This window comes from Mycobacteroides sp. PCS013, from assembly GCF_049532645.1.
Taxonomy (GTDB): domain Bacteria; phylum Actinomycetota; class Actinomycetes; order Mycobacteriales; family Mycobacteriaceae; genus Mycobacterium; species Mycobacterium gwanakae.
On the sequence record NZ_CP150131.1, the window covers coordinates 3,770,067 to 3,825,335 of the forward strand.

The 55,269-nt window shown below is 64.0% G+C and carries 61 protein-coding genes and 2 pseudogenes (2 of these 63 running past the window's edge); 38 read left to right on the plus strand and 25 right to left on the minus strand.

Annotation, left to right across the window (positions count from 1 at the left end):
• Positions 1-518, minus strand: partial view of an SDR family NAD(P)-dependent oxidoreductase gene (locus tag RHO23_RS18795; RefSeq protein ID WP_052399558.1) — the 5' portion only. Its footprint begins 367 nt before the window's first position; the window shows 518 of its 885 coding nt (coding positions 1-518); it begins with the start codon at positions 516-518; the stop codon falls past the left edge of the window.
• Between the two features lie 59 nt (positions 519-577).
• Here RHO23_RS18795 and RHO23_RS18800 point away from each other — a divergent pair, with 59 nt between their 5' ends.
• Positions 578-1,633, plus strand: a complete 1,056-nt coding sequence (locus tag RHO23_RS18800) for a ferredoxin--NADP reductase (RefSeq protein WP_046256075.1) — start codon at positions 578-580, stop codon at positions 1,631-1,633.
• A 17-nt stretch (positions 1,634-1,650) separates the two neighbouring features.
• Here RHO23_RS18800 and RHO23_RS18805 read toward each other — a convergent pair whose 3' ends face one another.
• From RHO23_RS18805 to RHO23_RS18820, 4 genes are all read right to left on the minus strand, one after another.
• Complete coding sequence (locus RHO23_RS18805; protein ID WP_423488182.1) at positions 1,651-3,534, minus strand: acetoacetate--CoA ligase; 1,884 nt, start codon at positions 3,532-3,534, stop codon at positions 1,651-1,653.
• Positions 3,524-5,164, minus strand: coding sequence for an AMP-binding protein (locus RHO23_RS18810; protein WP_423488183.1), 1,641 nt, complete (start codon positions 5,162-5,164; stop codon positions 3,524-3,526). The genes RHO23_RS18805 and RHO23_RS18810 overlap by 11 nt, the downstream gene beginning before the upstream one ends.
• 91 nt (positions 5,165-5,255) lie before the next feature.
• Entirely contained in the window at positions 5,256-6,083 is an 828-nt protein-coding gene (locus RHO23_RS18815; protein ID WP_423488184.1) for an HpcH/HpaI aldolase/citrate lyase family protein, read from the minus strand.
• Positions 6,080-6,571: a MaoC family dehydratase gene (locus RHO23_RS18820; protein ID WP_423488185.1), complete on the minus strand. Its 492-nt coding sequence runs from the start codon at positions 6,569-6,571 to the stop codon at positions 6,080-6,082. Before RHO23_RS18820 ends, RHO23_RS18815 begins: the two co-directional genes overlap by 4 nt.
• A 141-nt stretch (positions 6,572-6,712) precedes the next feature.
• Here RHO23_RS18820 and RHO23_RS18825 point away from each other — a divergent pair, with 141 nt between their 5' ends.
• Entirely contained in the window at positions 6,713-7,492 is a 780-nt protein-coding gene (locus RHO23_RS18825) for an IclR family transcriptional regulator (protein ID WP_070915774.1), read from the plus strand.
• On the opposite strand, the gene RHO23_RS18830 is transcribed toward RHO23_RS18825, so the two are convergent.
• Positions 7,489-8,364, minus strand: a complete 876-nt coding sequence (locus RHO23_RS18830) for a LysR family transcriptional regulator ArgP (protein ID WP_070951941.1) — start codon at positions 8,362-8,364, stop codon at positions 7,489-7,491. The genes RHO23_RS18825 and RHO23_RS18830 overlap by 4 nt on opposite strands.
• A 71-nt stretch (positions 8,365-8,435) precedes the next feature.
• On the opposite strand from RHO23_RS18830, the gene RHO23_RS18835 reads away from it, so the two are divergent.
• From RHO23_RS18835 to RHO23_RS18880, 10 genes are all read left to right on the plus strand, one after another.
• Complete coding sequence (locus tag RHO23_RS18835) at positions 8,436-9,029, plus strand: LysE/ArgO family amino acid transporter (protein ID WP_423488186.1); 594 nt, start codon at positions 8,436-8,438, stop codon at positions 9,027-9,029.
• Between the two features lie 67 nt (positions 9,030-9,096).
• Positions 9,097-9,564: a DUF4334 domain-containing protein gene (locus RHO23_RS18840; RefSeq protein WP_423488187.1), complete on the plus strand. Its 468-nt coding sequence runs from the start codon at positions 9,097-9,099 to the stop codon at positions 9,562-9,564.
• The gene (locus RHO23_RS18845; RefSeq protein ID WP_423488188.1) at positions 9,561-10,628 is read left to right on the plus strand and encodes an NAD(P)-dependent alcohol dehydrogenase; all 1,068 of its coding nucleotides are present in this window, start codon (positions 9,561-9,563) and stop codon (positions 10,626-10,628) included. The genes RHO23_RS18840 and RHO23_RS18845 overlap by 4 nt, the downstream gene beginning before the upstream one ends.
• A gap of 41 nt (positions 10,629-10,669) precedes the next feature.
• On the plus strand, positions 10,670-11,212 hold the full coding sequence (locus RHO23_RS18850; protein ID WP_191985279.1) for a TetR family transcriptional regulator: 543 nt from the start codon (positions 10,670-10,672) through the stop codon (positions 11,210-11,212).
• A gap of 59 nt (positions 11,213-11,271) precedes the next feature.
• On the plus strand, positions 11,272-12,252 hold the full coding sequence (locus RHO23_RS18855; protein ID WP_081347102.1) for an ABC transporter substrate-binding protein: 981 nt from the start codon (positions 11,272-11,274) through the stop codon (positions 12,250-12,252).
• Positions 12,252-12,644 carry a hypothetical protein gene (locus RHO23_RS18860; protein ID WP_070941525.1) on the plus strand — a complete coding sequence of 131 codons (393 nt, stop codon included), beginning with the start codon at positions 12,252-12,254 and terminating at the stop codon, positions 12,642-12,644. The genes RHO23_RS18855 and RHO23_RS18860 overlap by 1 nt, the downstream gene beginning before the upstream one ends.
• Positions 12,645-12,654: 10 nt before the next feature.
• Entirely contained in the window at positions 12,655-13,368 is a 714-nt protein-coding gene (locus RHO23_RS18865; RefSeq protein WP_030097252.1) for a queuosine precursor transporter, read from the plus strand.
• A gap of 39 nt (positions 13,369-13,407) precedes the next feature.
• Entirely contained in the window at positions 13,408-14,055 is a 648-nt protein-coding gene (locus RHO23_RS18870; RefSeq protein ID WP_064409826.1) for a 5-oxoprolinase subunit B family protein, read from the plus strand.
• Positions 14,052-14,927, plus strand: a complete 876-nt coding sequence (locus RHO23_RS18875) for a biotin-dependent carboxyltransferase family protein (protein WP_057965457.1) — start codon at positions 14,052-14,054, stop codon at positions 14,925-14,927. The genes RHO23_RS18870 and RHO23_RS18875 overlap by 4 nt, the downstream gene beginning before the upstream one ends.
• Before the next feature lie 18 nt (positions 14,928-14,945).
• Positions 14,946-15,497 carry a GNAT family N-acetyltransferase gene (locus RHO23_RS18880; RefSeq protein WP_070921138.1) on the plus strand — a complete coding sequence of 184 codons (552 nt, stop codon included), beginning with the start codon at positions 14,946-14,948 and terminating at the stop codon, positions 15,495-15,497.
• 107 nt (positions 15,498-15,604) lie between these two features.
• On the opposite strand, the pseudogene RHO23_RS18885 reads toward RHO23_RS18880, so the two are convergent.
• From RHO23_RS18885 to RHO23_RS18895, 3 genes and pseudogenes are all read right to left on the minus strand, one after another.
• A pseudogene (locus tag RHO23_RS18885) lies at positions 15,605-16,027 on the minus strand (VC0807 family protein); the annotation flags it as partial.
• Between the two features lie 134 nt (positions 16,028-16,161).
• Positions 16,162-16,830: a VC0807 family protein gene (locus tag RHO23_RS18890; protein WP_064409827.1), complete on the minus strand. Its 669-nt coding sequence runs from the start codon at positions 16,828-16,830 to the stop codon at positions 16,162-16,164.
• A 20-nt stretch (positions 16,831-16,850) separates the two neighbouring features.
• On the minus strand, positions 16,851-17,510 hold the full coding sequence (locus RHO23_RS18895) for a VC0807 family protein (protein ID WP_057965458.1): 660 nt from the start codon (positions 17,508-17,510) through the stop codon (positions 16,851-16,853).
• A gap of 170 nt (positions 17,511-17,680) precedes the next feature.
• Here RHO23_RS18895 and RHO23_RS18900 point away from each other — a divergent pair, with 170 nt between their 5' ends.
• Positions 17,681-18,109 (plus strand): Hsp20/alpha crystallin family protein, encoded by a 429-nt coding sequence (locus RHO23_RS18900; protein ID WP_030097258.1) that lies wholly within the window; start codon positions 17,681-17,683, stop codon positions 18,107-18,109.
• A 27-nt stretch (positions 18,110-18,136) separates the two neighbouring features.
• Here RHO23_RS18900 and RHO23_RS18905 read toward each other — a convergent pair whose 3' ends face one another.
• Complete coding sequence (locus RHO23_RS18905; protein ID WP_423488189.1) at positions 18,137-19,105, minus strand: acyl-ACP desaturase; 969 nt, start codon at positions 19,103-19,105, stop codon at positions 18,137-18,139.
• 255 nt (positions 19,106-19,360) lie between these two features.
• On the minus strand, positions 19,361-20,032 hold the full coding sequence (locus RHO23_RS18910; protein ID WP_070915860.1) for a TetR/AcrR family transcriptional regulator: 672 nt from the start codon (positions 20,030-20,032) through the stop codon (positions 19,361-19,363).
• Positions 20,033-20,129: 97 nt separating this feature from the next.
• Here RHO23_RS18910 and RHO23_RS18915 point away from each other — a divergent pair, with 97 nt between their 5' ends.
• The 4 genes from RHO23_RS18915 to RHO23_RS18930 all read left to right on the plus strand — a co-directional run bounded on the left by RHO23_RS18915 (position 20,130) and on the right by RHO23_RS18930 (position 25,588).
• Entirely contained in the window at positions 20,130-20,612 is a 483-nt protein-coding gene (locus RHO23_RS18915) for a DUF4383 domain-containing protein (RefSeq protein ID WP_064409829.1), read from the plus strand.
• Positions 20,613-20,665: 53 nt separating this feature from the next.
• Complete coding sequence (locus tag RHO23_RS18920; protein ID WP_101312097.1) at positions 20,666-21,412, plus strand: cutinase family protein; 747 nt, start codon at positions 20,666-20,668, stop codon at positions 21,410-21,412.
• A gap of 174 nt (positions 21,413-21,586) precedes the next feature.
• Positions 21,587-24,772 carry a cytochrome P450 gene (locus RHO23_RS18925; RefSeq protein WP_423488190.1) on the plus strand — a complete coding sequence of 1,062 codons (3,186 nt, stop codon included), beginning with the start codon at positions 21,587-21,589 and terminating at the stop codon, positions 24,770-24,772.
• 87 nt (positions 24,773-24,859) lie between these two features.
• A complete protein-coding gene (locus RHO23_RS18930; protein ID WP_070941533.1) occupies positions 24,860-25,588 on the plus strand; it encodes an isochorismatase family protein in 729 nt (242 codons plus the stop codon).
• 60 nt (positions 25,589-25,648) lie between these two features.
• On the opposite strand, the gene RHO23_RS18935 is transcribed toward RHO23_RS18930, so the two are convergent.
• Positions 25,649-26,176: an alkyl hydroperoxide reductase gene (locus RHO23_RS18935; protein ID WP_030097265.1), complete on the minus strand. Its 528-nt coding sequence runs from the start codon at positions 26,174-26,176 to the stop codon at positions 25,649-25,651.
• A gap of 15 nt (positions 26,177-26,191) precedes the next feature.
• Complete coding sequence (locus RHO23_RS18940; protein WP_030097266.1) at positions 26,192-26,779, minus strand: peroxiredoxin; 588 nt, start codon at positions 26,777-26,779, stop codon at positions 26,192-26,194.
• A 96-nt stretch (positions 26,780-26,875) separates the two neighbouring features.
• Between RHO23_RS18940 and RHO23_RS18945 the strand changes: the two genes are divergently transcribed.
• The gene (locus RHO23_RS18945; protein WP_078322940.1) at positions 26,876-27,814 is read left to right on the plus strand and encodes a hydrogen peroxide-inducible genes activator; all 939 of its coding nucleotides are present in this window, start codon (positions 26,876-26,878) and stop codon (positions 27,812-27,814) included.
• On the opposite strand, the gene RHO23_RS18950 is transcribed toward RHO23_RS18945, so the two are convergent.
• The 4 genes from RHO23_RS18950 to RHO23_RS18965 are packed head-to-tail and all read right to left on the minus strand — an operon-like array spanning position 27,811 to position 30,769.
• A complete protein-coding gene (locus tag RHO23_RS18950; RefSeq protein WP_423488191.1) occupies positions 27,811-28,575 on the minus strand; it encodes an isocitrate lyase/PEP mutase family protein in 765 nt (254 codons plus the stop codon). The genes RHO23_RS18945 and RHO23_RS18950 overlap by 4 nt on opposite strands.
• 29 nt (positions 28,576-28,604) lie before the next feature.
• On the minus strand, positions 28,605-29,297 hold the full coding sequence (locus RHO23_RS18955) for a GntR family transcriptional regulator (RefSeq protein ID WP_070921144.1): 693 nt from the start codon (positions 29,295-29,297) through the stop codon (positions 28,605-28,607).
• Positions 29,278-30,015 carry a maleate cis-trans isomerase family protein gene (locus RHO23_RS18960; RefSeq protein ID WP_030097270.1) on the minus strand — a complete coding sequence of 246 codons (738 nt, stop codon included), beginning with the start codon at positions 30,013-30,015 and terminating at the stop codon, positions 29,278-29,280. The genes RHO23_RS18955 and RHO23_RS18960 overlap by 20 nt, the downstream gene beginning before the upstream one ends.
• Entirely contained in the window at positions 30,008-30,769 is a 762-nt protein-coding gene (locus RHO23_RS18965; RefSeq protein ID WP_030097271.1) for a maleate cis-trans isomerase family protein, read from the minus strand. Before RHO23_RS18965 ends, RHO23_RS18960 begins: the two co-directional genes overlap by 8 nt.
• 190 nt (positions 30,770-30,959) lie before the next feature.
• Here RHO23_RS18965 and RHO23_RS18970 point away from each other — a divergent pair, with 190 nt between their 5' ends.
• Positions 30,960-31,826, plus strand: coding sequence for a D-2-hydroxyacid dehydrogenase (locus RHO23_RS18970; RefSeq protein ID WP_199345789.1), 867 nt, complete (start codon positions 30,960-30,962; stop codon positions 31,824-31,826).
• Complete coding sequence (locus RHO23_RS18975) at positions 31,819-33,210, plus strand: amidase (RefSeq protein WP_101312087.1); 1,392 nt, start codon at positions 31,819-31,821, stop codon at positions 33,208-33,210. Before RHO23_RS18970 ends, RHO23_RS18975 begins: the two co-directional genes overlap by 8 nt.
• Before the next feature lie 7 nt (positions 33,211-33,217).
• Here RHO23_RS18975 and RHO23_RS18980 read toward each other — a convergent pair whose 3' ends face one another.
• Together RHO23_RS18980 and RHO23_RS18985 are read right to left on the minus strand one after the other, a co-directional pair.
• Positions 33,218-33,712 (minus strand): DUF3830 family protein, encoded by a 495-nt coding sequence (locus tag RHO23_RS18980; protein WP_030097274.1) that lies wholly within the window; start codon positions 33,710-33,712, stop codon positions 33,218-33,220.
• Entirely contained in the window at positions 33,712-35,016 is a 1,305-nt protein-coding gene (locus RHO23_RS18985; RefSeq protein WP_412458116.1) for an aspartate aminotransferase family protein, read from the minus strand. Before RHO23_RS18985 ends, RHO23_RS18980 begins: the two co-directional genes overlap by 1 nt.
• 51 nt (positions 35,017-35,067) lie before the next feature.
• Between RHO23_RS18985 and RHO23_RS18990 the strand changes: the two genes are divergently transcribed.
• From RHO23_RS18990 to RHO23_RS19030, 9 genes are all read left to right on the plus strand, one after another.
• Positions 35,068-36,483, plus strand: a complete 1,416-nt coding sequence (locus RHO23_RS18990; protein ID WP_423489260.1) for an NAD-dependent succinate-semialdehyde dehydrogenase — start codon at positions 35,068-35,070, stop codon at positions 36,481-36,483.
• Between the two features lie 8 nt (positions 36,484-36,491).
• Positions 36,492-37,532: an isocitrate/isopropylmalate dehydrogenase family protein gene (locus RHO23_RS18995; protein ID WP_346424252.1), complete on the plus strand. Its 1,041-nt coding sequence runs from the start codon at positions 36,492-36,494 to the stop codon at positions 37,530-37,532.
• Positions 37,533-37,642: 110 nt separating this feature from the next.
• Complete coding sequence (locus tag RHO23_RS19000) at positions 37,643-37,915, plus strand: hypothetical protein (RefSeq protein WP_030097278.1); 273 nt, start codon at positions 37,643-37,645, stop codon at positions 37,913-37,915.
• The gene (locus RHO23_RS19005; protein ID WP_057968443.1) at positions 37,912-38,721 is read left to right on the plus strand and encodes a hypothetical protein; all 810 of its coding nucleotides are present in this window, start codon (positions 37,912-37,914) and stop codon (positions 38,719-38,721) included. Before RHO23_RS19000 ends, RHO23_RS19005 begins: the two co-directional genes overlap by 4 nt.
• Before the next feature lie 45 nt (positions 38,722-38,766).
• Positions 38,767-40,680, plus strand: coding sequence for a fumarate reductase/succinate dehydrogenase flavoprotein subunit (locus RHO23_RS19010; protein WP_064409839.1), 1,914 nt, complete (start codon positions 38,767-38,769; stop codon positions 40,678-40,680).
• A 1-nt stretch (position 40,681) separates the two neighbouring features.
• A complete protein-coding gene (locus RHO23_RS19015; RefSeq protein ID WP_030097281.1) occupies positions 40,682-41,428 on the plus strand; it encodes a succinate dehydrogenase/fumarate reductase iron-sulfur subunit in 747 nt (248 codons plus the stop codon).
• A gap of 24 nt (positions 41,429-41,452) precedes the next feature.
• Complete coding sequence (locus tag RHO23_RS19020; RefSeq protein ID WP_070915790.1) at positions 41,453-42,061, plus strand: SRPBCC family protein; 609 nt, start codon at positions 41,453-41,455, stop codon at positions 42,059-42,061.
• Between the two features lie 74 nt (positions 42,062-42,135).
• Positions 42,136-42,291 (plus strand): hypothetical protein, encoded by a 156-nt coding sequence (locus RHO23_RS19025; RefSeq protein ID WP_044105389.1) that lies wholly within the window; start codon positions 42,136-42,138, stop codon positions 42,289-42,291.
• 82 nt (positions 42,292-42,373) lie between these two features.
• Positions 42,374-42,670, plus strand: coding sequence for an ArsR/SmtB family transcription factor (locus tag RHO23_RS19030; RefSeq protein ID WP_030097283.1), 297 nt, complete (start codon positions 42,374-42,376; stop codon positions 42,668-42,670).
• A 4-nt stretch (positions 42,671-42,674) separates the two neighbouring features.
• On the opposite strand, the gene RHO23_RS19035 is transcribed toward RHO23_RS19030, so the two are convergent.
• Positions 42,675-43,142 carry a winged helix-turn-helix transcriptional regulator gene (locus RHO23_RS19035; protein ID WP_057968455.1) on the minus strand — a complete coding sequence of 156 codons (468 nt, stop codon included), beginning with the start codon at positions 43,140-43,142 and terminating at the stop codon, positions 42,675-42,677.
• Between the two features lie 89 nt (positions 43,143-43,231).
• Between RHO23_RS19035 and RHO23_RS19040 the strand changes: the two genes are divergently transcribed.
• Both RHO23_RS19040 and RHO23_RS19045 read left to right on the plus strand, forming a co-directional pair.
• The gene (locus RHO23_RS19040; protein ID WP_423488192.1) at positions 43,232-43,927 is read left to right on the plus strand and encodes an SDR family oxidoreductase; all 696 of its coding nucleotides are present in this window, start codon (positions 43,232-43,234) and stop codon (positions 43,925-43,927) included.
• A gap of 27 nt (positions 43,928-43,954) precedes the next feature.
• Complete coding sequence (locus RHO23_RS19045) at positions 43,955-44,389, plus strand: tautomerase family protein (protein ID WP_423488193.1); 435 nt, start codon at positions 43,955-43,957, stop codon at positions 44,387-44,389.
• Here the strand turns inward: RHO23_RS19045 and RHO23_RS19050 are convergent.
• Entirely contained in the window at positions 44,386-44,874 is a 489-nt protein-coding gene (locus tag RHO23_RS19050) for a flavin reductase family protein (protein ID WP_030097287.1), read from the minus strand. The genes RHO23_RS19045 and RHO23_RS19050 overlap by 4 nt on opposite strands.
• Positions 44,875-44,902: 28 nt before the next feature.
• Between RHO23_RS19050 and RHO23_RS19055 the strand changes: the two genes are divergently transcribed.
• Positions 44,903-45,700, plus strand: a complete 798-nt coding sequence (locus RHO23_RS19055; protein WP_030097288.1) for a crotonase/enoyl-CoA hydratase family protein — start codon at positions 44,903-44,905, stop codon at positions 45,698-45,700.
• A gap of 5 nt (positions 45,701-45,705) precedes the next feature.
• Entirely contained in the window at positions 45,706-46,407 is a 702-nt protein-coding gene (locus RHO23_RS19060) for a hypothetical protein (RefSeq protein WP_423488194.1), read from the plus strand.
• 46 nt (positions 46,408-46,453) lie between these two features.
• Here RHO23_RS19060 and RHO23_RS19065 read toward each other — a convergent pair whose 3' ends face one another.
• Positions 46,454-46,774 carry a hypothetical protein gene (locus RHO23_RS19065; RefSeq protein ID WP_057965465.1) on the minus strand — a complete coding sequence of 107 codons (321 nt, stop codon included), beginning with the start codon at positions 46,772-46,774 and terminating at the stop codon, positions 46,454-46,456.
• Between the two features lie 88 nt (positions 46,775-46,862).
• A complete protein-coding gene (locus RHO23_RS19070) occupies positions 46,863-47,825 on the minus strand; it encodes an isopenicillin N synthase family dioxygenase (protein WP_423488195.1) in 963 nt (320 codons plus the stop codon).
• A gap of 110 nt (positions 47,826-47,935) precedes the next feature.
• On the opposite strand from RHO23_RS19070, the gene RHO23_RS19075 reads away from it, so the two are divergent.
• The gene (locus tag RHO23_RS19075) at positions 47,936-49,699 is read left to right on the plus strand and encodes a protein kinase domain-containing protein (protein WP_423488196.1); all 1,764 of its coding nucleotides are present in this window, start codon (positions 47,936-47,938) and stop codon (positions 49,697-49,699) included.
• On the opposite strand, the gene RHO23_RS19080 is transcribed toward RHO23_RS19075, so the two are convergent.
• Complete coding sequence (locus tag RHO23_RS19080; protein WP_217340149.1) at positions 49,696-50,265, minus strand: DinB family protein; 570 nt, start codon at positions 50,263-50,265, stop codon at positions 49,696-49,698. The genes RHO23_RS19075 and RHO23_RS19080 overlap by 4 nt on opposite strands.
• A gap of 270 nt (positions 50,266-50,535) precedes the next feature.
• Here RHO23_RS19080 and RHO23_RS19085 point away from each other — a divergent pair, with 270 nt between their 5' ends.
• The 3 genes from RHO23_RS19085 to RHO23_RS19095 all read left to right on the plus strand — a co-directional run bounded on the left by RHO23_RS19085 (position 50,536) and on the right by RHO23_RS19095 (position 54,136).
• A complete protein-coding gene (locus RHO23_RS19085) occupies positions 50,536-52,371 on the plus strand; it encodes an acyl-CoA dehydrogenase (protein WP_064410479.1) in 1,836 nt (611 codons plus the stop codon).
• A gap of 94 nt (positions 52,372-52,465) precedes the next feature.
• Positions 52,466-53,419, plus strand: a complete 954-nt coding sequence (locus RHO23_RS19090) for an alpha/beta hydrolase (protein WP_423488197.1) — start codon at positions 52,466-52,468, stop codon at positions 53,417-53,419.
• 33 nt (positions 53,420-53,452) lie between these two features.
• Positions 53,453-54,136: a DUF1361 domain-containing protein gene (locus RHO23_RS19095; protein ID WP_423488198.1), complete on the plus strand. Its 684-nt coding sequence runs from the start codon at positions 53,453-53,455 to the stop codon at positions 54,134-54,136.
• A gap of 25 nt (positions 54,137-54,161) precedes the next feature.
• Here the strand turns inward: RHO23_RS19095 and RHO23_RS19100 are convergent.
• A pseudogene (locus tag RHO23_RS19100) lies at positions 54,162-54,624 on the minus strand (AAA family ATPase).
• Positions 54,625-54,692: 68 nt separating this feature from the next.
• On the opposite strand from RHO23_RS19100, the gene RHO23_RS19105 reads away from it, so the two are divergent.
• On the plus strand, positions 54,693-55,269 hold the beginning of the coding sequence (locus RHO23_RS19105; protein ID WP_423488199.1) for a molybdopterin-dependent oxidoreductase. Its footprint extends 917 nt past the window's final position; 577 of the gene's 1,494 nt are visible here — the first part of the coding sequence; the start codon lies at positions 54,693-54,695; its stop codon lies off the right edge, out of view.

Genomic DNA, 55,269 nt, shown 5'->3' on the forward strand with positions numbered 1-55,269 from the left:
GAGGGACCTGCCGCGAACCCCGCGGCGGAGGCGACGTTGATGATTCCGCCGCGGCCGGCCGCACGGAGCAATGGCGTGAACAGTTCGCAGCCGTAGATGACGCCCCACAGGTTGATACCCAGCGCCCACTTCCAGTCGTCCATGCCGATCTCGCCGACCGGCTTACCGCCGATTCCGACGCCCGCATTGTTGATCACCAGCGTGGGCGGCCCCGCGAACACCTCCTGCGCCTCGAAGACCAGCTTCTCCACCTCATCTCGCGATGAGACATCGCAGGTCACCGCATGTGCGCAGCCCGCAGACAGCCGGTCTATCTCAGCCACGGTCTCCGCGACCCGTTCGGCGTTGATGTCCGCGCAGATCACGTGACCGCCACGGCGGGCCAGTTCAAGAGCGAAAGCACGCCCGATACCACTGCCCGCGCCGGTGACCACTGCTTTTGAGTTCACAGAGATCGGCGGGCGTCTGAAGACGTCAAGGAGCCCCATGAGGAAATAGAACAACAGCAACTGTGCCATTTGTCAATGGCACAGTGCATGATGACAATGAGGCGTACACCACTCCGGAAGGAACTCGCATGACGACGCACGCGTCCACCGCCCCCAGCGCATACGCACTGGAGGTGCTCGAAGTCATCGCCGAAACTCCCGATGCGGTCTCCATCGTGTTCGCCGCGCCGCACGACGCCCGGGCAGACTTCGCCTACAAATCCGGACAGTTCCTCACGCTGCGCGTACCGGCCGGCACGGACTCCGTATCTCGGTGCTACTCGCTCTCGAGCGCACCCGGCCTCGACGAACATCTGAAGGTCACCGTCAAACGCACATCCGGCGGCCATGCCTCGAACTGGCTGTGCGATAACGCTCGCGCCGGAATGACGCTCGAATCACTTCGCCCTGCAGGGGCATTCACCATGCGTGACACCGTGGCAGTTCCGGTGTTCGTGGCCGCGGGCAGCGGCATCACGCCGATCATGTCCATGATCCGGACGGTGCTCTCCCACTCCGTACAGAATGCCGTCCTTGTCTACGCCAACCGAGACCGCGAATCGGTGATCTTCGAGGCCGAGCTGGCGGCACTGCAGTCGAAATACGGGAGCCGCCTGGCGATCGTGCACTGGATCGAGGCGGAGGCCGGTCTGCCGACCCCGGACGGCCTGCGCGCGCTGCTGCCCACCCCAGTCCCCGGCACTGCCGCATATCTCTGTGGCCCAGCCCCTTTCATGGATGTAGCGGCGGCCGCACTAGGCGATACCGGACTGGCCCGAGAGAACATCCATCGTGAGGTCTTCGTGTCGCTGAGCACCGATGCCTTCGCCGCGGCACCAGTTGTCGCGACCGCACCGACCGATCCCGATGCGGTGAGCGCCACCGTCGAGATCGAGGGCGACACCCACCAGATCAGCTGGCCGAAAACACAGATCCTTCTGGATGTGCTCCTCGGCCTCGGCATCGATGCGCCCTACGTCTGCCGCGAGGGGAACTGCGGTGGTTGCTCCTACACCCTTCGCGAGGGTGAAGTGACAATGCAGGTCAACGACATCCTCGACGACCACGAGATCCGCCACGGCGTGCGGCTGGCGTGCCAGTCACTGCCGCAGTCGGACACATTGACCATCGCCTTCGACCGCTAGCAGAAGCTTTGGTGCCGCTACCAGCGGTGACCGCTCCCCTGCTCCCGGTACCAGTCGACCAGATGGGGATTGTCGATCGAACGCGGATCCAATGACACGTCAACGCGTCCGGCGAGCACACCACAGATGGGGACCTCGAGCTTCTTGCCGGTTCGGGTGTGCGGGATTCCCGGCGCCTCGATCACCTCGTCGGGGACATGCCGCGGCGACAACCGGGCCCGGATCTCCCGCGCGATCCGGGCACCCAGGTCGGCATCGAAGGTGTGCCCCGGCGCCATCGTGACGAACAGCGGCATCCAATACGCGCCACCGGGCCCGTCGACACCGAGGACGAATGCCTCCGCGATCTCGTCCATGGACTCCACGACCTCGTAGATGTCCGCCGAGCCCATCCGGATTCCGTTGCGGTTCAGGGTGGCGTCACTGCGTCCATGGATGACCAGCGATCCGTGCTCGGTGACGGTGACCCAGTCACCATGGCGCCAGACCCCGGGGTGTGGGCCATCGGCCCATTCATGCTCGAAATAGGCAGCCCGATAACGTGATCCATCGGGGTCATCCCAGAATCGGATCGGCATGCAGGGCATGGGTTGCAGGATCACCATTTCGCCTACCTCACCGACGAGGGACCGGCAATCGGGTGACCAACTGTGCAGGTCCACCCCCAGGTAGCGGGCGGGCAACTCGCCGGGATGCGCGGGCACTCCCGGTGTACCGCCGGCGAAGGCGGTGCACACGTCGGTACCTCCCGACAGGGACGACACCGTGACCCCGACATGCGAACCCACCCAATCGAACAGGTCCGGCGAGAGCGGAGATCCGCTGCTTCCCAAAGTCTTCAGTGCACTCAGGTCATGGATGGCCGAGGGCTCCAGTTTCGCCTTCTTGGTTGCCTGCAGGTGTCCGGGGCTGGTGCCGAAGTAGCTCACCGCCTCGGAACCCAGCAGCTCCCACAGCCGATCCGCGTTGGGATACAGCGGATGCCCGCTGTAACAGACCACGGTGGCGCCGACCAGCAGCCCACTCAACCGGAAGTTCCACATCATCCACGACAACGCCGTCTGCCAGAAGAACACGTCGCCCGGGCCTAGATCGCAGTGCAGCCCCGCCCCTTTGAGATGCTCCAGCAGCATGCCTCCGTGGCCGTGCACAATCCCCTTGGGCTTGCCGGTGGTGCCCGAGCTGAACAGGACCCAGATCGGATGATCGAATGGAACCATCTCGACTACGGGATCTTCACTACCCGTGGGCAATTCGACTATCAGCACCGGAGTACCGGGCAGCAGGCGATGCAGTTCGGCGGTGTCGGCTGCCTTATCCACCCACCGACCGTTGTACTGGTATCCGGGGCCGGAGATGAGAACCTTGGGATTGAGCTGACCCAGCCGCGCCGCCGCCCCCTCGGGGGCGTAGTCCTGGCCGCATCCCGCCCACACCGCCCCTACCGCCGCGGTGGCCAGGAAGGCGACCATGGCATCGGGCACATCCGGCAGATACGCGGCCACACAATCACCGCGGCCGACCCCCAGCCGACGCAGCTCCGTGGCCGCCGCACCGATCCTGCCGGGCAGTTCACCCCAGCTGATCGCGATGCGTCCGCCCGCTTCATCCACACCCACGATGGCGTCCCCGTCGAGATGTGCGTGGCGCAGCATCGGGCTCACGTAGTTGAGCTCGGTGCCCGGAAACCATTGCGCGCCCGGCATCACCGAATCGGACAGCACGCCGTCATCGCCGTCACGCGGCCCGCGTCCCGGAACATCGAAGAACTCCCACAATGCGCGCCAGAACTGCGGTACGGAATCAACGGACCAGCGCCACACATCGGCATAGTCCTTCAGTGACAGCCCATACCGTTGCGATACGTGCTCGACGAACCGCTCGTACGCGTTACTCCCCATGCGACCGGCCCGGCTCGCGCAACCCCAGAAGTTCGATCGCCTGCGCCCGTATTTCGATCTTGCGCACCTTCCCGGTGACGGTCATCGGAAAGCTCTCGACCACCTGCACGTAGCGCGGAATCTTGTAGTGGGCAAGGCGCCCCGCGGCGAAGGCACGCACGGCCGCGACGTCCAAACTCGCACGGTCTGTCCTCATCCGAACCCACGCGCACAATTCTTCGCCGTACTTCTCGTCCGGCACCCCAACAACCTGAACATCCTCGATGTCGGGATGGGTGAGCAGAAACTCCTCGATCTCGCGCGGATAGATGTTTTCGCCGCCACGAATCACCATGTCCTTGATTCGCCCAATGATGGTGCAGTAGCCATCCTCTCGCATCACGGCCAGGTCCCCGCTATGCATCCATCCGTCGGAGTCGATCACCTCACGGGTGCACTCCTGGTTGTTCCAGTATCCGAGCATCACCGAATAGCCGCGCGTGCACAGCTCACCAGAGTGCCCGCGTTCCACCGTTTCTCCGGTCCCGGGGTCGACCACCTTGATCTCAACGTGCGGGTGCGCACGCCCGACTGTCGCAGTGCGGCGATCGAGGTCGTCGTCGACGAGCGTCTGGCACGAGACAGGTGACGTCTCGGTCATTCCGTACGCGATTGCCACCTCTGCCATGTGCAGATCGTCTATGCACCGCTTCATCACCTCCACGGGGCACACCGAACCCGCCATGATTCCCGTCCGCAGGCTGGACAGGTCGCGCTGCGCGAAATCGGGGTCTGCCAGCATGGCGATGAACATGGTGGGCACCCCGTACACCCCCACACAGCGCTCACGTTCGATCGCCTCGAGCGTGCGTGCCGCATCGAATCCCGGCGACGGGACCACGATGGTGGCGCCGTGCGTCGTGCATCCGAGATTGCCCATGACCATTCCGAAGCAGTGATAGAAGGGCACCGGGACGCACAGCCGATCGCCGGCTTCCAGGTGGATCGACTCGGTCACGAAGTATCCGTTGTTGACCACGTTGCGGTGCGACAGCGTCGCACCCTTCGGGTAACCCGTTGTCCCCGAGGTGTACTGGATGTTGATGGGATCGGTGTTGGACAGCTGTGACATCCGGGTGCGCAGTGCCTCCTCGGAGACCTGCCCTGCGACGGTAATCAGATCCGCCCAGTCGGAGGTACCGATGAACAAGACGTCCACCAGCGAGGGCACCTCCGGGCGCACCTGTTCCATCATCGTGACGTAGTCGGAGGACTTGAACGCCGTGGCACAGACCAGCGTGCGAACACCCGACTGATTGAGGGCATAGGCCAGCTCATGGGTTCGGTAGGCCGGATTGATGTTGACCAGTATTGCGCCGATCTTTGCCGTCGCGTACTGCACCAGGACCCACTCCGGACAGTTCGGCGCCCAGATGCCCACCCGGTCCCCTGCGTCGATTCCGAGTGACATAAGGCCGCGCGCAACGCGATTGATGTCGGCGTCGAGCTCCCGGTATGTCCATCTGCGTCCACCCGCGACGTCGACCAACGCATCAACATCGGGATAGGTACCGGCGATGCGCTCGAAGTTCTCCCCAATCGTCTCCTCGATGATCGGGGACGTCGACGGCCCGGCCTCATAGGACTTCATCGTCTCGCTTTCACCACATAGACCGACCACGACTCTAACGACTCATCCCAGCTCGCACCTGGTGTTTCGGTGCGTTGCCGCCGGATGCTTCTCACCCGGGCCTCCCGCCAGTCACCATGTTCAGCTGGATGATTCGCTCAGCACGCCGAAGCACGGGCGCATCAACCATGGCGCCCTCGAACTGGAACACACCCCGTTCCCGGCCCGCCAGCTCAAGCACACCGTGCGCCCAGCGCACCCGTTCGGCGGCCGGCCGGTAGGCCGCGCGAATGACGTTTACCTGCGTGGGATGGATCGCCACCTTGGCATCGAATCCGACGGCCACCGCGTCATCCGCTTCCGCACGCAGACCATCGAGCCCCGTGATATCGAGGTACACCGAATCCACGGCTATCCGGCCAAATGCCTTTGCCGCCAAGAGGGTTTGCGAACGCACATGCCGCGCTACATCGCGGTAGCTGCCGTCTGGCCAGCGGTTGTTGGTACCCCACGTCGCGGCAAAGAGATCCTCGGCACCCCACATCGCCGCGACAACGTTCCCGGGCCGCACCAATTCCGCGACGTTAAGAGCTCCCAACGGAGTCTCGACGAGGACCACCACGCACCACGGTGCCAGTGCCGCAACGTGATCCGCGTGTTCGCTCTTGGCCAGCATGACGGTCCTGTACTCGGTTCGCGCGAGTGCCTCGGCATCCAGCCGGTGATCAGCGGTGTTGGCCGGGTTGAGGCGGACCACGGTGCGATCGGGATCCAGTGGGGTATTGATCAGGGCGTCGCGGGCAGCAGGGCGATCGGCAGCCGCAACCCCGTCCTCAAGATCGATAATCACCATATCTGCTGCTGCAGCGGCTTTTTCGAAGCGTTCGGGGCGATCGGCCGGACAGAACAGCCAGCCCGGACCGGCATCAAGAAGTGTCACTGCTGCTGCCCTCCGGGCCGTTTACGCACCATGGTCTTTCGCGAGGCCGTTGCCACCACGTCGCCGTGCTGATTCCTGCCGGTATGCGCGAAGGTGACGATGCCCTCACCCGGGCGGCTCCTGGATTCGCGCTTACCGATCACCTCTGACTCCGCATACAGCGTGTCACCGTGGAACAGCGGCTTGGGGAAGGCGATATCGGAGAATCCCAGATTCCCGACGATGGTGCCCTGGGTCAGTTGTGCGACCGACAATCCGACCAACGTCGACAGAGTGAACATCGAATTCACCAGCCGCTGATTGAACGGCGGTAGCGCCTCCGAGAACGCCGCGTCGAGATGCAATGCCTGGGTGTTCATGGTCAACGTGGTGAACAAGACGTTGTCGGCCTCCGTGATCGTCCGCCCCGGCCGGTGCACGTACAGCACATCGGGCTCGAGTTCCTCGAACCACAGACCGCGCTGCTCGACGATCTGTTTGTCGCTCACAACCACCTCCAAGCCCAACCAGGGCGTCCACTTGCTGGCGCACCGGCGCACCGACACCTTGGATGAAAACCCAGCTGCACGGCAAGGATGGTGCAGAAAGCTCTCACCGGATGAACACACTCGGGCTTGAACGTCCATTCAATGGACACGTATCGTGAGCGGGTGACCGAGGCACCCAGCGTGGTACGCCGCACCGCGGCCCTGCTGCGTGCCGTGTCAGCAGACACCGGAACGGGTGTCAGCACCACAGAACTCGCTCGCCGCACCGACATCCCGCGGGCCACCGCGCACCGGCTGCTGGAATCGCTCGCCACCGAAGGGTTCGTGGAGCGCGATGCCCGCTCCGGCCAATGGTTCCTGGGTCCGGAGATCTACGTGCTCGGCGCTACCTCAGCTCCCCGTTACAACATCACGGAGAAGGCGGCCGCCGACGTGGCGGCGCTGGCACGGGAAACCGGCGAGAGTGCGTTCTTCTCACTGCGCCGCGGAGATCACACCGTCGTATTGCTCAGCGAGGATGGCGATTTCCCAATCCGATCGCACGTGCTGTACGAGGGCGCCCGTTTCCCGCTCGGAATCGTCTCATCCGGAATGGCCGTCCTGGCTTACCTTCCAGACGACGCGATCCATGCCTACTTGACCAGGGCCGACCTGGAGTCCGAGTGGGGCAACGGTTTTCGCACCGACGCCGTCTGGGATCGGATCGGCGCCACCCGGCAGGCCGGCTGGTCCCTCAACCCGGGCCAGCTGGTCGAGGGATCCTGGGGCATGGCCGCCGCCGTGTTCGATACCAACCACAACCCCATCGGTGCGCTCACCCTGACCGGCATCGAGGCACGGTTCAACGCCGAACGCCAACCGGTCCTCGGACAGCTCTTGCTGCGGCACGCGCATCGGCTCAGCCGCGCCGTGCGCCGCTAGCGTTCGCGCCGCAGAACGGAAGCCTCCTTGCGTACCGCGGAGGTGATCGCCTGCAGTGTCGAGGATTCGAATTTCCAATGTTGCCAATACAACGGCACATCGAGATACCGACCCGGCGCCAGGTCGACAAGGCCGCTGCGATCCAACTGCTCAAGCATCATTCCCCAGCCCAATCCGACCCGCAGCGCCTCGGTGTTTCCACTCGTCGTAGGCACGTAGTGTTCCGGGACCGCGACATCCCGACGAAAGAGCTTGCGTAAGAACTGATCTTGGAGTGCATCACGCCTGTCCCACCGCATCATCGGCGCGCGCCGCACGGCCTCGATCCCCGAGTCAAGCAGACCGCCCGGGAGGTAGCGCGCTACATAACCCGGTGACGCCATCCCGAAGTACCGCATCGAGCCAAGCGGTTCGGAGCGGCATCCCGCGATAGGCTTCGGCTCCGTTGTCACCGCTGCCATCACAACGCCTGCGCGCAACAACTCCGCGGAATGATCCTGATCCTCAACGCGGATGTCGATAAGCACGCCGTCGGGAATCTGCGCCAACACCGACCCCATCCAGGTTTCGAATGAGTCGGCATTCACCGCGATCGCGACCCGGATCGGAGATCCATCGACACCCATCTCGCGCAGTGCCTCACGCTCCAGTGTGCCAACCTGGGCCGCCAGCCGCATCAACGAGACACCCGCATCGGTTGCCACACAGGGCTTCTCGCGGCGAACCAGCACCTGACCCACCGACTGTTCCAACGCCTTGACACGTTGACTCACCGCCGAAGGGGTGATGACGAGCCGCCGGGCGGCGGCATCGAAGCTGCCCTCCTCGATGACGGCGGCGAAGGCAACCAGCTGCTGGGAGTCCAGACTCACATTAGCGATTCTAATGCAGAGTAAGAATCATTAGCTGTACTACAGCTTTTCACCGCCCTAGCGTCGATGTCGTGACCGTCCTCTTCCTCGGCTTCCTGACCGGAATGTCCCTCATTGCCGCCATCGGCGCCCAGAACGCCTTCGTACTCAGACAAGGGATTCGCAGTGAGTACGTGCTGCCGGTGGTCGCCGTGTGCATCACCGGCGACTTTCTGCTCATCGCCGCGGGCATCGGCGGCCTCGGTGGACTGATCGCGGCCACGCCGAGCCTGCTCACCGTGGCCAAGGTGGGCGGTGCCGCGTTTCTCATCTGCTACGGATTGTTGGCCGCCCGCCGCGCATTACGGCCCGGCACTCTGATTCCCGCCGAATCCAATCCGGCACGCCTCGGCGCGGTACTGATGACCGCACTGGCCATCACCTTCCTGAATCCGCACGTCTATCTCGATACCGTGGTGCTGCTCGGCTCACTCGCCAACGCACACAAGGACGCGCGCTGGCTGTTCGGCGCGGGCGCCCTGATCGCAAGTGTCGTCTGGTTCGTCGGGCTAGGCTTCGGTGCCCGGTACCTTGCCGGACTGTTCCAGCGTCCGGGAACCTGGCGTGTACTCGACGCCGTCATCGCCGTCGTCATGATCACGCTGGGCCTCACATTGGTCGTCTGATCACCCTTGCCGAACCATTTGGTTCGGTGTTAGCGTCCTTCCCGAACCAGCTGACTTGGGAGAGACAATGGATGTCGACAAGGCCCGCACCCGCTTCGCCGAACTTCGAGGCCGCCGGGACGTCAGTCCCGCCGACCTCGACGAGATTTGGGCCGCGCTCGATACCGCCCGACCCGAAGACATGCTCGGCAGTTGGAAGGGCGACGAGTTCCACACCGGACACAAGATGAACGGCCAGCTGGCCGCCGCCCGCTGGTACGGCAAGATCTTCAGATCCATCAACGACGTCGAGCCGATCGTCTGTTACGACGACGAAGGAAAGTTGTTCTCCAACAACGATTTGAGTCTGGGTGGTGCAACCCTGTGGGATATCGAGTTCCGCGGCGAGGTCACCGGCACCATGGTGTACGACGGACAGCCCACTTTTGATCACTTCAAGTGGGTCGACGAGAACACGCTGATGGGCATCATGAACGGCAAACGTCAGCGCGCCAGCGGCAACTACCTCTACTTCATTCTCGAACGCGATCAGTGAAAGTCACTGCAGCACTGAGCCGATCCGCAGAGCCTTCATTCACCCTCGAAGAGGTGGAACTCGAGGATCCGCGCTCCGACGAGGTGCTCGTCAAGATTCACGCCACCGGCCTGTGCCACACCGACCTGACCTTCACATCACAGGTACCGATCCCGGCGGTGCTCGGCCATGAGGGTGCAGGGGTTGTCCAGGCCGTAGGCCCTGACGTGAGCGGTATCCGGCCAGGAGACCGTGTGGTCTTGAGCTACCGCAGCTGCGGCCAGTGCCGACAGTGCGATGCGGGTGAGCGGGCCTACTGTTCCCGCGCCGCCCGGCTCAACCTCTCGGGTACACGGCTCGACGGCACGACGACACTGTCCCAGAACGGGAACGCACTGTTCGGCTCGTTCTTCGGACAGTCGAGCTTCGCCCAGTACGCACTCGCCACCGCCGACAACACCGTCGTGGTGGACCCCTCCACGGACCTCACCATCGCCGCTCCCCTTGGCTGCGGTCTGCAGACCGGTGCCGGCGCGGTGCTCAACGTACTTAGACCTGAACCAGATTCGCGCCTCGTGGTGTTCGGCGCTGGCGGTGTCGGCCTCGCCGCGGTGATGGCCGCCAAGGCGGTCGGAGTGCAGACGATCATCGCTGTGGACCCTGTCGCCTCGCGGCGAGACAAAGCCACCGAATTGGGTGCGACCCATACCGTCGACCCCACGGCCCAGGACGTGACCACCATCGCACGCGGGGCCACCCATGCTCTGGACACCACGGCCAACCCCGATGTCATCGCCACGGCGCTCGGGCTGCTGCGGCAGCGCGGTGTACTTGTTCTGGTCGGGCTGGGTGCCTCACGCGGAACAATCGATCTCACCGATCTGATGTTCGGCGGCAAGGTGATCCGCGGATGCATCGAGGGCGACGCGAATCCTCTGGAGTTCATTCCGGAACTGCTGAGGATGCACGCGCAGGGCCGCTTCCCGATCGAATCGCTGATACGCACCTACCCGGCGCGTGATATCGATCGAGCCGTCGCGGACGCGCGATCAGGAATCGCGATCAAACCGGTGCTGCTCTGGTGAGCGCCATGCGAGCGGCCGGGCAGGCCACCCACGACCGGATCATGGCGGCCGCCAAGGCCGAATTCACCGAGTACGGCTTCGCTGGTGCGCGGCTCAACCGAATTGCCACCAATGCGAACGCAAGTAAGGAACGGCTGTACAGCTACTTTGAGAGCAAGGAGCAGCTGTTTGAAGCCGTTGTGGCGCAATGGATCAATGATGCGCCATACAAGGTGCCGCTGCGCGCCGACGATGTGCCAGGCTACGTCGCGGGCCTCTTCGACAACATCGTCGCCGACCCCCAGGGCGCACGGTTACAGCGCTGGATCGAGCTGGAAGCCCCCGACGGAATGTTCGACAACCACGTACTGCGCCGCATCTTCCAGGCGAAACTCGACGAGGTGCGCCGGGGCCAGCAGTGCGGGCTCATCGACCCGGCGTGGGACCCCACATGTCTGCTCATGATGCTGATCGATATCGCCTACTCGATGGCGGCTAGCGGATTCGGTATCGACCGGATTGTCGGCGAACCGCTCGGCGACGACGTGCTCGCGGACCGCCGCACCGCAGCCGCCGAGGCGGCACGCCGGCTGGTAGCCCGTTAACGAACATCGCCGCGCCCCTGAGTGCATGTGCCAGCTACTCTCGATGTGTGCCGTCCGCGATATTGACCCGCCGCGGGTTTCTCGCTGCCGGTGCCACGCTCGCCGCGGGCACCGCGCTGGCTGCCTGCACCAAGGACTCTCCTCCCACCTCCGAGCGCAACGGTGTCGCCGTCATCAAGCACGCGTTCGGCACCACCGAAGTCAAGACTCCGCCGCAGCGCATCGTCAGCGCCGGGTACACCGAGCATGACTACCTGCTGGCGCTGGGCATCGTCCCTATCGCGGTCACCGAGTGGTACGGAGGATTCCCCTTCGCCACCTGGCCATGGGCTACCGATCGCCTGGGCGCGGCCACACCCGAGGTGCTCACCCTTACCGACGGACTGATGGTCGACAAGATCGCATCCCTGAAACCCGACCTCATCCTGGCCACCAACGCCGGGCTGGATCAGGACAACTACAACAAGTTGTCCGGTATCGCACCGACCATCGCGCAGTCGGGCAAGTACGCGTTCTTCGAGCCGTGGAAGGACCAGGCCAAGGCCATCGGGCAGTCCGTGTTCAAGCCGTCGGAGATGGACGCCGTGGTGCAGGCCGTCGACAGCAGATTCGCTTCGGCCACGTCTGCGCACCCCAGCTTCAAGGATAAGAAGGTCATCTACCTGCAGGGCGAACTGCTCGACGGACAGGCCATCGCGTATCGATCCGGACCGCGCACCGGATTCCTCAGCTCCCTTGGATTGGCTGTTCCCGCCGAATTGGAAAGCTACGGCAAGGCCGACCAGCTCGCCCATCTTCCGGCCGATCAGCTTGCCAGTGTGCTCGGGCAGGCCGATGTGCTGCTGTGGGGCACCGAATCCGACGAACAGAGCACCGCGCTGCAGGCCGACCCGGTGATCACCAAACTGGGCTCCTCACTGCTGAACCGCAGCATTTTCACCAGCAAGGAATTGGCCGGCGCCATCAACTTCAGCTCGCCGCTGAGTCTGACCTACGTGGCGGACAACCTGGTCCCCCAGCTGGCCCGAGTACTGGGGTGATGAACTACCCACCCGCCCGACCGGCCCAGCCGTATTGGGCTGACGTTGTGATTCGCGTAGTCGGCGGCATCGTCGGCGCCATAGCTCTTGGTGTCTTCGCACTGGGTGCATACATGGTGTTGTCGACCCGGCTGTCGTCGAATCCGTTCGCCGACCCGCACGGCTACGGGCTGATCATCGGAATGGTGCTCGCCCTGCCCTGCGGACTGCTGGCCTCAGGCACGCTGCCGTTGGCGCTTCCCCGCAGGCAATGGCTTCGCGCCTTCACCATCGGCTTCGTCGTGTATCTCGCGGCGGCGGCATTGTTGATCTACTCGGCCGCCACCATGCCCAACCGCCCTCCGCCCTGCGCGACAAATCCACCCGCGCCGCATTGCAAGCACGCACCCTAGACTTCGCGGAATGGCGACAAGCGAGGTCGAGACAAGCCCCCAGGATCATGTGGTCTTCGCCCAGGTGGGCCGCAGCTACTATCCGCTGCTGTCGGCTGTCTTTGTCGGAGTCGTACTCATCTCGAACGTGGCTGCCACCAAGGCAATTGGCTTTGGCCCTGTGGTCGGCGATTGGTCGCTGATCACCGATGGGGCATTCGTGCTGTTCCCGCTGAGCTATGTGATCGGCGATGTGCTCAGTGAGGTCTACGGGTATCGCGCCACCAACCGGGTGATCCTGCTCGGGTTCGCGATGGAGCTCCTGGCATGCCTGGTGTTGTGGACGGCCAAGATCCTGCCGCCCGCCGACTTCTATCCCAACCAGGAGGCCTTTTCCACCATCGTCACCAGCATCACCACGCTCATGGTGGCGGGACTCGCGGGATATCTTGTTGGACAAACACTTAACGCGCTCGTGGTGGTGCGCATGAAGAAGCGTTCCAAGGAACGCCACCTGTGGGCGCGACTGGTGGGTTCGACGGTTATCGGCGAGTTCGCCGATTCACTGGTGTTCTGTTCCATCGCGGCCACCGCGCTGGGCATTCACACCTTCGGCCAGTTGGCGACGTACACGGCCCTGGGCTGGATCTTCAAGTCGGTGGTGGAGATCGTGATGCTGCCGATTACCTATCGGGTGATCGCCTACATCAAGAAGCACGAGCCGACTTATACACAGGCCGGATAAATGCGCCCCTAGGCGTGGCCACGGGAGTACCGTCGAAATATGAGTACCGCAACGGATTTGAAGGTGCGGGATCACGGGGATCGGGCGTTGTTGCTCGAGTGCACATCCGTGCAGGAAGTGCTGGCGTGGACGTCGGCGCTGAATGCCGACCCTATCGACGGCGTCACCGATATCGTTCCCGCGTCCCGGACCGTACTTCTCAAGCTCGACAGCCCGGCCGACCAGGCCATAGTGCGGCACCGGCTGACGCAACGCACGGCACCGACGGGCACGGCGGAGAGCACCGCCTCGCCACCGGTGACCATCCCGGTCCGGTACGACGGTCTCGATCTCGAAGAGGTTGCCGAACACACCGGCCTCGGTGTAGACGGTGTCATCGCGGCACACACCGGAACGGTATGGACCGTCGGATTCTGCGGATTCGCACCGGGATTCGCGTACCTCGTGGGCGGGGACACACGTCTGGCCATCCCGCGCCGCGCCGACCCGCGCACCAAAGTACCTGCCGGTGCCGTCGCGCTCGCCGGCGAGTTCAGTGGGATTTACCCGCGTGAATCTCCCGGCGGCTGGCAACTGATCGGCAGCACCGACGCCGTCATCTGGGACCTCGACCGCAACCCACCTGCGTTACTGACGCCCGGCACCCGTGTCCAGTTCCAAGTACAAACCCAGGGGACGATCGCATGAGACCCACCCTTGAGGTAATGCGCACCGGCCCTCTCGCTCTGATTCAGGACCTCGGCCGCGTCGGCAAGGCGGCCATGGGTGTCGGACGCTCCGGGGCAGCCGATCGCAAATCGCATTCGCTGGCCAACCGGTTGGTGGCGAACCCCGATCATCTGGCGACCATCGAGGTGACACTGGGCGGCATGTCATTTCGGGTCTCCGGCGGTGATGCGGTGGTGGCTGTGACCGGTGCCGACACCGATCCGTCCGTCAACGGAATTCCCTTCGGCACCAACAGTATTACCCAAGTTCAAGATGGCGATGTGGTGTCGCTCGGCGCACCGCTCAGTGGCCTGCGTAGCTACGTGGCCGTGCGCGGCGGAGTCAGCGTGGCGCCGGTGATGGGCTCGCGCAGCTTCGACATCCTGTCTGGCATCGGCCCCAAGCCGCTGCAGGCCGGGGACAGGCTGCCGGTCGGACCACGGTCCCCTTCCTTCCCGGAGATCGAGCAAGCACCGGTGGCCACCATGTCCGATGACATCGTCGAACTCAAGGTGGTGCCCGGTCCGCGTGACGACTGGTTCGTCGATCCCGACGAGCTGACGCACGGAAGCTGGATCGTCTCCGATCGCAGCGACCGGGTAGGCACCCGGCTCAGCGGTAAGCCTCTGGAGCTACGCGACCCCGCCAGGCAGCTGCCGAGCGAGGGCGTGATCCGCGGTGCAATCCAGGTGCCACCCGGCGGCCAGCCCGTTATCCTGGGCCCTGACCATCCGGTGACCGGCGGCTATCCGGTCATCGGGGTGATCACCGATCAGGATGTGGATCTGGCCGCCCAGGTGCGGCCAGGACAAACCGTTCGGTTCCGCTGGTCAAGACCGCGCCTCAGCTAGGAGCATCCCGTGTCTACGATGCCGACCGTACCCGTCATCCGGACCCACACCGCGCGACTCATCCACACCGCCGATCTGGATAGCGAAACACGCCATGCGGCAAGGGAATTATTGATCGAAGCCTTTGAGGGCGAGTTCACCGAGGAAGACTGGGAACATTGCCTGGGCGGCATGCATGCGCTCATCTGGTACCACGGCACCCTCATCGCCCACGCCGCGGTGATCCAGCGCCGGCTGCTCCATCAAGGGCGGGCCATACGCACCGGATACGTGGAAGGCGTTGCGGTAGATAGCGACTGGCGCGGCAACGGGCTCGGGCGCGCAATCATGGACGCGGCCGAACAAGTTTTGCGTGGCGCCTATGAGCTGGGCGCGTTGAGCGCCGACGACGAGGTCGCGCCGTTCTATCGGGCGCGCGGCTGGGTCCCCTGGCTCGGAACCACTCCCGTCGCGACCGCAGACGGCATCGTGCCCGCAGCGGATGAGGGCGTGCACGTACTGCCGATGAGTTCCGGGGTTGACCCCTCCGGCTCACTGACCTGTGATTGGCGCGGCGGCGACGCCTGGTGATGTCCGCGGCGACGCAGGAACACCCAGATCACGGCGATCACAAACGCCAGCCGTGCAGCACTGCCGGCCGTCGCCAGTAGGCCGTTGACCACCTGCGCGATGTCCACCGGATACCGCAGGATGATTCCCGCCATCGCAGCGGCCTGTACCAGCTCCAGCGAGCCGACGATCACACAGAGCCGCACGTGCATCCGGTGATAGGCGCGCAAGTCCGCATCGCCCCAGTGATGACGTGCTACCCAACCCGGGCGGATCATGTCGATGATGACTTCGGTGAGAGGCCGTTTCGTCAGACAGCTACCGATATAGAACAGGCCGAACAGCACCACCGGGACCACGTGGGTGAGTTGAGCCAGCTGTGGTGAGCTGGTCAGCAGCGCGACCACGAGCGTCGCGCCGTGCATCAGCATGATGAATCCCGCGACGATGTCGAAGCGCCTGTCTCGTAATGCCGTGTAGATGACGCGCAGCGCCGAGACCACCGCCGCGGCCATCAGGGCGTGCAACTCCGAGGCACCCAGCAGGCGCATCCCGTAGTACGTACCCAGGCCGAGCGCGGCACTGACCAAAGCGTGTCCGAGTGTGAATTTCCCTGCACCCTTACCCAACCCACTCACCACAGCGACGGTACCGACGCAATCTAAGAGAGCCTGAGAAAGCGGGGCTACCTGCCAGCGAGGGCGCGCTCCTTACGGCGCAAGTACATCCGGATCGCAACGACGACGCCCACGATCAGTCCCCCCGTGGTGAGCATCGACACCACCGGGTTCACCGCCTGGACCACATCGACGGAGAAGCTGTAGATGATCACCACCATCAAGGCGCAAAACAGCAGGCTGAAGATCCCGCACCAGAAGCTGACGAGAACATGCAGCCGGTGGTACGAGCGCTGGTCCTCATCGGTCCAGCCCTGTTCCTCGGCCAGTTTTTCCACGCCGCCGGGCCAGAGTTTGGTGACCAACAGCTCGGTCAGTGGCTTGCCGATGAGCGCACTGACCAGAAAATAGGTGGCCAGCAACATGCCCGGCACCTCATTGGTGACCTGTGACAAACGTGGGTCGCGAGTGAGCCACGCCATGACGAGGCTGACGCCAAAGATGGGCACCACCAGCAATGAGACCGGATCCAGGGCCCGCTTCCACGCCATCTTCACCAACGCCTGGGCGGCCGATACCGCGGTGGCGGCCATCAGCGCGTGCAGCTCCGAGAAGCCTGCCAGGCGCAGACCGAAGTAGGCACATAGCGCGGGTCCGACATTGAGCACGCCCTCGATCAAAAGCTGGCGGGGCGAGATCCCGCTCTCGGTTTCGGGCTGCTCGGTGGACAGTGACACCGCGCGACTGTATCCGGTCGTCAGGCCGCGGGCGAGTCGTACGTCATGCGCTGAAGGTAGCGCCGGATAACCACAATGATGCCGATGATCAGTCCCATTGTGGTCACCAGGGAGAAGATTTGGTTGACCGCCTGGGCGATATCAACCGAGAAGCTGTAGATGATGACGATCGATATTGCCGACAGCAGCAGGCTGATGACACCGCACCACAAACTCACGTGGACATGCATCCGGTGATACGAACGGAAGTTCTCCGGAGTCCAATGGTGTTCGGCCGCAATCTCTTCGATTCGCCCAGGCCGGGCCTTCGCGATCATCAGTTCGGTGAGAGGCTTGCCGATGAACGCACTTCCGATAAGAAACAGCGATAGCAGGATGCCGGGAATCGTGTTGGATACCTGGGCCATACGTGCATCAGAGGTGACGAGTGCGATGACCAGACTCAGCCCGAAGTTGAACATCAGGAAGCCCGACAGGACGTCGAACTTGCGGTTCTTGACCACCGTGATCAACACCTGAATCGCGGCGACCACCGTGGCAGCAATCAACGCGTGAATCTCGGGTTGCCCAAAGGCACGCAGCAGGTAATAGGTGCCGAGGGATGGTCCGACGCTGGCAAGGGTGTGCCGGAGCACGACGCGCGCTGACGCCTTCTGATTCTCTGCGGGCTGCTCGGGCACGCGGCGAGGGTACCCGGCGAAACTGGGAATCAGAGGCTGGCACGCAGCGGCGATGAGCTCGCGCGCGCGTTCGCCGTCGGCGTACAGAAAGCGGAACTTTAGCGCGGGTCACTCAAGTTTGTACGTGTGACGGCCGGTTGAGATTCCGGCCCTATAGAAGGAGACACGCTATGAGCAATCTGGTTTGGACACGCCGCAGCCCGTTCGCCGAGTTCGACGCGCTGGTACGTCAGTCCTTCGGCCCCGCCACCAGCTGGCCCACCCCCGGTTTCGTTCCGTCCGCCGAGGTCGTGAAGGACGGCGATGACGCCCTGGTCCGTCTGGACCTGCCCGGCGTCGACGTCGACCAGGACGTCACGGTCGAGGTGGAACGCGGCAAGTTGGTGGTGTCCGGTGAGCGCCGCGACGCACGCGCCGAACAAACGGAAGGACGCGTACTGCGCGAGGTCCGCTACGGCACGTTCCGTCGCACCTTCACATTGCCCACCCATGTGACGGGTGATGCGATCTCGGCGAGCTACGACGCCGGCGTGCTGACCGTCAAGGTCGCCGGCGCCTACGCAAACGCCGAGGCGCAGAAGATCGAGATCACCAAGTAATCGGCAGGCCGAGAAGGGAAGTCCGCACTATCCGGCGCGGGCTTCCCTTTTCTTCGCCTCACGGGCCAGCATGCGGTCGCGCTGCTCTTCGAACTTAATGACTTGGCACTTAAGGTCTTCCACGTATGCGGCGAGCTGCTCGCGTCGCTGCTCTCCCTTGGCACTGAAATCACTGCGATCGAAGATCCGCCACTTCCGTAGATTCGGCGTGACAACCTCTTCGAGATGCTGGCGGGGGTCGTAAATGCCGTGTTTGGCCATCAGCACACCATTACGGCGGAAGTTCGGCATGCCCTGACCGGGCATGCGGAAATTCTCGATCACCGCGGCAATCGCCTCCAACGCCTGATCCGGCACGAGATCCAGTGCGGCACTGCACATATTGCGATAGAAGATCATATGCAGGTTCTCGTCGGCAGCGACACGTTGCAGCATCCGGTCCGCGACGGGGTCGTCGCACACCTTGCCGGTGTTGCGGTGGCTGACACGGGTCGCCAGCTCCTGCAACGTGGTGTACGCGACCGAGAGCAGGAAGTCGGTCTTGTGTACCGACTCTTCCTCATCGGTGGGGTTGAAGCCCGCGGTCATGTGTTCCATCCGCGCCCGCTCCAACGCCACCGGATCTACACCCCGCGTCACAACCAGATAGTCGCGAATGACGATGCCGTGCCGGTTCTCCTCGGCAGTCCAACGCCCCACCCAGGTTCCCCAGGCACCATCGAGACCGAAGTACTGGGCCGCCTGACGGTGATAGGACGGCAGGTTGTCCTCGGTAAGCAGATTGGTGATCATCGCCGCCTTGGCAACTTCGCTCAGCTGTGACTGCTCCGGGTCCCAGTCGTCGCCGCCCATCTGCGCGAAATTACGACCGCGTTCCCAGGGAACGTAGTCGTGCGGATGCCACTCCGTGGCCACCGACAAATGCCGGTTAAGGTTGGCTTCAGCAACGGGTTCCAACTCGCTGAGCATCTCAAGGTCGGTCAACTCTCTTGACATTTCACCTTGTCTTTCGCGTTGGAACCCCGAGCCCACGCACAGGGTAACTTATCTGAGCAATGCCTTAAGGCGCCTGTCAGTCACGACTGATTGCCTGCAACTTCCACCCCGACCACACCGCCGGACGGGTCACCATGCCTGTTTCGGCCCCCACAGCTGGGCAACGGCTTGCTACAGACCCGATATTCGAACCGGCTTCGCAGCACCATAGCGCCGTGAGAGCAACATCACTAATCGGGCCGTGTCACATCGCCCTCACACCGAGGAATCGCCGCCCGAGTCCAACATCGGGGCCAAATAGTCCAGCGCAAACCGGCGCGCCTGTTCCGGAGTCTCCAGGCCTATCACCGTCTGCCTCGTCAGAATCAAGGACAGAGCAATACGTATATGCAGCTCGGCAACCGTACGCAAGTGAGCCAACATCTGCTCCGAAACCTCTGCCTCACCGTAGATCTCGCTCTTCCAGAGGCTCGCGCAAAACTCGCGGAACGTCCCGATGAGCGGGCCGGCCTCCACCGTGAGGGAGGGCAGGATCGAGTCAGGCTCGGTTTCCAATAACCTCCGCAGAAGCGGGTGATCGATGATGAATTCAACAGTGTAGGAGGAGCTTTCAGCCATTCGTTCGGCCAGCGTCATCGTGCGGCCCTCGACACGCGCGGACACCCCGATCATGTATTTACGCAGCTCCGCATACACGACCGCTTCGGTGAGGGCCTTCTTGTTCGGAAATCGCCGGTAGACCGTCGCACGGCTCAGCCCAGCGCGCTTCGCGACGTCATCAACCGTGGATCGGCGCCAGCCCACCACCGCGATCTGTTCGAAGGCGGCCGTCAGTACCCGCTCAGTGAGTTCGTCGACATCATCGGGCAGGCGCAGCGCAGCAGGGTCGGCCGAGGCCAGCGTATTGAGCAGTGTGTCCTCAGTCACTTGTGTCGCGCGCTCCTTGTCACTCCTCCGGATGCCGACCATACTTCAGAAACAAAGAGATGTAAATTGTCTCACGATCTCCAGCGGAGGAGGACACATGTCCCGAGCAGCGTTTTCTCGCTACATCCAGGAAGTCTGCGCGAGCCGCGTTCAGTTCCTTACCTTCCTCATGGGGTCATGGTTCGTCAGCAACTGGGCGATCGGACTGATGATCAACCACGAATTTCCGCTGCACTCCACGCACGAGATGTACCGGGCATCGTTCTACGCGTATGGCGTCATCCCCGTCGCCGTCAACGGCTGGCACGCCTTCTTCCACCTGGCCACCGGTATTGCCCTACTGATTGGCGCCCGCACTCGCACCAACGCCATCCGCTATGCGGCCGTGGTGGCGCTGGTCTACTGGGCAATGGTGGCAGTGTGCATCGGGGGCGGTATGACCGTGTGCAGCGTGATGGCCGTCGATACCGTCGGCAACTGGGTCCACAGCTCCGAGGGGCTGATCCTGGCCCTGATCGCTGCCGCCGGCGTGGCGAGCGGAAACAAGTCACCCGTAACCCAGGCCGTCCCGGCCTCCTAGGAGTCCTCCGTCGCACTGGGCGGGCAATCGAACCGGTCGGTATTTTGAAAGCCGTGCGAACTGCGATGTGCCGCGCGGCAGCGGCCGCCACTGCCTTCTTGATCCTGCTCGGCGGGTACGGGCTGCAATCCCCGCAGACCGCGCACGCCTCGAGCTGCACTGACATTGACCTGGCCTTTGCGCGTGGCACCAACGAGCCCGCGGGCCTCGGCGACGTCGGCAAGTCATTCACCGATGCCGTGAAGAAGCAACTGCAGGGCGCCAAGGGGATGACCATCTCCACCTACGGCGTGGACTATCCCGCAAGTATCGATTTCATCCAGGCAGGCAAGGGCTCGGACGATCTGAGTAAGCACATCCAGAAGACGGCCGCCGACTGCCCGAAGATGAAATTCGTCGTCGGGGGGTATGCACAGGGCGCTGCGGTAGTCGACGTGCTGCTGGGCAACACTCCCCCGGGTACCTACACCTTCACCAATCCCTTGCCCGCCGGGCTCGAGCAGCGCATCGTCTCCATTGTGCTGTTCGGTGATCCCAAGAACATTCGGCCACCCGGCGTCGATGCCAACCTCGCGATCCGTGAAGACCTGCTACACAAGGTGATTGACGTCTGCAACCCCGGAGACTTCTTCTGCGACCCGCAGGGCGGGGACATCGTCTCGCACACCACCTACGCCAAGGACAAACTCACCGACGGCGCGGCGGAGACTGTGGTCCAGCGGCTGGTCGCCGCATTGGGAAATCGCTGCCAGGGCAGCGAGCCGTCGGGCACCTCCGCGACCTGCGCACCCAGCGCATAACCGGAGCCAAGCGCCCCATTTTGCCGGTTCCGGCGTGCCGGGACGGCCTGACGCAGAACAATCAAACCACCCCAAACCACGACATTGCGTGGGTTGTAGCCACATGTGTACAGTCGTGGATGGCCATGCTGTAGACGAATGACTACAGCGGCAGGAGCGGAGGGTGACGAGCGCATGAGCAGCGATATTCGTGTGGTGGAGCCGGGCGAGTACACCTCACCCGCACGTCCACCGGAGATCGAAGGCATCCCCTGCGCCGACGGAAGACCACTGCCACCCGGCCCGGTGCCGGGCCGCCCCTACGCGCTGCCCGCAGATCTCCTCGTCGAGGAGTTCGGACCGCTCTTCTATGCCGATTTCGGGGTTTCGCGCCGGCTGTATGCGTGCTCGCTGGCTCTGGTCGAGGAGCTATGCGACGAGAGCCGGTTCATCAAGGGCATCACCGACCGGCTGGACCGATTCCGTCCACTCGCGGGCGACGGATTGTTCACCGCCTACCCGGGCGAGCCGAACTGGCAGAAGGCCCACGATGTTCTGTTGCCCGGCTTCAGCTTCAGCGGTCTGCGCAACTACCACCCGGCCATGCTCGATATCAATCGTCAGCTCCTTGCCCGGTGGGACGCGAGCGCCGGCGAGCATCTTGTGGACGTGGCCGAGGATCTGGGCAAGCTCGCCATGGATACGGTCGGGCTGGCCGGGTTCGGGGCGAGGTTCGACTCCTACCAGCGGGAGGGACTTGCGGCTATTCCGGCGAGCTTCGCCGTCGCACTGCACCAGATGCTGGCTCCCGGAGGCGAGAACAGCGACCTGTTCGCGGCCGAACAGCAGAAGCTGCACACCTTCATCGATGAGCTCATCGCCCGGCACGACGACGGTGCGGACGAGCACGAGAACCTGCTCGGACTCATGCTCGCGCCCGGCACCCCGCAGACCCCGGCACTGGAGCTGAGCAGCGTTCATTCTCAGGTCCTGACGTTCTTGATCGCCGGACAGGACACCACCTCCACGGTGATGCCGACGGCGCTCTACAGCCTGGTCAAAAACCCTGCCGTGCTTCACCGGGCTCAGGCCGAGGTGGACGCACTGTTCGGGCCAGGAGACGAGTACACCCCCACGTTCGACGAAATCGGCAAGCTCCGCTACATCCGTCAAATCGTGGACGAGACACTCAGGCTTTCGCCCCCGGTCCGTGAATTCGACCGAATGGCAACAGAAGACACCCTGCTCGCCGGGCGCTACCCGGTGCGCAAGGGTGAAGTCGTCACTGTCCTCACGACCGCGTTGCACCGTCAGCCGCAATGGGGCGACAACGTGGAGACTTTCGACCCAGACCGGTTCTCGCCGGAACGATCTGCCAAGCGACCGGTGAACCTGTTCAAACCTTTCGGGACCGGAGCCCGATCCTGCATCGGACGGCAGTTCGCGCTGCACGAGGCGACGATGGCCCTAGCGACACTGGTACACAGATACCGCTTCATCGACTCCGAGCACTACCAGTTGCGAACCCAAAGTGATCTCATCCGGAAACCCGTGGGCTTTCGGATTGGCTTGGCGCGACGTACTCCCCAGGACCGCCAGCATGAGTCGGCAGCCACGGCCACCCCGACACCACAGGAGTCGCGGCAACTGGCGGTCACCGCTGTACCCGGATCGGCGCTGACCGTCTTCCATGGCTCAAACCTGGGCACCTGTCGGGCACTGGCACACCAACTGGCTGAGGAAGCTTCCGATCTCGGCTACCGGACGACTGTGGCCCCGCTGAACGAAGCGACACACGCCCTGCCCAGCGAGGGCGCCATGGTGGTCGTGGCCTCCTCCTACAACGGTCAACCAACTGACGATGCCCGACAGTTCCTCACCTGGCTCGATAGCGCAGAAGCGCGTGCGGACGGCGGGCTGCGCTACGCGGTACTCGGCGTCGGAGACCGGAACTGGGCCGAGACGTACCAGGCGGTGCCTCGAAAAATCGATGAACGCCTCGCCGCGCTCGGCGGCACGCCAATTGTTTCCCGTTGCGAGGCAGACACTTCCGGCGATTTCGCAGGCAGCGTCGAGTCCTTCTCGCAAGCACTCTGGACGTCGTTGGGCGCGGTCGCCAGTGCGGATACTCCCACCGGCACCCCCGAGGGGCCCCTCTACGAACTCCGCGCCATCGACGGGCCGGTGACGGCGGCAATCGATGCCCGGTTCGAGGTAATACCCATGACCGTTCTGGAGAATCGGGAACTGGTCGGCGCCAACAACCCACTGGGACAGGCCAAACGGCTGGTACGTGTGGCATTGCCCGCCGACGTCGAGTATCACACCGGGGATCACCTCACCGTCCTCGCGGACAACCAGCCCGAAGTCGTGGACAAAGCCGGAGAGTTGCTCGGCCTCATCCTGGACCGGCGCATCTCCATCAACACCCGGCGCAACAGCCGCCGGGCCATTGCGCTGGACCGCGAAGTAAGCGTGCGTGAGCTACTCACCCACTTCGTCGAACTGCGCAAGCCGGCCACCAGAACGCAGCTGCTCCGGCTGGCCGCGGCGAACCCCTGTCCACCGGAACGATCCGCGCTGGAGGCGCTCGCCGAGCATCCGGAGACACGCTCGCTCGGTATCGCAGGGTGCCTCATGGAGTTTCCCGCCACCACGCTCTCGCGCGCCGAACTTCTTGAACTGTTCGAGCCGATGACGCCACGGCACTACTCGATAGCCTCCTCGGCCCGGCAGAGCCCGGGGATCGTCGAGCTGGTGGTCAGCGTGCTCGATGCCCCCGCCCGATCCGGGTTCGGAGATTATCAAGGAGTGGCCTCCAACTACCTCGCCAACATCACACCAGGACAACAGATCCGGGCGCGGGTCGATCAGGCCCGGCAGGCGTTTCGTGCCGGGGCCAACCCCGCCCGCAATGTCATCTTGGTCAGTGCCGGTACCGGAGTCGCACCGTTCCGGGGATTTGTCGGTGATCGGCTGGCCGCACAGCGCGCCGGCGAGCCGTATGCTCCGGCACTCTGCTTCTTCGGCGTCCGGCATCCGGAAGTCGACTACCTGTTCCGGGACGAGTTCGCGGCCGCCGAACAGTCGGGCGTGGTCCACATGCGCCCGGCGTTCTCTCGCGCATCCGAGAACGGCATCAAGTATGTACAAGACCGGATTGCCGCCGACGCGGACGACGTCTGGGATCTGCTCGGCGATCCGGCCAAACAGACCCATGTGTACGTCTGTGGCGACGGCGGCAAGATGGCCCCAGCCGTCCGGGAGGCATTCTTGGATATCTACCGAAAGCACACCGGCGCCACCGAACCCCAGGCACGGAACTGGCTTACCGGCCTGGTGGAGGCCGATCGCTACGTGGAGGACGTCTGGACCGAGTGAGGCATACGCTCCCGCGCCGCGAAGCCCGGTCTCGGCGGCACGTAGTGTTTCTTGGAGGTCCCTGACTCTTCAAGCGGGAGTGAACCGATGCGCAGACGCACCTTTCTCCGTTCCAGCTCCGTGGCATTGCCTGCCGTCGCACTGGGCCTCTCGACAGCCGGAAGCGCCGCTGCCGACGTCCGCCCCACCGGGTCAATTGCCTACCCGTTCAGCACCATTGATGTACCTGCGAAAAGCGCGCCGTGGACCCTGGAAACGAACCGCGCCGTGCTGCTGGTCCACGATATGCAGCACTACTTTGTGAAGGCATATGCGCCGCATGCCGATCCCATCGCCACCGTGCTGAAGAACATCAAGAGCCTGCTTGACGTCGCGCATGCCCGCGGTGTGCCCGTGCTCTACTCAGCGCAGCCTGGCGGTATGACACCGGAGCAGCGCGGACTCTTCGGCCAGCTCTATGGGCCGGGCATGCCGGACGACGACGCCGAGCGCGCGATTGTCGATCCCATAGCGCCGACGACGACAGATACCGTGCTGACGAAATGGAAGTACAGCGAGTTCTTCCGCTCTGAACTTCTGGAGATTCTGCGTAACGCCAACCGCGATCAGCTGATCATCGTCGGCGTCTACGCCTTCTCCGGAATCACCGTGACATCCGCCGACGCGGTCCAGAACGATATTCAGGCATTCGTCGTCTCCGATGCCGTGGCGGACTACACCGCTACGGGGCACAACCAAGCACTCGCCTGGTGCGCGGAGCGGACCGCCAAAATACTGACCACCCGGTCCGCGATCGCGGCACTTGATAACTCGTAACAGCTGACGGCACGACAAAGGCCGCTTGCGTCACGCGCAAGCGGCCTTATGTCTTTGTGCCTAGACCAGCGCGGGCACGGTGGCCAGCGCCTGGGCGACGCCCGAGACGATCGCCGCGATCTTGAGTGCCTCGAGAATCTGCTCGCGGGTCAATCCGGCCTCACGCAGCACCTTCTCGTGCGAGCCGACGCAGAAGTGACAGCCGTTGATGGTCGACACCGCGAAGGACCACAGTTCGAACTCCGCCTTGTCGACGCCGGGGTTACCGATGATGTTCATCCGCAGACCCGGGCGCAGGTCGTCATAGGCGCCGTCGAGGAAGCCCCGCCCACGGTAGAACACGTTGGTCATCGCCATGATCGAGGCCGCGCCGAGTGCGGCGTCGAGTGCCTCGGGCGACAGCACGGTGGCAGCCTCTTCGCGAATCTCCTTGAACACCTGATCGTTCCGGGTGGCCGCCGCCGTCGCGACGAGAGTGCCCCAGAGCTGGGCCGGCGACAGTACGGTGCCACGGGCGACCGTACCCAGGTTGAGCTTGAGATCCTTGGCGTACTCGGGCAGCGCCTCTTTCAGGTTGTCAATAGACACAGTTACCCAATCCTCCTAAACGCCCGCGCTCATCAGCTCGCCCGCATCGATCGTCGGGTCACCCTTGCGCCAGTTGCAGGCGCACAGCTCGTCGGACTGCAGCGCGTCGAGTACACGGAGCACCTCGTCGACGTTGCGGCCCACCGAACCCGCGGTGACGGAGACGAACTGGATGATGTTGTCGGGGTCGACGATGAAGGTGGCGCGGTCGGCCACACCATCGGAGTTCAGCACGCCGGATGCCTCGGCCAGCTCGCGCTTGAGATCGCTGAGGATCGGGAACGGCAGGGTCTTGAGGTCCTCATGCTGTGCCCGCCACTGGAAGTGCACGAACTCGTTGTCCACCGACGCGCCCAGCACCTGGGTGTCGCGATCGGCGAACTCGTCGTTCAGACGGCCGAAGGCAGCGATCTCGGTCGGGCACACGAAGGTGAAGTCCTTCGGCCAGAAGAAGATCACACGCCACTTGCCGGGGTGGTCCTCGCTGGTGACGGTGGTGAAGTAGTCGTCAGGCTGCTGGGCGTTCACCTTCGACAGATCGCCGCCGATGACCGCAGTCAGGTTGTAGGCCGGGAATTCATCGCCGATGGTCCGCAGAGTCACGATTCTCCTTCACGTATTCGCTGAATGCTTACTGGCACCATCGTGCCGGAAATCTTTCAAAAACAAAACGTGATTGTTGGCACTATATTGATAGGCATGTCCGATCGTAGTTATCAGCCGACCCTGGTCGGCCTGCGCGCTTTCGTGGCTATCGCACGAAAGCGGCATTTCGGCAGCGCCGCCGCCGAGCTCGGAGTGAGTCAGCCCTCGCTGTCGCAGGCCCTGTCCATGCTCGAAGAGGGGCTGGGGGTGCGGCTCGTCGAGCGCAACACCCGCAAGGTGCTGCTCACTCCGGAGGGCGAGGCGCTACTGGAGAAGGCCACCAGCGCGCTGGATGCGGTCGACGAATTCACCTCGGCCGCAAGCGGGGTACGCGATCCGTTTGCGCAGACGCTGCGACTCGGCTTGATTCCCACGGTGGCCCCCTATGTGCTGCCCATGGTGCTCAGCGGACTGTCCCGTGAGTTCCCGGAGATGTCCTTGCGGGTCACCGAGGACCAGACCGGCCGGCTGCTGCGGTCGCTGGCCGATGGGTCCCTGGATGTAGCGGTCATGGCGCTGCCCGCGCAAACTCCCGGCATGGCGGAGATTCCCATGTACCGGGAAGATTTCGTTCTCGCCCTGCCGTCCGGACATCCGCTTGCCGGCAGCACGAAGGTCGAGCCCGCCGATCTGGCGGATATGCCGCTGTTGTTGCTGGACGAGGGGCATTGCCTGCGCGATCAGGCTCTGGAGGTATGCCAACTCGCGGGGGTGCGGCCCGATCTCGGACACACCCGTGCGGCCTCGCTGGCCACTGCCGTGCAGTGTGTCGAGGGCGGCCTCGGCGTCACGCTCATCCCGGGCACCGCGGTCACCGCCGAGACCGCCAGCGGCGGACTGGCCACCGCCACCTTCGCGGCACCGGTACCAGGCCGCCGGATCGGATTGGTGTACCGCGCGATCAGCGGCCGGGAAGACGCCTACCGACGGCTGGCCGAGCTGCTGACCCAACTTGTCGCGGCCGTGCACCCCGTCTTGGCCGAGGCGGTCTAACGCCAGCGGGCCAGGATTTCCTCAGTCCGGGCCGAGAGTGCGCGCTGCAGAAACGGCCCGAAACTGATCCGACCGACGCCCAACGGACCAAACGAGGCCGGATCATCCACATCGGGCAGCGCGATCGCGTTCACCGGAAGCGGCAGCTCAGATGTCAAGCGTCGCTGCACATCCGGATCATGACGGCCTACCGGGTACAGCGAGTCGGCGCCCGCCTCGGCAGCGAGCGTTAACCGCGCGATGGCCCGATCCACCCGGTCCGACTCGTCCCCGATTTGGCGCAGGAGGATGTCCGTCCGCGCGTTGATCACTACCGGCACGCCCGACTCATCGGCCGCAACCCGCAGTGCCCCAACAAGATCGGCGTGCTCCTGCGGCTCACGAATCCGGCCACCTTCGCTATGTACCGAGTCCTCGATGTTCAGACCGACCGCACCCGCCTCGATCAGTCCCTCGATGAGCCGCTGTGGCGTCTGCGCATAGCCGGACTCGATATCCACGGACACCGGCAGGTCGACCGCGGCGATGATCTGCGAGACCCGTGCCACCACGTCCTCGAATGACATGCCCTCCGCATCGGCCTTACCCACCGAATCGGCGAGCGGATGCGAACCCACCGTCAACGCCGCAAATCCGGCATCGGCGGCGAGCTTCGCGGACCAGGCATCCCACACCGTCGGCAGGAAGACCGGGTCACCCGGCACATGAAGCGATTTCAGCAGAACGGCCTTAGCGGCAAGATCACCGGAGGTGTTGGTCATGCCTACATCCAACCCCGTCCCGCACGGATTTACTCCACCGATGCGCCCGCGGAACCGCGCCGTGCCATAAGGCGCGCAACCGCATCGTGCATATGCTCCTCGATCAATCGGTACGCAGCAGGCGCATCACCGGCGCCGATCGCCGCGCACAGGACCTCATGCTCACGGACCTGTTCCGTCAGGTCCGGGTAGGCGCCCTGCAGTTCCCCCAGCAGCATCCGGGTCTCCAGCAGCAGGGTGCGCATGGCGCGGCGCAGCCGGGGGCTTCCCGAGGAATCCACCAGTACCTCGTGAAAGTCCTGATCGGCGTCGGTCACCGCGACGATATCGCCGCGAGCGGCGGCCTCCGTCATCACCGCCACGGGCACGAGTAGCCGCCGGTAAGCGGTGACGGTGTCGCCGGACATGATGCATTCCAACGCCGCTCGTTCGATGGCTGCCCGCGACCGGTAGACATCGTGGACGTCTTCATCGGTTAGCTCGATGACGAAGATGCCGCGATTGCGCTCACTGCGCAGCAGACCCTCCGACACCAGGCGCTGCATGGCTTCGCGTAGTGGTCCACGGGAGACCGCGAACCGCGCGGCCAATGACGCCTCCCCCAGCTGGGCGCCTGGCGCCAGCACACCGCGCATGATCGCGATGCGCAACCGTTCGGCGATCAGTTCGGCGGTGGATTGCCGTTCCAGGGGCGCGAACTCCTCAGGTACCAGCGTCGTCATGTCGTCTCCTGAAAAGCCGCCCCAAACCCGGAAAATCGGGCACCTCTTTGATTAATCGCAAACCTTCCCACACCGTGACCTGGTTCGCGGTCAATACCACTTTGTCCAGCCGAGATTCGAGCCGCTCAACGTGCGCGACGGTGTGCATGGCGGTGTCGGGAATCAACAGCGCCTCGGCGTCTGGATGGTCGTGGGCATCTGCCAGCTCGTCGACCTGGCTCGCGGTAAGCCGGCCCACCTCTGCCGCCGTGTCGATGCCCGCCTCGCCCATCGACACAACCTCAATGTCGTGCGCGGCCAGAAATGCGACGAACAGCTCGGCGATATCGCGCGGATAGCTCGCAGCCACCGCCACTTTCGAAATCCCGAGCGCTACGGCCGCGTTGACGAAGGCGAAGGACGTGCTCGACGCAGGCGTACCGCTGGACTCGGACAGGAGCGCCACTTGATGCGCGGCGCCCTGCGGACCGTAGACAAAGCTGCCCGAGGTGCACGCCCACACCACAGCACCCGGTTCATGAGGGCGCAGCAGTCGAGCACCCTCGGCGAGTTTCTCCGGACTGCCCAGATCGAGCAGTTCGGGCACGGCATGCAGATCGGTGCCGTAGATGTGCACGACGGGGAAGTTCATGTCCAGCTGGCGCGCCACCAGGGGGTAGTCCGACTCGGCCGCGTGATCCGGGTAGATAAATCCCACCGTCGGACGCGTATTACTCACTCGAACCTCCTCCGAAGACATCGCGAAGCCACTTACCGGGCCCCATCATGGGAAGACTCATCCGGTCCAGACAGGCCCAGATGGTCAGTTGGTTGGCCGTCAACACCGGCTTGCCGAGCAGCCGTTCCAACGGCTCGATCACGTCATAGGTGCGCAGATTGGTACAGCTGACGAAAATCGCTTCGGCATCATCGGTGTCGGCAGCGAGAATTCGCTCGGCGACGGTGCGGTAGTTGACCTTCCAGATGCCCCCGCCCAGGCCCAGATGATCTGTCCGCACCACCGTTACACCCAACTCCCCCAGGAACTTGGCGAGCAGCTCGGTCAGCTCGGCGTCGTAGGGAGTGATGACGCTGATCCGGCCGATACCCAGGGCGGTCACGGCCTCCGCCAGCGCGCCGGAGGTGGTGACGGCAGACTTGGCACCAGTCGCCATGATGGCCTCGACCAGCGACCGCTCGTGTTCGACACCGCGAATGAAACTGCCCGAAGTACACAGGTATGCAACGACTTCCGGCTCGACGTGCAGGACATCGCGGGTGGCCGCCTGCAGGTGAGCGGTATTGGAAACCAACTCGGCCATGGCCCTGCTCACCGGTACCGGCTCATACGGGGTACGGGCCAGATGCAGCGATACCTCGGCCGGAACCCAACGCCACAGCTCACGCTCCAGCGCAAGGTCGAAAGGCGCAATGATGCCGATGCCGCGCTGATCAGCCGACTCCGAGAAATCGGGAAGAGACGAGAAATCCACCGGCAAGACCTAACACTCGCAGCATCGCTCCGCGCTCCGAGCGATCACTCAGATTGTTGACAATCATACGATATCTCCATACCGTGTCAACGTGAGCGCGCGCCCGATTCTCGCGGATGAGCAGCTTGCGCGAAGACCAGTGGTGGCCGTGCAGCACTCACCTAATTCGGTACCGGACCGACTCGACACCATGGCCGCGTCCGCTGAGCTACGACTGGTGGAATCGGACCAACTCGCCACGGCGCTGCCCGGAGCCGAGATCCTCTTCGTCTACGACTTTCGTTCCTCGGCGCTGCGCGAAACATGGTCCGCCGCAGACTCATTACGCTGGGTGCAGATCGCGGCCACGGGTGCCGATCCGGTGTTGTTCGATGAACTCGTCGAGAGTGACGTGGTACTGACCAATTCCCGCGGTCTGTTCGAGCGCCCTATCGCCGAGTACGTGCTGGCACAGATCCTGGCTTTCGCCAAGGACATTCGCCGTTCCACGCGCGCCCAGGCCGCGCTGAGCTGGCGCCATTTCGAATCAGAATCCATCGAAGGTGTGCCCGTAGCGGTACTCGGTACCGGACCGATCGGCCAGGCCATCGCCGCCCTATTGGCCGCGGTGGGCATGCGGGTTACCGTGCTCGGCAGAACCGAATCCGCCGAGTTGTCTTCCCATGTAGCCGATGTCGAGTATCTGGTGCTCGCCGCTCCGCTTACCGCGCGCACGCACGGAATTGTCAACGCACGCGTGCTCTCGGCGATGCCAACGACAGCCCGGCTGATCAATGTGGGCCGCGGCGAACTGGTGGGCACGTGGGATCTGGTGTCCGCGCTGAATCAGGGAGCCATTGCCGGGGCCGCATTGGACGTCACCGATCCCGAACCGCTGCCGGTGGGACACCCTCTGTGGCGCACACCGAATACGTACATCACCCCGCATAACAGTGGCGATGTACACGGATGGACCGACCGTCTTCAGGACCAGTTTGTCGCCAACTTCGACCGCTATCTGCGTGGCGAGGAACTTCTGAATATCGTCGACAAGAACAGGATGCACCGCAATGCATGAACCCACCGATCCCACCGAGATGACCGCTCTGGAGCTGGTGGCTGCCTACACCTCGGGGGAACTGTCTCCGGTGGAGGCGACAGCCGCGGTGTTGTCCAAAATCGCCCAAACCGATAGCGCCATCAATGCTTACTGCCTCGTCGACGAGGAAGCCGCTCTGGCAGCGGCCACACAATCCGAGGAGCGATGGCACGGCCACTACACCCGTGGGCTGCTCGACGGGGTGCCGATCTCCATCAAGGACGTCTTCCTGACCCAGAACTGGCCGACCCTGCGAGGCTCGGGCCTGGTCGATCCTGCCGGCCCATGGGAGGCAGATAGCCCCGCTGTACATCGCATCCGGGCCGACGGCATGGTCATGGTCGGCAAGACCACCACGCCCGAGCTGGCCTGGAAGGGGGTCACCGATAGCCGTCAGCGCGGAATCACCCATAACCCGGCCGACCCGCGCCGCACGGCAGGCGGGTCTTCCGGCGGCAGCGCGGCTGCGGTGGCCGCCGGCATGGGCCCGATGTCCATCGGCACCGACGGTGGGGGCAGCATCCGGATACCCGCCAGCTTCTGCGGCGTAGTCGGTTTCAAACCCACGCACGGCCGGGTCCCGATGTACCCGATCAGCCCCTTCGGGCCGCTGGCACACGGTGGCCCGATAACTCGAACGGTGGAAGACGCTGCGCTGCTGATGGACATCATCAGCCTGCCGGACCACCGCGATCCCACCTCGCAGCCGCCCACCCTCACCACCTACCGCTCGCAGGTCTACCGGGATATGACAGGCCTGGATATCGCTTACTCACCCACGCTCGGCTACGCCGACGTCGATCCCGAGGTCGCCGACCTGGTCGAAAACGCGGTGAACGCCCTTGACGAGGCCGGGTTGCCCGTGACCCACGCAGATCCGGGATTCTCCGACCCCATCGATGCCTTCGAAATCTTATGGGCCGCAGGGGCGGCCGCCAGTCTCAACAGCTATGGCACCCTCAGCGAGGTACGCGACGGGATAGATCCGGGGCTGGCCCAGATGTGGGACATCGGCCTTGAGGCCTCCGCCACCGAGTATCTGGGAGCACGTAACGCCTGTGTAGAACTGGGCGCCATCATGGGTGCTTTCCACGAGATCCACAACGTGCTCATCACCCCGACCGTGCCGATCCCCGCGTTCCCGTTGGGCGCCGACGTTCCGCCGAACTCAGGGATGCGCTGGTGGGCACAGTGGACACCATTCACTTACCCGTTCAACATGACTCAGCAGCCGGCCCTGTCGATTCCGGTGGGCAGCACCTCAACGGGGCTGCCGGTCGGCATGCAGATCATCGGCCCGCGGCACAGCGACGACCTGGTGCTGGCGGTCGGCCATTTCGCCGAGCGGGTGCTCGCGGGCTAGGCCCGAACTAGGCCCGCGCGAAGGCCAACTGCTCGCCCTGAACGCCGGTGAGCCACAGATCCTGGCAGGCGGCCGCAATATCGGCCAGACCCTCTTCGATGGTCGCGAACACATTCCCGGGCACCCATCCGGCGTCCCCGTTGATCAGCAGATTGTTGCGGCCATAGAAGATCGCCAGATCGGTGGCGCCTTGCGCCGAATGCGCTTCCGATCCCGGCTCGTACCCGTAGGCGGGGTTACCGATCTCCCATGGCTCGAACCCAAAGAAGCACACATCCCCGGGGATCGGGGTGATGGTTGGATTCTCCCGGCCGGGCGCCGGCAGTAACGGCGGCAACAGGGTGTACACCTCGTTGCGCGCATACTTTGCGTGGTATGCCTGCCCAACGACCGGTAGTGAGTTCCATACCGTTTCACAGGTTCTCGGTGCCTCAGCGTCGAGCAGCCGGGCACGGCAGGTCACGCCCCGCTTGGTCAGCGTGATGGATATGTAGCGATCCATCACAGCTCCGCCAACACGGTGCTCCAGATGCCCAGGGCATCGGATATCTGATCGGCCGTCACTACCAGGGGTGGAATCATCCGCACCACATTCATATGTGGACCGCACATCAGCAGGAGCAGCCCCTTCTCGGCCGCCAATGCTTGGGCCCGGGCGGCGAGCTGGGCCGCAGGCCTGCCGTCCGCACTGAACTCCACACCTACCATCAACCCCAAGCCGCGCACATCACCGTCAATCCCTCTCTCGGCAGCGATCTTTCGCGCACCGTCGAGAAGCTCCCGGCCACGCGCCCGAGCGTTCTCGACGAGCCGTTCCTCGTCGATCACGTCGAGGGTGGCCAGCGCAGCCGCACAGGCAACGGCATTGGCGCCATAGGTTCCGCCCTGCGAACCGGGCCAGGCACGCCCCATCAGCTCGGCAGAGGCCGCGATACCCGAGATGGGGAACCCGCTGGCGATTCCCTTGGCCATCACCAGGATGTCTGGCGTCACGCCAAAGTGCTGATGGCCGAAATACTCTCCGGTGCGGCCGAATCCGGTCTGCACCTCGTCAACCACCAGCAGGATGCCGTGCTGGCGAGCGCGTTCGGCGACGCCGTTGAGGAACTCGGTGTTGGCGGGGATGTAACCGCCCTCGCCCAACACCGGTTCGATGACCAGCGCTGCCACCTGATTGGGTGCCGTCGCGGTGGCGAACAGGTAGTCCAACTCTTGCAGCGCGAACCGGGTGGCCTCGGTCTCGCTCCAGCCATACCGATACGCCGTCGGGAAAGGAGCCGTGTACACGCCGGCCATCAAGGGGCCGATTCCCGATGAGAATCGTGGCCCCGAGGTGGTCATGGTGGCCGCGGCCAGGGTACGTCCGTGAAATCCACCTTGGAACACAACGATGTTCGGGCGGCCGGTGGCCTGCCGCGCCAACCGCACGGAGGCCTCGATGGCCTCGCTGCCCGAGTTGGCGAAGAACAACGAATCCAGATCCGCAGGCAACACATCACCAAGACGGCGCACCAGGTTCTGCAATGGTCGATGCATCACCGTGGTGTACTGCCCGTGAATGAGCGTGGCCACCTGCCGTTGCGCGGCCTCGACCACACGAGGATGGCAGTGACCCGTACTCACGACACCGATACCCGCAGTGAAATCCAGGTATTCACGGTCACTTTCGTCATACAGATAGCAACCCTGGCCTCGCACCGCCACCACCGAGGTGGCCTGCTTGAGCACGGGCGATAACGCAGTCACGGCATCCCTTCCACTGACATACTCCGAACTATTGTCGATTGTTGACAATCTCCCTAGCATGGTGGCATGCATCCAGGCGCAGTGTCTACCCCCCTGTCCACCGAAAGCGCGGTGGTCGCCGCCGCGCTCTCCCAGCAGCTCCGCCACGGTCCTACCTTCCCCGTCGTGGACCCCTCGACCGAAGAGGTGCTGGCCGATGTCGCCAACATGGACGGCCGCGCCGCACTCACCGCGTTGAGTAATGCGGTTGCCGTCCAACGCTCCTGGGCCTCGACCTCGCCGCAGCAGCGCGCCGACATACTGATGCGTGCCTACACGCTGATGATCGAGAGCACCGAAGACCTGGCACTGCTCATGACCCTGGAGATGGGCAAGCCACTCACCGAGTCACGCGGCGAGGTCACCTACGCGGCAGAGTTTTTCCGTTGGTTTGCCGGCGAAGCGGTACGCCAGGACGGAGGCGTGATGCTGGCACCCGACGGCGGATCACGGTTGATCGTGACCCACTGCCCGGTGGGCCCCTGCCTGCTGATCACGCCGTGGAACTTCCCGCTGGCCATGGGCACCCGAAAGATCGGCCCCGCATTGGCCGCGGGCTGCACCTGTCTGGTCAAACCGGCCGAACAGACGCCACTGTCGATGCTCGCCCTACTCGGCATCCTGCGCGAAGCCGGAGTTCCCGACGGGGTGGTATCGGTGATCACCACCGCCGACCCCGGACCGACCATGGCACCCCTGCTTGCCGACCCCCGAGTGCGCAAGCTCTCCTTCACCGGATCCACCGAGGTGGGCCGCTACCTGCTCACGCAGTGCGCACCTACCGTCAAACGCACCTCGATGGAGTTGGGCGGAAACGCACCGTTCATCGTGTTCGACGACGCCGACCCCGAAGAGGCCGCCGCCGGCGCGCTGATCGCCAAGATGCGCAACATCGGCCAGGCCTGTACCGCTGCCAACAGGATTTACGTGCAGCGCGGTGTCGCCGGAGCGTTCACCGAGGCGCTCACCGCAAAGCTCGGGGCGCTGCATATGGGACGCGGCACCCAACCCGGTGTCGATGTCGGCCCGCTGATCGACCCAGACGCGGTGGCCAAGGCCGACCGTCTGGTCACGGACGCCCGGAAGCGCGGTGCCACAGTGCGATTGGGCGGCGAGATTCCTGACGGTGCCGGATACTTCTACCCTCCATCCCTGCTGACCGACGTGCCCGATGACAGCGACATGATGCGGACCGAAATCTTTGCCCCGGTGGCCGCCATAGCTAGCTTCGACACCGAGGAGGAAGTGATCGCCCGCGCCAATGACTCCGAATTCGGTTTGGTGGCATACCTGTACACCAATGATGCCCGACGCGGATGGCGGGTTTCCGAGCAATTGGAGACCGGCATGGTGGGGCTGAACCGGCCCGTCGTGTCCACCCCCGCCGCCCCCTTCGGCGGCGTCAAACAATCCGGGATCGGACGGGAAGGGGGCTTCGCGGGAATCGAGGAGTTCCTGGAGACCAAGTACATCGGCGCGGCCGTATGAACGCCCGGATGAACGTGGCGACCATTCCGGGTGACGGGATCGGCGTCGACGTGACCAGGGAGGCCGTCAAGGTGATGGACGCCGCCACCGGCGGCCGCATCGAATGGACCGAATTCGACTATTCCTGCCAGAGATACGCCAACACCGGCGCCATGATGCCCGCCGACGCGCCCGCGACACTGGCCGGATTCGACGCTATTCTGCTTGGCGCCGTGGGGTATCCGGGCGTGCCCGATGACGTCTCGCTATGGGGACTGCTCATCCCGCTGCGGCGCGCCTTCAACCAGTACGTGAACCTGCGACCCGTACGTCTGCTGCCCGGTATCGCCTCGCCTCTGGCCGGAGTATCTGCCGATGCCCTCTCGATGGTCATCGTGCGCGAGAACACCGAGGGCGAATACTCGCCGATCGGCGGCATTCACAACCGCGGCAATCAGAACGAATTCGCGCTTCAGGAATCGGTTTTCACGCGCATCGGGTGCGAGCGCATCATCCGGTACGCATTCGAGCTGGCCGCGTCTGCCGGATTCCGCGTCTGCTCGGCCACGAAATCGAACGGCATCATTCATTCAATGCCTTACTGGGACAGCATCTTCAACATGGTGGCGGCCGAATACCCACAGGTTCCCTCCGTGTCGATGCACGTCGACGCTCTTGCCGCCCGGATGATCAGTGATCCCGGCAGCCTGGACGTCATCGTTGCCTCCAACCTCTTCGGCGACATCCTCTCCGACTTGGCGGCGGCGGTTACCGGAGGCCTGGGACTGGCGGCATCCGGAAACATCAACCCGGAACGAACCGCCATCTCCATGTTCGAATCGGTGCACGGTTCGGCACCCGACATAGCCGGCCAGGGCATCGCCAACCCCATCGCACAGATACTGGCCGGCGCCATGCTTCTGGACCATCTGAACGAGCCTGACGCGGCCAACAAGATTCGCCTCGCCGTCGACCAGGTACTGGAAGAAGGTCGCGTTCGCACGCCCGATCTCGGAGGTAGCGACACCACCGAGCAGCTCGGCACAGCAATCGCCGAAACTGCTCGGTGATCTTGAATTAACTGACGACATCAGTGACTTGTGTCACTTTCCGTTCGGCTGTCCTGGCAAGATGGTTGTCGTAGCCTGTGATCCACGACACCTTCAGCCCAAGGAGTCCGATGTCGACGAAGACGGAGCTCACCGAGCTCAACCAAGCACTTGGCAGCCTGCGCCGCTGTGTCCACTCTCTGCAGTCTCGTTATGGCGACCTGCCGGCCGTGCGCCGCATCGTCAATGACGTAGAGCGGCTGGATATCGACGCCGCCGATCTGGATCTCTCGCCTCATGAGCACCGGCTCGCGAGCAACGAGAAGATCCAAATCCCCGACACCGAGTACGACCGGGAGTTCTGGGGCGATATCGACGACGAAGGAGTTGGTGGCTACAGATGAGTCAAGCCACCGGGGTCTTCTCGCCTTCGCGTGCCCAGATTCAGCAGCGCACGCTACGCACTGACAAGTGGTGGCTCGCACCATTACTCACCAACCTCGGGCTGGCGACATTCGTCATCTACGCCACTGTGCGCGCTTTCTGGGGCAGCGCGTACTGGGTGCCGCAATATCACTATCTGACGCCGTTCTATTCACCATGCGTCAGCACTGCCTGCGCTCCCGGGGCCAGCCATTTCGGGCATTGGGTGGGTGATCTCCCCTGGTTCATTCCCATGGCCTTCATCTCGCTGCCGTTCCTGCTCGCCTTCCGGCTGACCTGCTATTACTACCGCAAGGCCTACTACCGCTCGGTCTGGCAGTCGCCGACCGCCTGCGCGGTGGCCGAGCCCCACGCGAAGTATTCCGGCGAGACCAAGCTGCCGCTGATCATGCAGAACATTCACCGGTACTTCTTCTACGCCGCGGCGATCATCTCGCTCGTCAACACCTACGACGCCATCGTCGCCTTCCATTCGGAAAAGACCGGCGGTTTCGGATTCGGCTTGGGCAACGTGATCTTGGTGACCAACGTGGTTCTGCTGTGGGTGTACACGCTCTCCTGCCACTCCTGCCGGCATGTCACCGGCGGGCGGCTCAAGCACTTCTCCAAACACCCTGTCCGGTATTGGATATGGACACAGGTCAGCAAGCTCAACACCAGGCACATGCTGTTCGCCTGGATCACGCTGGGCACGCTGATACTCACCGACCTGTACGTCATGCTGGTGGCCAGCGGCACCATCTCCGACATGAGATTTGTTGGTTGACAATCACATTCATACTCATCCTCGCAAACAAACTGGGGTTAATTAATGGCTGAACTCGAACGGCACCAATACGACGTAGTCGTGATCGGTGCCGGTGGCGCCGGACTACGCGCCGTCATCGAGGCACGTGAACGGGGCTTTAAGGTCGCGGTCGTCTGTAAATCCCTGTTCGGCAAGGCACACACCGTGATGGCCGAAGGCGGTTGCGCCGCCTCGATGGGCAATGCCAACGACAAGGACAGCTGGCAGGTGCACTTCGGTGACACCATGCGCGGCGGCAAGTTCCTGAACAACTGGCGGATGGCCGAGTTGCACGCCAAGGAGGCCCCGGACCGGGTCTGGGAACTGGAAACCTATGGCGCGTTGTTCGATCGCACCAAGGATGGCCGGATCAGCCAGCGCAACTTCGGTGGCCATACCTATCCGCGGCTGGCGCACGTCGGCGATCGCACCGGCCTGGAGATCATCCGCACCATGCAGCAGAAGATCGTTTCGCTACAGCAGGAAGACTTCGCCGAGACCGGTGATTACGAGGCACGTATCAAGATCTTCGCCGAGTGCACCATCACCGACCTGCTCCTGGACGGGGACCGGATCGCCGGCGGGTTCGGATACTGGCGCGAATCGGGCCGGTTCATCCTCTTCGAGGCTCCCGCAGTGGTTTTGGCCACGGGCGGCATTGGCAAGTCGTTCAAGGTGTCATCGAACTCCTGGGAGTACACCGGTGACGGTCATGCCCTGGCACTGCGCGCCGGCGGCACGCTGATCAACATGGAGTTCATCCAGTTTCATCCGACCGGCATGGTCTGGCCTCCCTCGGTGAAAGGCATCCTGGTCACCGAAGGCGTGCGCGGCGACGGCGGAGTGCTCAAGAACTCCGAGGGCAAGCGATTCATGTTCGACTACATCCCCGCGGTGTTCAAGGGTCAATACGCCGAGACCGAGGAAGAAGCCGACCAGTGGCTCAAGGACAACGACTCGGCACGGCGCACCCCTGACCTGCTGCCCCGTGACGAGGTCGCCCGGGCCATCAACTCCGAAGTCAAGGCCGGCCGCGGCACCCCGCACGGCGGCGTGTACCTCGACATCGCTTCACGCATCCCCACCGAAGAGATCAAGCGGCGGCTGCCGTCGATGTACCACCAGTTCAAGGAACTCGCCGAGGTGGACATCACCAAGGACGACATGGAAGTCGGTCCGACCTGTCACTACGTGATGGGCGGCATCGAGGTCGATCCCGACAGTGGAGCCGCGACGGTGCCCGGTCTCTTCGCGGCCGGTGAATGCTCCGGCGGCATGCACGGGTCAAACCGGTTGGGCGGCAACTCCCTTTCCGACCTGCTGGTGTTCGGACGGCGCGCCGGTCTGGGAGCCGCCGACTACGTCAAGGGACTCACTTCCCGCCCACAGATCACCGAGGCCGACGTCGACAAGGCTGCCGCCCTGGCGCTGGCGCCCTTCGGTGACCCGGCGGCCGAGGGTGCCGAAAATCCGTACACACTGCACACCGACCTGCAGCAGGCCATGAACGACCTGGTCGGCATCATCCGCAAGGAAGAGGAAGTCGAACAGGCCCTGGTCAAGCTGAATGAGCTCAAGGAGCGCTTCAAACACGTTGCCGTGGAAGGGCATCGGCAGTTCAATCCGGGCTGGCACCTGGCCATCGACATGCGCAACATGCTGCTGGTCAGTGAGTGCGTGGCCAAGGCGGCGCTGCTGCGCACCGAGAGCCGAGGCGGACACACCCGCGATGACCATCCGGACATGGACGCCACCTGGCGCAAGACCCTGCTGGTCTGCAGCACCACCGGCGGAGATCCGGCGGTACCCGATGTACTCGTCACGCCCGAGCCGCAGATCCCCTTACGCCCAGATCTTTTGGAACTTTTCGAGATCGGCGAGCTGGAGAAATACTTCACGCCCGAAGAACTGGCAGAGCACCCAGGAAGGAAGTCCTGACGTGAGCTATGACGCGCACCTCCAGGTCTGGCGAGGCGATGACGACGGCGGTGAGCTCATCGACTACACCGTTCCGGTGAGCGAGGGCGAGGTCGTGCTCGACATCATCCACCGCATCCAGGCCACTCAGGCCTCGGACCTGGCGGTGCGCTGGAACTGCAAGGCCGGAAAATGCGGCTCCTGCTCGGCCGAGATCAATGGCCGTCCGCGGCTCATGTGTATGACCCGGATGTCGACATTCGATGAATCCGAGACCATCACGGTGACGCCACTGCGCGCCTTCCCGGTGATTCGCGACCTGGTTACCGACGTGTCGTTCAACTACCAAAAGGCCAGAGAAGTCCAATCATTCACCCCACCGAAGGGCTTGAAACCCGGCGAGTACCGGATGCAGCAGGAAGATGTCGAGCGGTCACAGGAGTTCCGTAAGTGCATCGAATGCTTCCTCTGCCAGAACACCTGCCACGCGGTGCGCGACCACGAGGAGAACAAGAAGGCTTTCGCCGGACCGCGCTATCTGATGCGGGTGGCCGAGCTGGAGATGCACCCACTCGATGTTGCCGATCGGCGCGAGGTGGCTCAGGAGGAACTGGGCCTGGGCTACTGCAACATCACCAAGTGCTGCACCGAGGTATGCCCCGAAGGCATCCACATCACCGATAATGCGCTGATCCCTATGAAGGAGCGGATCGCCGATCGCAAGTACGACCCGATTGTCTGGTTGGGCAACAAGCTGTTCCGCCGCTAGCCGGGTCTTGCACAGGAGAAGCGCATGGAAACCTGGCTCGTCATCGTCATCGCCGTTGTCTGCCTGGCAGCCGTAGGTGCCGTCGCGGGCTTGATCCTGCTGGCAATTCTTGCTGCGGGCGGCATCTCGGCCGCTCGGTTCAATCTCACCCCCGTAGCCGCCGATCAGCTGCATGAGTATCTGGCTTCCGACGCCTCCTTCGCACTCTCGGTCCAGCGCGACTTCTTCTACCCTCCCGATCGCGTGTTCAAGGCCCTGCTCGACGAGCGGTTCATGAGCTGGGTCCCGTTCTCCAAGGGTGTGGACTACGCCGGTACGGCATTGCGAGAGGTGGGCACCAAGCGCGCATTCGTCAACACCTTCGGGGTGTTGGCCGAACAGATCGTCGTCAATGAACCCAACCGCACACTGGGTGTCACCATCACCGCATGTTCTGTTCCGCTGGTTCTGGATTCGGCTGCGGAGATCTTCGAAGTGGCAGATAACGGCACCGGCGGCACCCGGCTCACCTGGCATGTGGGCGGCACCCCTAAATGGGTGGGCTGGCTCCCGCTGCGCCTGGCCGCACCACTCGTGCGTCCGGTGGCCAAGTGGCAGATCGGCAAGCTCCGCGCGATCATCGGGCGCCGCTGAACTCCAAGTTGTTGCGCGGGACTTTGTGACTGGTTGCCAATGCCCAATTCGGGCAACACGGGCAACATCGGAATATGGGTGACACTGTGAGCGTCGCGGATATCCGCACTGCCATCAAGGAGCTTTCGTTGCGTGCCGATCTCGCCGATCGCGAAGATCGCGCCGACGACGCGCGCGAACTCCGTGATCGCATCCGCGGATACCAAGAGGAACTCGCCAAACGCCCCTAGGCCGTATCAGCGGCCGGGGCGTGATGATGACGATCCTTTATATAGCATTGTGTCTATATAGATAGAGTGCAATACTCGACGCATGGACGTTTTCGAAGCGGTGGCGGAGCCAAGCCGCCGGATTCTGCTCGATGCGCTGGCCGGCGGGGAATGGACCGCCGGAGAACTCGTCGCGACACTGCCCGGCCTGACACAGCCCACCGTCTCGCGGCATCTTCGCGTGCTGCGCGAGGCCGGCCTGGTCGATGCCCGGCCGGATGCACAACGCCGGATCTACGCGCTGCGTGCCGATGGCCTGGTCCAGATCGACCAGTGGATCGACCCATACCGGCACTTCTGGAGCGGGCACCTGGACGCACTGGAAGGACACCTGCCCTAGCGGTCTAACGCCCCGCCCACCTGACCTCGATGCCTTCGGCACTCAGCTGCTGACCCGGGCGCGATGTCACCTGAACATCGATTTCCCGCCCGGTCTTCTTATCGATCAATTCCAGCGGCTTGTGCCCATCCTGCAGGTACTCGTCCCCCCACTTGAGCAGGGACAGCAGTACCGGAAGCAGATCCTGGCCCATCCGGGTCAGCACGTACCCGTCCCGCTCCCGCTGACCGGGCTCGCGATAAGGCACCTTCTCGATGACGCCCGCCGCCTCCAACTGCTTGAGTGCACGCGACACCGCCGGGGCAGATACCCCGATGCGCTCGGAAAACTCGTCGAATCGGGTTGAGCCGTAAAAGCATTCGCGGACGATCAGGAATGCGGTCTTGGTGCCCAGCAAGTCCAGGGCCTTCCCGATCGAACACGCATCGGTGTTCCAGCGGGAGCGGTCCTGCAGCAGCCGCTCGAACTCCATGGTCACCGGGCCATTGTAACTAACGCTTGCGTTATTCAGCTAGTCCCGCTAGCGTCCTAACTAACGTAATCGTTAGTTAGGAGATAGGGATGGTCGAGAACAAGGTCGTACTGGTCACCGGAGGGCGCCGCGGACTGGGCGCAGCCATCGTCGACGAGGTACTGAGCCGCGGAGCGCGCAAGGTCTACAGCACCGCCCGCCAACCCTTCGAGGACCCGCGCGCGCAGGTGATTCCCCAACAGCTCGAGGTGGCCTCCGAGTCATCGGTGCGAGCGCTGGCCCGTGAGCTCACCGACGTCGAGATCGTGGTCAACAACGCCGGTGTGCTGCATCCCGATTCGCTGCTCACCGGCGACCTTGATCGGGTGGACGCGACGTTCCAGACCAACGTCTTCGGCCCGCTGCGGGTCATCCGGGCGTTCGCGCCGATCCTCAAGGCCAACGGCGGCGGAGCGATCATCAACATCCACTCGGTGCTCTCCTGGCTGGGCGGAGCCGGCGCCTACGGTGCGTCGAAGGCGGCCATCTGGTCGGTGACCAACACCCTGCGCCTGGAGCTGGAACCACAGCACACACACGTGTTGGGCGTACACGCGGGATTCATCGGCACCGACATGGTGTCCGCCCTCGACGTTCCGAAGACACCGCCCGGCGTGATCGCGGCACGCATCATCGATGCACTGGAGAAGGGCGATAACGAGGTGCTGACCGACGAGCTCACCGCGCAGGTGAAGTCGCAGCTATCGGGCCCTGTCGAGAATCTCGCCTACCGTCCCGGCCACTGACCTCGCATCCACCAGGAGAAGATCGACATGCCCCTCTGGACCATCTACCACACACCAAACATGTTTTCCGACAAGGAAAAGGCCGATCTGGCCGCACGCATAACGGAGGTCTACGTCGCCGTCGGGCTTCCGCGGTTCTACGTGGTCACGGTGTTCAAGGAGATCCCACCGTCCGACTTCTACGTCGGCGGGGAACCCACCACGAACGCGGTACGGATCGTCGTGGATCACATCGCACGGACGCTGCCCGACAAAGCCGGGCGCGAGCGCATCACCCAGCACCTCGGCAGCGTCCTGGCACCGCATCTGGACCGGGCGGACCTGCACTGGGAGTTTCACATCGACGAGACCAGCGAGGAGCTTTGGATGATCAACGGACTGGTGCCGCCGCCGATGAACTCCGACGCCGAACGTGACTGGGCCCGAACCAACCGGAGCAGTCCCTACCCGGTGCCAGTCTAGCCAATCAGCTTGCGGAACTTACTGCGGTGGAACACGATCGGAGCCACTGCGGAGTGCACGGTCAATCCGTGGATGTTGAGGATGACGATCGCGTGGTCACCGGCAGGCACCTCGGACTGGATAGAGGTCTCGATCCAGGCGGTGGTGCCGCCGATGAACACCGCACCGCTCTCGGTGGTCGAGGTGTCCAGGCCCGCGAACCGATCGCCGGTCTTGGCGGCAAGCGTGCGGGCAGCATCGTCATGCGCCTCACCCAGCACACTGATACCCAGACGTGGGGCCACCCGCAGGTTGGGCCACGTTGTCGAAGAGTTCTGAACGCAGAACGCCACGAGCGGCGGATCCAGGGACACCGGCACAAACGTGCTGGCGGCCAATCCGGTTCGCGTTCCACCGATCTCGGCGGCAATGGCAACCACGCCGGTCGGGAAGTGCCCGAATGCCTCGCGCAGCGTCGCCGCGTCCAAAGTGGTATCGCTCGTCATAACTGGATGTCACCTCTAGTCTTGCTTCATGACGTCACATGTGACCCTACGCGTCGACGGCGAGGTAGCCCGCGTCACCTTGTCCCGGCCCGAGAAGCTCAACGGACTCACCCTCGACATGCTCAACGGGCTGACTGCCGCCGCCCGCCATATTGCCTCAGATACCTCGATCCGTGTGGTGGTGTTGTCCGGTGAGGGGGACGCCTTTTCTACCGGGCTGGATTTCGCGGCCGCAGGCAAGGACCCGGCGCGCGTGGTCGCGAACTTCATTCCGCTCCCCTGGCTGGGTACCAATGGTTTTCAGGAGGCGTGCTGGGCCTGGCGCCGGTTGCGCATCCCGGTGATCGCCGTCATCCACGGCCGTTGCTACGGCGGCGGGCTTCAGTTGGCCCTGGCCGCCGACTTCCGGTTCACCACACCCGATGCGGAGTTCTCGATCCTGGAAGCCAAGTGGGGCCTGATCCCCGATATGTCCGGAAGCGTCACGCTGAGTCAATTGATCGGAATCGACACCGCCAAACGGCTCACCATGACCGGTGAGATGTTCGACGGCTTCTACGCCAAGGAAATCGGACTGGTGACCCAGGTGAGCGCCGACCCCGAGGCCGACGCCGCCGAACTCATCGACCAGATCCTGTCGCGCTCCCCCGATTCGGTGGCAGCCACCAAGACCTTGTTCGACAAGGCATGGTCCATGGTCCCGCGCCGCGCGTTCGGCCTGGAGCGACGCCTGCAACTGCGGCTCATGCGGGGACCCAACTTCGCCATCGCACGCAAAGCCGGCATCGACAAGACCGAACCTCAGTTCAAGGCCCGCAGTATCTAGCGCCGATGAGCGACAAGAGCGCCGGGCGGCAGGTACTGGCGGGAATCGCCTTACTGCTGGCCACCGCCGGTGTCTTCCTGGCCCTTACCCTTGGCTGGCGGGCACACGTCCTCGCCGAGGGGGTTTCCCCGACCACGACAAGTGCGAAACTGCCGAGGGATCTCGCGGTGTATCTCCCCAATCCATCCGAGTACCCGGCCGGGTTCACTACGCCACCCGCCAACGGAATAGCCATTGCCAAATTGGCCATTCCGGTATCGAGTCCCGATCAGCCCACTGTCGCCCCCTGCGATTCGGCACGCGGGATGCCCGCCCAGTTACCCACCGGAGACACTCCGGCCCAGCTGTATCTCACGCACTTCACACGTGCCGGTGGATCTATCTTGTCGATTGTTATCGCCGAGCCCGGTGCATGGCGGGACCTATCGGCGGTCCGTACCTGGACTGCCCAGTGCCCCCAGCACGGCACCGCCGACATCACGTGTACCGATACCGCACATCTGCCCATCCCCGCCGTCTCGGCAGATGATGTCGCCGTCGTTGAATCGCGCTGCCGGAGCAGCTTCGACTACCGGTACCTGACCTATTACGCGGTTGTCCGAGGATGCCTCGTTTACATCACGGCGCACGGTGATGACCCTCGACCGGCCGAAAATGTCTTGGACGTCATCGTCAACAAAGTGCGCAGCGACGGCGCAGCCCGCTAAGGCATTGCCGATAGCGCACACCACGAAGTGATCGTTGCTTCGCTCGTTATGCCGCAGGCACACAGTCACGGAGCTCTGGCGCCATGCCGTACGGGCCCCACATCTGACGCTCCGCATCCTGCCGGGCTTCAGGCTCGTTACTTCCGTGACCGATCACAGAGCCAGCCCACTGCTTCATGCCGAAACCCATACCCGGCATGCTTCCCGGGCCAAACCCAGGTGGGCCGAAATTGTTGTTGGCATAGACCTGGCACTGAACGGCAACCGGGCCCTCCCCCGGCACCGCCGAAGCAGCGGGTGCGGCGAACACCGAAACCAGCACCGCCGCCACACCAACCCCTGCGACTACCGAACAAATCGTCCGCATAGCTCCTCCTCCTCGGTATCTGGCAATAGTTTGCCACAACCCGAGTATTTCGAGAACCAAATGTTCGCGGAGGGAAATCAGAAGATGGCTAGCGCAGATGCCCGTGCGCGGCCGCCACATCGGGATGCGCCCGTAGCCGGCTTTTCCAGGCGTTCTCGCCGTAGGTCGCATGGATCGGATCGTCCGGGTCCGTCGCCGCACGTCGAGCCCGCGCCCGAAGTTCCGGCGGGAGATCCAGCGTCGGGATACGCGCGTCAAGCCTCGGATTGAAGAAGTAGGCGATCGAAATCCGGGGCGTGCCCGTCAACGTCACGCGATGGCGCGTCGCACGCAGATACCCGCCGCTCGCCCGCTCGAGCAGCTCACCGATGTTCACGATGAATGCACCCGCCCGCCCCGGCGCCTCCACCCAGGTGCCGTCCACCTCCACCTGCAGTCCGCCCACCTCCGGTTCGGCCAGCAGCAAGGTGAGCACACCAGAGTCGCGATGCGCACCCACTCCCTGGTCGGTAGTGCCGCGGGCCGGGTACCGGATGACCTTGATCAGGGTCGCAGGTTCAGAGCCAAAAGCCTCGTCGAACACTCCGTCCGCAGACCCAAGAGCAATGGCCCACTCCCGCAGTAGCTTTCGCCCCACCGCAGCCAGCGTCGCGTCCCAGCTCGCGAGCGCTGCTCTTAGCTCGGGCACCGCCTTCGGCCACTGGTTGGGCCCCTGCAACCACAGGTAATCGAAATCCTTTCCGTGCGCAGTCGCCCGACGTTCCGGCCCGACATCGATCTGCTCACGCCAATCGGTCAGCCCGCCGGTCAGCTCTCCACCCAGCCGGGTAAACCCACGAAAATGGGGGCTACGCACCATGGCAATGGCATCCTTGTCCTCCGCGGGCAGCGCGAAAAGCCTGCGAGCGGCCGACAACACCTCGTCGACCAGCCGCGGCGAGACACCGTGGCCGGTGAGATAGAAGAACCCCACCTCATGGGTGACCTCGCGCAGCACCGCACGCAACCGATCCGGGTCGCCGGAAAGGTCTACGACGGGTAGCTCAGCCATGCCCCCATGGTCCCCCGTCCGGCCTCGCGGGGGCCACCGTCTTGACCGCCATGAGGAAATATCACAAGTACGATGACCACACGGCCGGGCGAGAGGGACGCACAGGGGAAATGACGTCATCGGAGATGCCGCCGTCGGGTCCAGATAGCCAGCAACCTGGAGACCTACCGCCGGGGACGGTCATATCCGGATACCAGGTCGAGCGCGTCCTCGGTCGCGGCGGCATGGGCACCGTGTACCTGGCCGCCAATCCGAATTTGCAACGTCCCGAGGCTCTGAAGATCCTCAACGCCCAGGCCTCACGCGACCCTGACTTCCGGGCACGATTCATGCGCGAGGCCTCGCTGGCCGCGTCTCTGGATCACCCCAACATCGTCACGGTGCACAACCGAGGCGAAACGCCCGAGGGCGATCTGTGGATTGCCATGCAATACGTCCAGGGCAGCGATGCGCACTCGGAGTCGAGGAACGGGCGCATGTCGCTCACCCGCGCCATTCACATCATCAGCGAGGTGGCCAAGGCGCTCGACTATCTGCATGCCCGCGGTCTGGTGCACCGCGATGTGAAGCCGGCCAACATCCTGCTGTCCGAAGGCGATCGGCGAATCATGTTGGGCGACTTCGGTGTCACTCGCGCGCTCGACGACAGCAACTCGGTTACCTCCGCGGGGAACGTGACCGCCACGATCGGGTACGCGGCACCGGAGGTGCTGTCCGGCGCCGCGGTCGACGGCCGCGCCGATGTGTATGCCTTGGGCTGCACGCTCTTTCGGATGCTCACGGGTCAACCACCATTTGGCTCCGGGGGCTCGCTACCCGCGGTTATCAATGCACACCTCTCGGCGCCGCCGCCCCGCATCTCCCAGTTCGCCTCTGTGCCCGAGTCAATGGACGCATTGATCGCCAAGGCGATGGCCAAGAATCCCGCCGATCGGTATCAAAGTGCCGGGGAGTTTGCCCAGGCCGCGCAACAGATTCTGGCCGACCCGCATCAGCACCGGCAGACCGTGACCCAACCCGTATCCACCGTGACGCCGCAGCCCACACCCCATCTCGTACAGAACCTGGCCACACCGACAGACTCCGCGCGAACATTGGTCAAGCACAGGCGCATCGTGGCGATTGTCGGCGCCATCGCCCTGCTGGCCGCATCGACGGTGGTCGCCGTCGTGATCTGGCCCCGCCATGGTGGGGGTAAACCCGCTCCCTCGTCTGGCGCGACCGCCTCGGTGGTGAAGCCGGGTGAATCGCTTGCCGGACAACCCAACACCGTCCTGGACACCTTGCTGCCCGGCCAGTTCGACTATCCAGACGGATGGGAGAAGAACCCGTCGCCCACATTCAAGTCGGGCGAGTTCAACCCGGCCGTGGCGCCCGGTGCGGCCACCATCATTGGTGGGACCCCAGTGGGCTGCAACACCATTGATCCCGTGTGGGCGCTGCGCGCCCAGGGCCGTGAGACGCCGACGTTGTACCTGCGTGATCGCAAGAAGCCCGAGAGGGAGATCCTGATCCGGGTTGTCCCGGCATCCGATGCCCTCTCCCCGGACGGCGCCTCCGACGCATTGAAGAGGTGCGACGCGGTCGCGTACACGATCCCCGGCGCGAGTACCACGTGGCGATGCTCGTTCGAGTTCGATGAGCCGGCTCCGGTCCAGAATGGCCAAAAAGAGCTCACCGCAACGGAATCGTGCTTCATGTTTCCATCCGGAGCGAACAGCATTCGGCAGCACGTCTCATTCAATGTGGTTCGCGGCCTGCTCGTGTACATCCTGGCCAGCGGTGCGTCCAACCGAAACGACGCGGCAGGCTCTCTCAGCGCGACCGCCCTGAACTTCGCGACCGCCATGAAGATCCTGCGTTACGGCCGCTAGTTCTTGGGAGACCAGGGGGTGAGCCAATCCGTGGGCTCCCAGCCCTCGGCGGCCGCCAGCAGCTCGTACATCGTTGCGCCATCGACGGACTCACGGATGATGTCGGCGTGGCCGGCATGCCGGGCCAACTCCTCGATGAGGTGCAGGGCCACCCACCGCACACTCCACGCGTCGACGTCCTTGGGAAACCACGGCGCCGACGGAACGGGCACCGGAGTCTCCAGCCCCTTGTCCTTGATCGCGGCAAGTGTCGCGTCGCATTGCGCGGAATACGCCGCCAGCACCCCGGCGAGCGTCTCGTCCGCACGCAAGATGAATTCGTCATCGGCCCGGTGGCGGTCCGGCCCCGGGCCAGGCGCGGCGACAATCTTGTCTGTCCAGCCCGCCTGCATATTGGTGACGTGCTTGATGAGCCCACCGACCGACAAGGTGCCCGCCGTCGGGGTAAGACGGGCCTGATCGTCGGTCAGGCCGAAGGCCACGATCCGAAAAGCGTCTTGCTGCGCGGCGATGTATTCGATCAGACCGTCCAACTCGGTGGAAACGGGCGGAGGCATGGCAGGCATACGGGGGTTCCTCTCAGGGGCTGTGAGCTGGCACGCATAAGCCAACACCACCTGTCTGACATCACTCGCCCAAAACCGTGAAAAATGCCCCCTGACCTGCGATATCTAATTGTGACAACAACCACAAGGCCAGGACTTTTGTCATACGCTACGCAGCGGTATAGTTCAGTTGTTACCGGTGGGTAACTTAATCAGAAGTAAGAACCCAACCGAATATCAGAACAGCCCCACGAGACCCAGTTAGACCCACGAGAAAAGGCAATGACGCACATGGGCCACTACAAGTCGAACGTCCGCGACCTGGAGTTCAACCTCTTCGAGCTCTTCAACATTCAGCAGGTATTCGGTGGTGAGGAGTACCCCGAGCTGGACGAAGAGACCGCACGCACGTTCCTTTCCGAAATGCGCACCCTCGCTGAGGGGCCACTGGCCGATTCCTTCGCTGAAGGCGACCGCAACCCGCCGGTCTTCGACCCGGAGACCCACTCGGTGGCCATCCCCGAAGCTTTCAAGAAGTCCGTCAAGGCAGTCACCGATGCAGGCTGGGATCGCCTCGGCCTGATCGAAGAACTCGGCGGCAGCCCGGTTCCGCGCGCGCTCATGTGGGCCATCCAGGAGATGATCCTCGGCGCCAACCCGGCAGTCTGGATGTACAGCGGTGGTGCCGGTTTCGCGCAGATCTTCTACAACGTCGCCACCGATGAGCAGAAGAAGTGGGCCGAATTCATCGCCGAGCGCGGCTGGGGCGCCACCATGGTGCTCACCGAGCCCGACGCCGGTTCGGACGTGGGCGCCGGCCGCACCAAGGCCGTCAAGCAGGAGGACGGTTCCTGGCACATCGACGGTGTGAAGCGCTTCATCACCTCGGCCGACTCCGATGACATGTTCGAAAACATCATGCATCTGGTGCTGGCCCGCCCCGAGGGCGCCGGCCCCGGCACCAAGGGTCTGTCGCTGTTCTTCGTGCCCAAGTTCATCCCCAACTTCGAGACCGGCGAGCCGGGCGAGCGCAACGGCGTCTTCGTCACCAACGTCGAGCACAAGATGGGCCTGAAGGTTTCGGCCACCTGTGAGCTGAGCCTGGGCCAGCACGGCGTTCCCGCCAAGGGCTGGCTGGTCGGCGAGGTGCACAACGGCATCGCCCAGATGTTCGACGTCATCGAGCAGGCCCGCATGATGGTGGGCACCAAGGCCATCGCGACCCTGTCCACCGGTTACCTGAACGCGCTCGAGTACGCCAAGACCCGCGTGCAGGGTGCGGACATGACGCAGCTGACCGACAAGACCGCTCCCCGCGTCACCATCACGCACCACCCGGACGTGCGTCGCTCGCTGATGACCCAGAAGGCTTACGCCGAGGGCCTGCGCGCGCTGTACCTCTACGCCACCACCTTCCAGGACGCCGTGGCCGCCAAGGCCATCAACGGTGTGGAGGCCGAGGAAGCGGTACGGCTCAACGACCTGCTGCTGCCGATCATCAAGGGTGTGGGCTCCGAGCGTGCCTACGAGAAGCTCACCGAAAGCCTGCAGACCTTCGGTGGATCCGGCTTCCTGCAGGACTACCCGATCGAGCAGTACATCCGTGACGCCAAGATCGACTCGCTCTACGAGGGCACCACGGCGATCCAGGCCCAGGACTTCTTCTTCCGCAAGATCGTCAAGGACCAGGGCAAGTCGCTGGCCTTCGTCTCCGGTCAGATCGAAGAGTTCGTCAAGAGCGAGACCGGCAACGGCCGCCTGAAGGCCGAGCGTGCGCTGCTCGCAACGGCTTTGGAGGACGTGCAGGGCATGGCAGCGACCATGACCGCCAACCTGATGGCCGCCCAGCAGGAGATCACTCAGGTCTACAAGGTCGGAACGGCCTCCGTGCGCTTCCTGATGAGCGTCGGCGACCTGCTGATCGGCTGGCTGCTGCAGCGTCAGGCCGCCGTGGCCATCGAGGCTCTGGACGCGGGCGCCACCGGCGCCGAGAAGTCCTTCTACGAGGGCAAGATCGCGGTTGCCTCGTTCTTCGCCAAGAACATGCTGCCGCAGCTGACCTCGACCCGGGCCATCCTGGAGAACGTCGACAACGACATCATGGAGCTCGACGAAGCCGCCTTCTGATTCAGTAACGCAAAGGCCCCCTGTTCCTCCGGGAACAGGGGGCCTTCTGCATTCCGGGGTACCGCCGTGATCACACCCCACCTAAGGTTGCCGTATGCCTCGTTACTACCGCGACCAGCACGCGTGGAAAGACCTGCAGATGCTCCTTCCCGAGCGGCTGCGCCTGGACGAGTCGACGGCACCGCACGAGGAGTTCTGGGACTGGCGTGGCAACCAGGTGCACCTGGACCGGTACCCCAATCCCGCGGCACCGGTGAAGGTGGTGCTGCTGCACGGCGTCGGCACCAACGGCCGTCAGATGTCGCTGATCCTCGGTGCGCCGTTGGCGGGCAGGGGCTTCGAGACGATCGCGATCGACAACCTCGGCTATGGGCTTACCGATGTGGCGCCGGGTTCGGTACCGGGATACGGCGACTGGGTGGACCTGGTTGTCGACTACCTGGAGTACGAACGCCGCCGCGACGTGCGACCCATCGTGCTGTACGGGCTGAGCGCCGGCGGAATGCTCGCCTACCACGTCGCGGCCAAGGCGCCGCGTGACACGGTGCGCGGAATCATCGGCATGACGTTCCTGGACCAGCGAGTGCGTGAGGTGGCCGACGGCACCGCCCACGACCTGCTCACCGCACGCGTCGGGGTGCCTTTTCTGCGGCTCGCCGCCAAGACACCGGCCCGGCGGGTGCGCTACCCCATGTGGCTGGCCGCGAAGATGAGCACACTGGCGAACAGCCGGGCCGCGATGAAGATCTTCATGAAGGACCGCACGTCCGCCGCCAACTGGGTCAGCGTGAAGTTCCTGGCCGAGTACATGGGCTACGCACCCGCCGTCGAACCCGCCGATTTCGATGTCTGTCCCATCCTCCTCGCCCAGCCCGATGAAGACCGTTGGACCCCTTACGAATTCAGTCGGCCGGTGCTGGACCCCATCACCAAGGTTCCGGTGACAGTGGTACCGCTCGAACAGGCCGGGCACTACCCGCTGGAGGATCCTGGACTGAAGCAACTCGAAGAGGCGGCGGTCGGATTCATCCGCGCGGTCGCCGGCTGACCGCTTCGGTCAATCTTCGGGCAAACTTGACGCATGACCGAAGCCCGACGTGCCGTGCTGGTTCTCTCGCTGGTCGCAACCAGCCTGTTGACCTTCCTGCTCGGGGTCACCGATCCGGCGGCGCCCCTGTTCTACCCCACCCGGTTCCTCATCTGGAATCTGTTCCTGGCGTGGCTGCCCGTCTTCGCGGCACTGGCATTCTCTGCCGTCCGGCGCAAGATCTGGCTGATACCGATTGGCTTGGTGTGGCTCGCATTCTTGCCCAACGCACCGTATCTGGTCACCGATCTGGTGCACCTCATCGACGGCATCGCATTCTGGCGTCATGTGCTGCAGTACGGCGTCGCGGCCTGGACCGGGATCATCCTCGGCGTGGTCTCACTGCGGTTGGTACACCGGCGAATTCAGCGTGATTTCGGCATTCTCACCGGATGGATAGTCGTCGTCGTCTCGGTCGGGCTGTGCGCCGTCGGCGTGGTGATCGGCCGCTTCCAGCGCTGGAACTCCTGGGACCTGATTCACCGTCCCGGCGCGGTCGCCGCGAGCACCCTGGAATGGGTCAGCTCTCCGTTCGCGTTTGTGGCCCACACCGGTGTGGCCGTGGCGGTCGCCGCGTTCTTCGGGCTGGCCTACCTGACCGTGTGGTCGCTATCGGCTCCCGACGAGAATTCCGAAAAGGACCCGGTGCCAACAAATGCCGCAAAGGTGCCCGTCTAGCAGCCTTTCGGCCCCGTTTCACACATCACCGCGCCAATGCCCCGACGCGTTCGGCCAGTTCGGCCACGGAAAGGCGCCCATCCAATTCCACGGTGGCGCTCTGGCGCAGCAGCGGCTCCACCTCGTCGGTGTACCGGGCGATCTCGGCACGCTCGATTTCGGTTCGACCGTAGGGGTTGTCGGTACGAGAGCTCACCCGTGCGATGGCAACCTCCAACGGCACGCTGAGCAGCACCACGTGGCCGAAGCTGTCATAGAAGTCCACCTGGTTGTCCACGGTTCCGGACACGACGACATCCGGATACCGGCTCAGCAGCGCCGCCATCCTGACAGCGTCCCAGCCGCCGTCAGACAGCGTCCCAGCCGCCGTCAGACAGCGTCCAGCCGTCGTAATCGGTGTCGACGGTCCGAAATCCGCGACGCGCCAGCTCCGCCAGCAGCGTGCTCTTCCCTGTTCCCGACATGCCCGTCACCAACACCCGTGCCACATCTGAACCATATGCGGTGGCGGCTCGTTGAAAGCAGGAGAAGAGTAGACCCCCAAACGGAGGTGACGATGGAGCAGGCAGCACGACGGATCATCGCGGGCCTTATCGCCGCGGGCGCCGCACTGGCGGCCGGACAACTGACCGCCGCGGCCGTCGCACCGGATTCCGCACCCTTTTTCGCGGTCGGAAACATGGTCGTCGACCACACCCCGGCAGCCATACGCGAATGGGTGATCGGGGTCTTCGGTACCTCCGACAAGGCCGTGTTGTTCGCATGCCTGTCCGCGATCATCGCTCTACTCGCGGCAACCGCCGGTCTCGTGGAGCGAGAACGACGGTATGGCTCGGCGCTTATCGCGGCGCTCGGTGTCGTCGGCGCATTGGCCGCGGTAACCCGGCCGACCGGGGCGTTCACCTGGATCTGGCCATCAGTGATCGCGGCCGTGGCCGGAGTGCTCGTGCTGCGAGCCCTGGTGGGCCGTGCCGATGGCCAGGATGCGCCCGACCGACGCAAATTCTTCGGAGCAGCAGCGGTTTTCACCCTCGGATCAGCCGGCACCTATTGGCTCGGCAGCCGCTGGAGCAAGGGTGCCGTCGTCGCCGAGGAACGCCGCGACGCTGTACTGCCCGCACCCGTCGCGCCCG

Excerpts from the sequence above, each read along its gene's own strand:
- RHO23_RS18800 (WP_046256075.1), top strand. The coding sequence starts at position 578 with ATGACGACGCACGCGTCCACCGCCCCCAGCGCATACGCACTGGAGGTG.
- RHO23_RS18805 (WP_423488182.1), bottom strand. The coding sequence starts at position 3,534 with ATGGGGAGTAACGCGTACGAGCGGTTCGTCGAGCACGTATCGCAACGG.
- RHO23_RS18810 (WP_423488183.1), bottom strand. The coding sequence starts at position 5,164 with ATGAAGTCCTATGAGGCCGGGCCGTCGACGTCCCCGATCATCGAGGAG.
- RHO23_RS18825 (WP_070915774.1), top strand. The coding sequence starts at position 6,713 with ATGGACACGTATCGTGAGCGGGTGACCGAGGCACCCAGCGTGGTACGC.
- RHO23_RS18840 (WP_423488187.1), top strand. The coding sequence starts at position 9,097 with ATGGATGTCGACAAGGCCCGCACCCGCTTCGCCGAACTTCGAGGCCGC.
- RHO23_RS18850 (WP_191985279.1), top strand. The coding sequence starts at position 10,670 with ATGGCGGCCGCCAAGGCCGAATTCACCGAGTACGGCTTCGCTGGTGCG.
- RHO23_RS18860 (WP_070941525.1), top strand. The coding sequence starts at position 12,252 with ATGAACTACCCACCCGCCCGACCGGCCCAGCCGTATTGGGCTGACGTT.
- RHO23_RS18865 (WP_030097252.1), top strand. The coding sequence starts at position 12,655 with ATGGCGACAAGCGAGGTCGAGACAAGCCCCCAGGATCATGTGGTCTTC.
- RHO23_RS18870 (WP_064409826.1), top strand. The coding sequence starts at position 13,408 with ATGAGTACCGCAACGGATTTGAAGGTGCGGGATCACGGGGATCGGGCG.
- RHO23_RS18875 (WP_057965457.1), top strand. The coding sequence starts at position 14,052 with ATGAGACCCACCCTTGAGGTAATGCGCACCGGCCCTCTCGCTCTGATT.
- RHO23_RS18880 (WP_070921138.1), top strand. The coding sequence starts at position 14,946 with ATGCCGACCGTACCCGTCATCCGGACCCACACCGCGCGACTCATCCAC.
- RHO23_RS18900 (WP_030097258.1), top strand. The coding sequence starts at position 17,681 with ATGAGCAATCTGGTTTGGACACGCCGCAGCCCGTTCGCCGAGTTCGAC.
- RHO23_RS18905 (WP_423488189.1), bottom strand. The coding sequence starts at position 19,105 with ATGTCAAGAGAGTTGACCGACCTTGAGATGCTCAGCGAGTTGGAACCC.
- RHO23_RS18915 (WP_064409829.1), top strand. The coding sequence starts at position 20,130 with ATGTCCCGAGCAGCGTTTTCTCGCTACATCCAGGAAGTCTGCGCGAGC.
- RHO23_RS18925 (WP_423488190.1), top strand. The coding sequence starts at position 21,587 with ATGAGCAGCGATATTCGTGTGGTGGAGCCGGGCGAGTACACCTCACCC.
- RHO23_RS18930 (WP_070941533.1), top strand. The coding sequence starts at position 24,860 with ATGCGCAGACGCACCTTTCTCCGTTCCAGCTCCGTGGCATTGCCTGCC.
- RHO23_RS18945 (WP_078322940.1), top strand. The coding sequence starts at position 26,876 with ATGTCCGATCGTAGTTATCAGCCGACCCTGGTCGGCCTGCGCGCTTTC.
- RHO23_RS18950 (WP_423488191.1), bottom strand. The coding sequence starts at position 28,575 with ATGACCAACACCTCCGGTGATCTTGCCGCTAAGGCCGTTCTGCTGAAA.
- RHO23_RS18955 (WP_070921144.1), bottom strand. The coding sequence starts at position 29,297 with ATGACGACGCTGGTACCTGAGGAGTTCGCGCCCCTGGAACGGCAATCC.
- RHO23_RS18970 (WP_199345789.1), top strand. The coding sequence starts at position 30,960 with ATGGCCGCGTCCGCTGAGCTACGACTGGTGGAATCGGACCAACTCGCC.
- RHO23_RS18975 (WP_101312087.1), top strand. The coding sequence starts at position 31,819 with ATGCATGAACCCACCGATCCCACCGAGATGACCGCTCTGGAGCTGGTG.
- RHO23_RS18980 (WP_030097274.1), bottom strand. The coding sequence starts at position 33,712 with ATGGATCGCTACATATCCATCACGCTGACCAAGCGGGGCGTGACCTGC.
- RHO23_RS18985 (WP_412458116.1), bottom strand. The coding sequence starts at position 35,016 with ATGCTAGGGAGATTGTCAACAATCGACAATAGTTCGGAGTATGTCAGT.
- RHO23_RS18995 (WP_346424252.1), top strand. The coding sequence starts at position 36,492 with ATGAACGTGGCGACCATTCCGGGTGACGGGATCGGCGTCGACGTGACC.
- RHO23_RS19000 (WP_030097278.1), top strand. The coding sequence starts at position 37,643 with ATGTCGACGAAGACGGAGCTCACCGAGCTCAACCAAGCACTTGGCAGC.
- RHO23_RS19005 (WP_057968443.1), top strand. The coding sequence starts at position 37,912 with ATGAGTCAAGCCACCGGGGTCTTCTCGCCTTCGCGTGCCCAGATTCAG.
- RHO23_RS19010 (WP_064409839.1), top strand. The coding sequence starts at position 38,767 with ATGGCTGAACTCGAACGGCACCAATACGACGTAGTCGTGATCGGTGCC.
- RHO23_RS19020 (WP_070915790.1), top strand. The coding sequence starts at position 41,453 with ATGGAAACCTGGCTCGTCATCGTCATCGCCGTTGTCTGCCTGGCAGCC.
- RHO23_RS19025 (WP_044105389.1), top strand. The coding sequence starts at position 42,136 with ATGGGTGACACTGTGAGCGTCGCGGATATCCGCACTGCCATCAAGGAG.
- RHO23_RS19030 (WP_030097283.1), top strand. The coding sequence starts at position 42,374 with ATGGACGTTTTCGAAGCGGTGGCGGAGCCAAGCCGCCGGATTCTGCTC.
- RHO23_RS19035 (WP_057968455.1), bottom strand. The coding sequence starts at position 43,142 with ATGGAGTTCGAGCGGCTGCTGCAGGACCGCTCCCGCTGGAACACCGAT.
- RHO23_RS19040 (WP_423488192.1), top strand. The coding sequence starts at position 43,232 with ATGGTCGAGAACAAGGTCGTACTGGTCACCGGAGGGCGCCGCGGACTG.
- RHO23_RS19045 (WP_423488193.1), top strand. The coding sequence starts at position 43,955 with ATGCCCCTCTGGACCATCTACCACACACCAAACATGTTTTCCGACAAG.
- RHO23_RS19050 (WP_030097287.1), bottom strand. The coding sequence starts at position 44,874 with ATGACGAGCGATACCACTTTGGACGCGGCGACGCTGCGCGAGGCATTC.
- RHO23_RS19055 (WP_030097288.1), top strand. The coding sequence starts at position 44,903 with ATGACGTCACATGTGACCCTACGCGTCGACGGCGAGGTAGCCCGCGTC.
- RHO23_RS19060 (WP_423488194.1), top strand. The coding sequence starts at position 45,706 with ATGAGCGACAAGAGCGCCGGGCGGCAGGTACTGGCGGGAATCGCCTTA.
- RHO23_RS19065 (WP_057965465.1), bottom strand. The coding sequence starts at position 46,774 with ATGCGGACGATTTGTTCGGTAGTCGCAGGGGTTGGTGTGGCGGCGGTG.
- RHO23_RS19070 (WP_423488195.1), bottom strand. The coding sequence starts at position 47,825 with ATGGCTGAGCTACCCGTCGTAGACCTTTCCGGCGACCCGGATCGGTTG.
- RHO23_RS19075 (WP_423488196.1), top strand. The coding sequence starts at position 47,936 with ATGACGTCATCGGAGATGCCGCCGTCGGGTCCAGATAGCCAGCAACCT.
- RHO23_RS19080 (WP_217340149.1), bottom strand. The coding sequence starts at position 50,265 with ATGCCTGCCATGCCTCCGCCCGTTTCCACCGAGTTGGACGGTCTGATC.
- RHO23_RS19085 (WP_064410479.1), top strand. The coding sequence starts at position 50,536 with ATGGGCCACTACAAGTCGAACGTCCGCGACCTGGAGTTCAACCTCTTC.
- RHO23_RS19090 (WP_423488197.1), top strand. The coding sequence starts at position 52,466 with ATGCCTCGTTACTACCGCGACCAGCACGCGTGGAAAGACCTGCAGATG.
- RHO23_RS19095 (WP_423488198.1), top strand. The coding sequence starts at position 53,453 with ATGACCGAAGCCCGACGTGCCGTGCTGGTTCTCTCGCTGGTCGCAACC.